57 protein-coding genes and 2 pseudogenes (2 of these 59 running past the window's edge) are annotated in these 57011 nt (G+C 66.4%); 34 read left to right on the top strand and 25 right to left on the bottom strand.

The features are described from left to right. From FK529_RS06370 to FK529_RS06345, 6 genes and pseudogenes are all read left to right on the top strand, one after another. Positions 1-1481: the final stretch of a DEAD/DEAH box helicase gene (locus tag FK529_RS06370; RefSeq protein ID WP_158635064.1), read on the top strand. 1900 nt of this gene lie to the left of the window's left edge; 1481 of the gene's 3381 nt are visible here — the last part of the coding sequence; its start codon lies beyond the left edge, outside the window; it ends in the stop codon at positions 1479-1481. Between the two features lie 623 nt (positions 1482-2104). Further along, positions 2105-2839 (top strand): TnsA-like heteromeric transposase endonuclease subunit, encoded by a 735-nt coding sequence (locus FK529_RS06365; RefSeq protein ID WP_225536084.1) that lies wholly within the window; start codon positions 2105-2107, stop codon positions 2837-2839. A gap of 35 nt (positions 2840-2874) precedes the next feature. Continuing rightward, positions 2875-4979: pseudogene (locus tag FK529_RS06360) on the top strand (TnsB C-terminal domain-containing protein). After that, the gene (locus FK529_RS06355) at positions 4976-6079 is read left to right on the top strand and encodes an AAA family ATPase (protein ID WP_019201592.1); all 1104 of its coding nucleotides are present in this window, start codon (positions 4976-4978) and stop codon (positions 6077-6079) included. Before FK529_RS06360 ends, FK529_RS06355 begins: the two are co-directional and overlap by 4 nt. After that, positions 6076-8670 carry a TniQ family protein gene (locus FK529_RS06350; RefSeq protein ID WP_040765942.1) on the top strand — a complete coding sequence of 865 codons (2595 nt, stop codon included), beginning with the start codon at positions 6076-6078 and terminating at the stop codon, positions 8668-8670. The genes FK529_RS06355 and FK529_RS06350 overlap by 4 nt, the downstream gene beginning before the upstream one ends. A gap of 283 nt (positions 8671-8953) precedes the next feature. Beyond that, a complete protein-coding gene (locus tag FK529_RS06345) occupies positions 8954-10207 on the top strand; it encodes a hypothetical protein (RefSeq protein WP_146488059.1) in 1254 nt (417 codons plus the stop codon). Here the strand turns inward: FK529_RS06345 and FK529_RS06340 are convergent. The 3 genes from FK529_RS06340 to FK529_RS06330 form a co-directional block, all read right to left on the bottom strand. After that, complete coding sequence (locus FK529_RS06340) at positions 10182-10805, bottom strand: hypothetical protein (RefSeq protein WP_068526169.1); 624 nt, start codon at positions 10803-10805, stop codon at positions 10182-10184. The genes FK529_RS06345 and FK529_RS06340 overlap by 26 nt on opposite strands. Further along, the gene (locus tag FK529_RS06335) at positions 10802-11173 is read right to left on the bottom strand and encodes a hypothetical protein (protein ID WP_068526168.1); all 372 of its coding nucleotides are present in this window, start codon (positions 11171-11173) and stop codon (positions 10802-10804) included. The genes FK529_RS06340 and FK529_RS06335 overlap by 4 nt, the downstream gene beginning before the upstream one ends. 304 nt (positions 11174-11477) lie before the next feature. Beyond that, a complete protein-coding gene (locus FK529_RS06330; RefSeq protein WP_068526167.1) occupies positions 11478-11831 on the bottom strand; it encodes an Rv2640c family ArsR-like transcriptional regulator in 354 nt (117 codons plus the stop codon). Between the two features lie 95 nt (positions 11832-11926). Between FK529_RS06330 and FK529_RS06325 the strand changes: the two genes are divergently transcribed. Then, complete coding sequence (locus tag FK529_RS06325) at positions 11927-12388, top strand: ArsI/CadI family heavy metal resistance metalloenzyme (RefSeq protein WP_068526166.1); 462 nt, start codon at positions 11927-11929, stop codon at positions 12386-12388. 168 nt (positions 12389-12556) lie between these two features. Here the strand turns inward: FK529_RS06325 and FK529_RS06320 are convergent, their stop codons facing one another. The 3 genes from FK529_RS06320 to merA are packed head-to-tail and all read right to left on the bottom strand — an operon-like array spanning position 12557 to position 15134. Continuing rightward, positions 12557-13012, bottom strand: a complete 456-nt coding sequence (locus FK529_RS06320) for a hypothetical protein (protein ID WP_126195754.1) — start codon at positions 13010-13012, stop codon at positions 12557-12559. Next, positions 13009-13671 carry an organomercurial lyase MerB gene (merB, locus tag FK529_RS06315; RefSeq protein ID WP_074850279.1) on the bottom strand — a complete coding sequence of 221 codons (663 nt, stop codon included), beginning with the start codon at positions 13669-13671 and terminating at the stop codon, positions 13009-13011. The genes FK529_RS06320 and merB overlap by 4 nt, the downstream gene beginning before the upstream one ends. A 38-nt stretch (positions 13672-13709) precedes the next feature. Continuing rightward, positions 13710-15134, bottom strand: coding sequence for a mercury(II) reductase (gene merA / locus FK529_RS06310; RefSeq protein ID WP_068526164.1), 1425 nt, complete (start codon positions 15132-15134; stop codon positions 13710-13712). A gap of 65 nt (positions 15135-15199) precedes the next feature. Between merA and FK529_RS06305 the strand changes: the two genes are divergently transcribed. From FK529_RS06305 to FK529_RS06275, 7 genes are all read left to right on the top strand, one after another. Further along, a complete protein-coding gene (locus FK529_RS06305; protein WP_068526163.1) occupies positions 15200-15589 on the top strand; it encodes a heavy metal-responsive transcriptional regulator in 390 nt (129 codons plus the stop codon). A 46-nt stretch (positions 15590-15635) separates the two neighbouring features. Further along, entirely contained in the window at positions 15636-16010 is a 375-nt protein-coding gene (locus tag FK529_RS06300) for an ArsR/SmtB family transcription factor (RefSeq protein WP_068526162.1), read from the top strand. Next, positions 16007-17122: an ACR3 family arsenite efflux transporter gene (gene arsB / locus FK529_RS06295; RefSeq protein WP_146560108.1), complete on the top strand. Its 1116-nt coding sequence runs from the start codon at positions 16007-16009 to the stop codon at positions 17120-17122. The genes FK529_RS06300 and arsB overlap by 4 nt, the downstream gene beginning before the upstream one ends. Continuing rightward, complete coding sequence (locus FK529_RS06290; RefSeq protein ID WP_068526160.1) at positions 17122-17565, top strand: arsenate-mycothiol transferase ArsC; 444 nt, start codon at positions 17122-17124, stop codon at positions 17563-17565. The genes arsB and FK529_RS06290 overlap by 1 nt, the downstream gene beginning before the upstream one ends. Positions 17566-17608: 43 nt before the next feature. Continuing rightward, on the top strand, positions 17609-18274 hold the full coding sequence (locus FK529_RS06285; protein ID WP_068526159.1) for an arsenate reductase/protein-tyrosine-phosphatase family protein: 666 nt from the start codon (positions 17609-17611) through the stop codon (positions 18272-18274). 105 nt (positions 18275-18379) lie between these two features. Next, a complete protein-coding gene (locus tag FK529_RS06280) occupies positions 18380-19801 on the top strand; it encodes an FAD-dependent oxidoreductase (RefSeq protein ID WP_068526158.1) in 1422 nt (473 codons plus the stop codon). Continuing rightward, positions 19798-20325, top strand: a complete 528-nt coding sequence (locus FK529_RS06275) for a GNAT family N-acetyltransferase (protein ID WP_231702941.1) — start codon at positions 19798-19800, stop codon at positions 20323-20325. The genes FK529_RS06280 and FK529_RS06275 overlap by 4 nt, the downstream gene beginning before the upstream one ends. Before the next feature lie 22 nt (positions 20326-20347). On the opposite strand, the gene FK529_RS06270 is transcribed toward FK529_RS06275, so the two are convergent. From FK529_RS06270 to FK529_RS06255, 4 genes are all read right to left on the bottom strand, one after another. Beyond that, positions 20348-20740, bottom strand: a complete 393-nt coding sequence (locus FK529_RS06270; RefSeq protein ID WP_019201608.1) for a hypothetical protein — start codon at positions 20738-20740, stop codon at positions 20348-20350. 129 nt (positions 20741-20869) lie between these two features. After that, complete coding sequence (locus FK529_RS06265; RefSeq protein ID WP_019201609.1) at positions 20870-21571, bottom strand: hypothetical protein; 702 nt, start codon at positions 21569-21571, stop codon at positions 20870-20872. A gap of 393 nt (positions 21572-21964) precedes the next feature. Further along, positions 21965-23980, bottom strand: a complete 2016-nt coding sequence (locus tag FK529_RS06260; RefSeq protein WP_146560107.1) for a heavy metal translocating P-type ATPase — start codon at positions 23978-23980, stop codon at positions 21965-21967. After that, entirely contained in the window at positions 23977-24396 is a 420-nt protein-coding gene (locus tag FK529_RS06255; RefSeq protein WP_051158840.1) for an ArsR/SmtB family transcription factor, read from the bottom strand. The genes FK529_RS06260 and FK529_RS06255 overlap by 4 nt, the downstream gene beginning before the upstream one ends. 104 nt (positions 24397-24500) lie before the next feature. On the opposite strand from FK529_RS06255, the gene FK529_RS06250 reads away from it, so the two are divergent. From FK529_RS06250 to FK529_RS06235, 4 genes are all read left to right on the top strand, one after another. After that, entirely contained in the window at positions 24501-25091 is a 591-nt protein-coding gene (locus tag FK529_RS06250; RefSeq protein ID WP_231702940.1) for a class I SAM-dependent methyltransferase, read from the top strand. Next, complete coding sequence (locus tag FK529_RS06245) at positions 25088-25870, top strand: adenylate/guanylate cyclase domain-containing protein (RefSeq protein WP_068537260.1); 783 nt, start codon at positions 25088-25090, stop codon at positions 25868-25870. The genes FK529_RS06250 and FK529_RS06245 overlap by 4 nt, the downstream gene beginning before the upstream one ends. Further along, entirely contained in the window at positions 25867-26484 is a 618-nt protein-coding gene (locus tag FK529_RS06240; RefSeq protein WP_068526155.1) for a cadmium resistance transporter, read from the top strand. The genes FK529_RS06245 and FK529_RS06240 overlap by 4 nt, the downstream gene beginning before the upstream one ends. Before the next feature lie 157 nt (positions 26485-26641). Continuing rightward, positions 26642-27028 carry a hypothetical protein gene (locus FK529_RS06235; protein WP_126195756.1) on the top strand — a complete coding sequence of 129 codons (387 nt, stop codon included), beginning with the start codon at positions 26642-26644 and terminating at the stop codon, positions 27026-27028. Positions 27029-27112: 84 nt separating this feature from the next. Here the strand turns inward: FK529_RS06235 and FK529_RS06230 are convergent, their stop codons facing one another. After that, positions 27113-27403 carry a hypothetical protein gene (locus FK529_RS06230; RefSeq protein ID WP_126195757.1) on the bottom strand — a complete coding sequence of 97 codons (291 nt, stop codon included), beginning with the start codon at positions 27401-27403 and terminating at the stop codon, positions 27113-27115. Positions 27404-27490: 87 nt separating this feature from the next. Here FK529_RS06230 and FK529_RS06225 point away from each other — a divergent pair, with 87 nt between their 5' ends. Next, positions 27491-27901 (top strand): hypothetical protein, encoded by a 411-nt coding sequence (locus FK529_RS06225; protein WP_019201617.1) that lies wholly within the window; start codon positions 27491-27493, stop codon positions 27899-27901. A 19-nt stretch (positions 27902-27920) separates the two neighbouring features. Here the strand turns inward: FK529_RS06225 and FK529_RS06220 are convergent, their stop codons facing one another. From FK529_RS06220 to FK529_RS06200, 5 genes are all read right to left on the bottom strand, one after another. Further along, the gene (locus FK529_RS06220; RefSeq protein ID WP_019201618.1) at positions 27921-28202 is read right to left on the bottom strand and encodes a hypothetical protein; all 282 of its coding nucleotides are present in this window, start codon (positions 28200-28202) and stop codon (positions 27921-27923) included. Positions 28203-28544: 342 nt separating this feature from the next. Further along, positions 28545-29882: an MFS transporter gene (locus FK529_RS06215; protein WP_223120329.1), complete on the bottom strand. Its 1338-nt coding sequence runs from the start codon at positions 29880-29882 to the stop codon at positions 28545-28547. 85 nt (positions 29883-29967) lie between these two features. After that, entirely contained in the window at positions 29968-30786 is an 819-nt protein-coding gene (locus FK529_RS06210; RefSeq protein ID WP_040765953.1) for a DUF8832 domain-containing protein, read from the bottom strand. A gap of 52 nt (positions 30787-30838) precedes the next feature. Further along, positions 30839-31174 (bottom strand): metal-sensitive transcriptional regulator, encoded by a 336-nt coding sequence (locus tag FK529_RS06205; RefSeq protein ID WP_019201621.1) that lies wholly within the window; start codon positions 31172-31174, stop codon positions 30839-30841. Further along, a complete protein-coding gene (locus tag FK529_RS06200) occupies positions 31171-31446 on the bottom strand; it encodes a YHS domain-containing protein (protein ID WP_019201622.1) in 276 nt (91 codons plus the stop codon). Before FK529_RS06200 ends, FK529_RS06205 begins: the two co-directional genes overlap by 4 nt. Before the next feature lie 245 nt (positions 31447-31691). On the opposite strand from FK529_RS06200, the gene FK529_RS06195 reads away from it, so the two are divergent. From FK529_RS06195 to FK529_RS06185, 3 genes are all read left to right on the top strand, one after another. Beyond that, the gene (locus FK529_RS06195; protein ID WP_019201623.1) at positions 31692-31904 is read left to right on the top strand and encodes a heavy-metal-associated domain-containing protein; all 213 of its coding nucleotides are present in this window, start codon (positions 31692-31694) and stop codon (positions 31902-31904) included. Positions 31905-31909: 5 nt separating this feature from the next. Then, the gene (locus FK529_RS06190) at positions 31910-32092 is read left to right on the top strand and encodes a hypothetical protein (protein ID WP_139057781.1); all 183 of its coding nucleotides are present in this window, start codon (positions 31910-31912) and stop codon (positions 32090-32092) included. Between the two features lie 63 nt (positions 32093-32155). Then, on the top strand, positions 32156-34423 hold the full coding sequence (locus FK529_RS06185) for a heavy metal translocating P-type ATPase (RefSeq protein WP_040766758.1): 2268 nt from the start codon (positions 32156-32158) through the stop codon (positions 34421-34423). A gap of 90 nt (positions 34424-34513) precedes the next feature. Here FK529_RS06185 and FK529_RS06180 read toward each other — a convergent pair whose 3' ends face one another. After that, entirely contained in the window at positions 34514-35806 is a 1293-nt protein-coding gene (locus FK529_RS06180) for an MFS transporter (RefSeq protein ID WP_175546284.1), read from the bottom strand. 8 nt (positions 35807-35814) lie between these two features. Beyond that, the gene (locus FK529_RS06175; protein WP_051158972.1) at positions 35815-36894 is read right to left on the bottom strand and encodes a PLP-dependent cysteine synthase family protein; all 1080 of its coding nucleotides are present in this window, start codon (positions 36892-36894) and stop codon (positions 35815-35817) included. 348 nt (positions 36895-37242) lie between these two features. On the opposite strand from FK529_RS06175, the gene FK529_RS06170 reads away from it, so the two are divergent. The 8 genes from FK529_RS06170 to FK529_RS06135 all read left to right on the top strand — a co-directional run bounded on the left by FK529_RS06170 (position 37243) and on the right by FK529_RS06135 (position 46509). Then, entirely contained in the window at positions 37243-38013 is a 771-nt protein-coding gene (locus FK529_RS06170) for a response regulator transcription factor (RefSeq protein ID WP_051158842.1), read from the top strand. Further along, positions 38010-39260 (top strand): sensor histidine kinase, encoded by a 1251-nt coding sequence (locus FK529_RS06165; RefSeq protein ID WP_019201628.1) that lies wholly within the window; start codon positions 38010-38012, stop codon positions 39258-39260. The genes FK529_RS06170 and FK529_RS06165 overlap by 4 nt, the downstream gene beginning before the upstream one ends. A 310-nt stretch (positions 39261-39570) precedes the next feature. Next, positions 39571-41064 (top strand): multicopper oxidase family protein, encoded by a 1494-nt coding sequence (locus tag FK529_RS06160; RefSeq protein ID WP_019201630.1) that lies wholly within the window; start codon positions 39571-39573, stop codon positions 41062-41064. A 198-nt stretch (positions 41065-41262) separates the two neighbouring features. After that, positions 41263-41826, top strand: coding sequence for a TlpA disulfide reductase family protein (locus tag FK529_RS06155; protein WP_019201631.1), 564 nt, complete (start codon positions 41263-41265; stop codon positions 41824-41826). Next, positions 41826-42623 (top strand): cytochrome c biogenesis CcdA family protein, encoded by a 798-nt coding sequence (locus FK529_RS06150; protein WP_019201632.1) that lies wholly within the window; start codon positions 41826-41828, stop codon positions 42621-42623. The genes FK529_RS06155 and FK529_RS06150 overlap by 1 nt, the downstream gene beginning before the upstream one ends. Positions 42624-42845: 222 nt before the next feature. Next, positions 42846-44363 carry an apolipoprotein N-acyltransferase gene (gene lnt, locus FK529_RS06145; protein WP_019201633.1) on the top strand — a complete coding sequence of 506 codons (1518 nt, stop codon included), beginning with the start codon at positions 42846-42848 and terminating at the stop codon, positions 44361-44363. After that, on the top strand, positions 44360-45067 hold the full coding sequence (locus FK529_RS06140; RefSeq protein ID WP_081585946.1) for a TlpA family protein disulfide reductase: 708 nt from the start codon (positions 44360-44362) through the stop codon (positions 45065-45067). Before lnt ends, FK529_RS06140 begins: the two co-directional genes overlap by 4 nt. 185 nt (positions 45068-45252) lie before the next feature. Beyond that, positions 45253-46509: a L,D-transpeptidase gene (locus FK529_RS06135; RefSeq protein ID WP_146560106.1), complete on the top strand. Its 1257-nt coding sequence runs from the start codon at positions 45253-45255 to the stop codon at positions 46507-46509. A gap of 67 nt (positions 46510-46576) precedes the next feature. Here FK529_RS06135 and FK529_RS06130 read toward each other — a convergent pair whose 3' ends face one another. After that, entirely contained in the window at positions 46577-47695 is a 1119-nt protein-coding gene (locus FK529_RS06130) for a prolipoprotein diacylglyceryl transferase family protein (RefSeq protein ID WP_158635062.1), read from the bottom strand. A gap of 221 nt (positions 47696-47916) precedes the next feature. On the opposite strand from FK529_RS06130, the gene FK529_RS06125 reads away from it, so the two are divergent. Continuing rightward, positions 47917-48453, top strand: a complete 537-nt coding sequence (locus FK529_RS06125) for a hypothetical protein (protein WP_019201637.1) — start codon at positions 47917-47919, stop codon at positions 48451-48453. A 195-nt stretch (positions 48454-48648) separates the two neighbouring features. Here FK529_RS06125 and FK529_RS06120 read toward each other — a convergent pair whose 3' ends face one another. Then, a complete protein-coding gene (locus tag FK529_RS06120; protein WP_019201638.1) occupies positions 48649-49620 on the bottom strand; it encodes a M56 family metallopeptidase in 972 nt (323 codons plus the stop codon). Positions 49621-49677: 57 nt separating this feature from the next. Then, positions 49678-50043, bottom strand: a complete 366-nt coding sequence (locus tag FK529_RS06115) for a BlaI/MecI/CopY family transcriptional regulator (protein ID WP_040765956.1) — start codon at positions 50041-50043, stop codon at positions 49678-49680. 283 nt (positions 50044-50326) lie between these two features. On the opposite strand from FK529_RS06115, the gene FK529_RS06110 reads away from it, so the two are divergent. Beyond that, complete coding sequence (locus FK529_RS06110) at positions 50327-51817, top strand: NlpC/P60 family protein (protein WP_126195761.1); 1491 nt, start codon at positions 50327-50329, stop codon at positions 51815-51817. A gap of 488 nt (positions 51818-52305) precedes the next feature. Here the strand turns inward: FK529_RS06110 and FK529_RS06105 are convergent, their stop codons facing one another. From FK529_RS06105 to FK529_RS06090, 4 genes and pseudogenes are all read right to left on the bottom strand, one after another. After that, positions 52306-52770, bottom strand: coding sequence for a hypothetical protein (locus FK529_RS06105; protein WP_146560105.1), 465 nt, complete (start codon positions 52768-52770; stop codon positions 52306-52308). A 451-nt stretch (positions 52771-53221) separates the two neighbouring features. Beyond that, positions 53222-53758 carry a hypothetical protein gene (locus FK529_RS06100; protein ID WP_146560104.1) on the bottom strand — a complete coding sequence of 179 codons (537 nt, stop codon included), beginning with the start codon at positions 53756-53758 and terminating at the stop codon, positions 53222-53224. An 82-nt stretch (positions 53759-53840) separates the two neighbouring features. Next, positions 53841-54077 (bottom strand): annotated as a pseudogene (locus tag FK529_RS20805) (GH-E family nuclease); the annotation flags it as partial. Positions 54078-54128: 51 nt separating this feature from the next. Then, entirely contained in the window at positions 54129-54623 is a 495-nt protein-coding gene (locus tag FK529_RS06090) for a hypothetical protein (RefSeq protein WP_146560102.1), read from the bottom strand. An 866-nt stretch (positions 54624-55489) separates the two neighbouring features. Here FK529_RS06090 and FK529_RS06080 point away from each other — a divergent pair. Both FK529_RS06080 and FK529_RS06075 read left to right on the top strand, forming a co-directional pair. Continuing rightward, on the top strand, positions 55490-56575 hold the full coding sequence (locus FK529_RS06080) for a polysaccharide deacetylase family protein (RefSeq protein WP_231702939.1): 1086 nt from the start codon (positions 55490-55492) through the stop codon (positions 56573-56575). A 133-nt stretch (positions 56576-56708) separates the two neighbouring features. Then, on the top strand, positions 56709-57011 hold the start of the coding sequence (locus FK529_RS06075) for an alpha/beta hydrolase (protein WP_146560100.1). It continues 1032 nt past the right edge of the window; only the first 303 of its 1335 coding nucleotides appear in the window; the start codon lies at positions 56709-56711; its stop codon lies off the right edge, out of view.

Genomic DNA, 57011 nt, shown 5'->3' with positions numbered 1-57011 from the left:
TGCTCTTCCACGGGTTGCGTCGCGGCAGGGACATGCTCAAGGGGTCCGAGTTCGCCAACGTGATCGGACGTGCTGGCCGCGCATTCGTCGACACCGAGGGCCTCGTCCTGTACCCGATCTTCGAGCCCACTGAGCGACGGCGGCGGGAATGGTTCGATCTCACGCAAGGTGACGGCGGGAAGGCGTTGCAGTCCGGTCTCATCGAGATCGGCATCCTGCTCCTGAGAAGGATGTACGCATCTCAGGGCCTCAGCTCCGTTGAACCGCTTCTTGACTATCTCACGGGTGGACCAGAGTGGTCGCTGCCGAGCGTGGCTAACGAATCAAGTGAAGACGTTCTCGCGGCCAGCTCGACTTGGCGATCGAGCCTCGCATTACTTGATGTCGGCATTCTGAGCATGGTCGGCGAGAGCGATCAGGAGGCGGATGCGGATGCCGCCACTCAGATCGTCGCCGATGCGTTGCTCAATTCGCTATGGGAGCGGCAGTTGCGTCGCTTCGACGCGTCGTCCGCGGCCGCCATACGTGGCGTTGTGGAGACTCGAACCCGGCACCTTTGGCGGACGTCTACTCCGTCGCAGCGCCGTGGCTGGTACTTGGCGGGTCTTGGAGCGGAGGCTGGGTCCGCGCTCGCGCTCGTCTCTGGAGACGTCGTTACTCTTGCGGCTCAGGCCGAAGTGGCCATTCTCGACTCCGACTTTGAGATTGCCGAGGACCGGCTAGTTGATATTGCTGAGATCGTGTTTGGGCTAGACGTCTTCGCGCCCGAGACAGCTATCGCTGACTGGCCGGGTGTGTTGCGGCATTGGGTGCGTGGCTCGGCTCTGAGCGAGCTTCAGGGCGACCGGGTTGCCGTGGCGCAGTTCGTAGAGTCGGATCTCGTCTACCGGCTGGTGTGGGGCATCGAGGCAGCAAAAGTCTTTGAGGTAGCTCAGGGAAACCTGAATGCTGGGTTGTTGATGGGCATGGCTGTGACCGCGATCGAGACGGGTACCTTCAATTTGTCGGCGTCGGTGCTCGTCCGTTCGGGGTTCGACCACCGGCGAGCAGCCATCCTGGCAGTCACCAGTACCGAGGCGACCTTCGAATCCGTCGCGGACATGCGCCAGTGGATACGAAACTTGGATGCCTCCTTTTCATCCGACCCAGCTTGGCCGACGGTCGAATCCCGCTCTGCTTGGGAGGCGTTCGCATCCCGCACAAGGACGCAGCGTTCGCGTCGATGGCGCGCACAGTCGAAGAGGGTAAGCGATGTAACTTGGTATGACGCTGTCCCCGATGCGGGGGCATGGCTACGCGTAACAGGTGCCGGTGCGGGCCGCGTGGAGATTTGGTCGCCGGGCTTTGATCTGCTCGGTGAGGCGTTCGTTCGCCTCAACGCCGAGCGGCAAGGAGTCCTGCGAGCCAAACGATCGCGATCCGGCCCAGGTATCGAACTTCGATATCGGGGCCCCGACGACCTAGACCCATCAGTTGTCTAACGCCAGACTCGTTGAGTGCGGTCGATCAGGCCTACCACCCCGCACGATGCTGCGCCGGACGAATAAGCTCTGCCGCTGCGGAGTTCGCGCTTCGGGGGTTCTTGTTCGCGTCGATGAACGTGACTCCTTCCGACGTTTACCGTACCCAGATCAGGGCTTGCGGCGGGCTACGGAGCGCCTTCGCCGCGTGCAAATGACCGGCGGTGACCTGTAGACCTGTACAGCGCGTCGGCGGAATGCGCGTGCTCGAGCGAGCGCAATACGACCGTGGTCACTGTGACGGAACGTGGCACGCCACCACCACTGTGGTGTGGCAGCAGGTCGCGGCTCGCGATGTCTGCTCGCGAAGCCCGCCACTGTCCGTGTCCGCTGGAGCTGCGCGTTGTAGGAAATGCCATGTCTGTGAGACTGGCGAGATGCCAAGTACGTGAGACAACTTGCATCGCCGCAGTTCAGAGGACTGTGAGATGCCAAGCAGCGTGAGACCCTACATCGTTGTAGGGTCCCAGATTCCGTGGCGGAATCCCAAGCTACGTGGCGGACAGTTGGCGGATCCGCCAACTGTTTGGGACACGCCGGGGCACGTCCCCGCATCTGAGGGCGGAAGTGGCACCGTCAAGACCATGTCGCCCGGCAGCTCCGCGGGGACCGCGGTGGAAGTATCGTTCCGCCGCGGTGAGGACCTCTGTGAGCGGACCGTGGAGTGGAAGTCGGCCGCAATGGAGGACCTTCGCGAGGCAGCGCCGTGGCGCACATTTCGCTGGTATCGAGGGCAGAAACACTACTCGGGGTGGTACTGGTCGAGCACTACCCGCGATCTGGTGATCTATGAGTCCCGCCTGGAGCTCGCTAACCTGATGCTCGCAGACTTCGACGATCGGGTTCGGGGCATCGTGGCCCAGCCTTTCCTTCTCGCGACTGAGGTCGATGGTGTCCTGCGGAGGCACGTTCCGGACTTCCTACTCGATACTGATTCCGGCCCGGTCGTCGTTGACGTAAAGCCTGCTCGAAGGCTTGATAATGATGATGTTGCAAGGGTTTTGAACTTGACTCGGGATGTCGTCGAGGCCAAGGGGTGGCGATACGAGGTCGCCACCGAGCCGCCGCCGCGGAGGGCCGCGAATGTCAGATTCCTCGCTGGCTATCGGCGCGAGAGTGCAATCGTGCCTGACCATTGCGAGGCGGTTCAGGCGGTCGCTCAGGTGGGATTGACGATTGGTGCTCTCATCGATCGGATGCCAGATCGTCCTGACGCGAGCGTGCGAGCGGCGGTGCTGCACTTGATATGGCGGCGTCGGCTGCACGTCGACATTGACGCCGCAATCACTAGTCGCACTCAGATTTCGAGGGTCTTGTGAGTGGCGTTGAGCGGGTTGAGGTTGGCGGACGGTACATGTACGACGGCGAGGCGTTCGAGATCGTGGAGCTCGCCACGGCTAAGGGCGTCGTCGATGTGCTGGGGAAAAGCGCTGCAGGGCAGTACATGCGAGTTGGCCTCGCGGAGTTGCTGTCTTCGGTCCGGGGTCGGGTCCTCCCGACCGGCCCTGGCGTTTCGAGCACTGATGCAACCGAGCCTGCAGGCGTCATCTTCGGTGAGTTGTCCGCGGCAGAGCTTCAGAAGGTGACGGAACGCGCGGGGCACGTACGCGAGATTCTTACCGGGTACAGATCTGGCAGCGCGGAGACTGCGAGCAAGGGGGAGCCCAGGCCGGAGTTTTCCGGCGACCGCCCGCTCACTGACCGCTACGCAGCGAAGGCGCGCGAACTGGGCGTCGGCTTGCGATCTGTGGAGCGGTGGGTGTCCAAGTTCCGCACTGAAGGGCCCGCAGGCCTGGTAGACGCGCGACGTACGAGAGAGGCGGAGCCCTTCCCGTCTGTCGATCGGCGGTGGTTAGACACAGCTGTCGAAGTCATGGTTGAGCACGCCACCGAGTCGAAACCGTCCCGCACGATGGTGATGGCACGCGCGGAGGCACGGGTCTTGGCGCGATTCGGAGAAGGGGTCGTCGCCATCCCGTCTCGGACAAATGCTTTCCGCGTTCTCGAGTATCTGGAACAGCGCTATCCCACATTTCGACTGTCTGCCAAGCGAAATCGCGACATCGCTGAGCGGCCAGAAGGCGTGTACGGCAAGCTCCGTCCAACTCGGCCTGGCGAGTACATGCTGATGGACACAGGCTCGATGTCTTCGGGCTCGATCCTCTGACGCTGCGATGGGTGCAGGTCGAACTGACCGTCGCGATGGACTGGTACACCCGCTGCATCACCGGGTTGCGATTGACCCCGGTTTCCACGAAATCGGTTGATGTAGCGACCGTGATGTACGAGGTTTTCAGCCCACGTCCGGCCGGCGCGGACTGGCCGGAATACGCGGTGTGGCCAGCTCACGGAGTACCGCGGTCGGTACTTGTAGATGTCACCGCGGAGCGGCCAGCGGATGCGGCCGCTGGACCAGCTATTGTCCCTGAGACACTGGTCGTGGACCATGGCAAGGTCTACCTCTCGAACCACGTGATGAGTGTGTGCCAGCGCTTCGGGATTTCGGTGCAGCCAGCTCGGCTCCGAACCGGCCGCGACAAAGGGCCAGTTGAGCGGTTCTTTCGTACTATTCGTGAAGATCTCCTCCAGGCCTTGCCGGGGTACAAGGGACCTGATGTCCACTCGCGCGGCGAGGATCCTGAGGGCGGAGCGTTCTTCTACATCGACGAGCTCGAAAGCATCATCCGCGAGTGGGTTGCGCAGGTCTACCACCACCGCCAGCATTCGAGCCTGCTCGACCCGCGAGTTCCGGGCTTACGTATGTCGCCCGCCGCGATGTTCGAGCACGGTGTTTCTCGCGCCGGATACATTGAGGCGCCTCGCGATCCGGACCTGGCATTCGAGTTCCTCAAGCCGGTATGGCGGAAAATTCTTCACTACGGTGTCGAGATCGGAGGCCGCCGCTACAACGGAGACGGGCTCAACGGCTACCGTAACCTCGCGAGCCGGTTCACCGGCGAGGCCAAGGGACGATGGCCGATCCACTGCGATCCCGACGACATCACCAAGGTGTACTTCCGGCGCCCAGATGAGCGGACCTGGCACACATTGGTGTGGGAGCACGCACCGTCGATCGATATGCCGTTCAGCGAGGATGCACTGCTCTACGCAAGGAAGCTAGCAGCATCGAAGTACCGATTCCCCAACGACCGCCTTGCGGTAGCTGACTTGTTGGAGCGGTGGAACATCGGCCTGGGCTCGACCCGAGTGGAACGGCGCATTGCATTGAGAATGTCACGCGAGACCGAACTGTCGCAGCGACCGCAGGGCGAAGCGCGTGTGGATCGACTGCCGTCGGTCGCCCGCGTGCTCGCTCCCGACCAGGACGAAAGCGATGTGCAAGCAGAGGACACCGCGATTGATCGCGGTCTCGACTACGCCGGCGAGGAAGGTGACGACGATCGATTCGACCAGGAAAACATCGATGACTTCTACTCCGACGCGCTGGAGGACGTATGACCGAAACCGCCGCGACACTCGACAATCTGACCCTCGCCCGAAAGGAAGGGTGGCAGAAGTTCGTCAACACCCCCGCACGTGTTCCACCGGAGGCGTTGAACCGCGATGAACTCGACAGACTGACCGACAAGGAGCGCACCGACTACGACCGTGAGCGCCGCGAGTGGCACGCGAACCTCGGGCCCCTCAAGACCAGACAGCTGGTCGAGGTGCACGAAAACCTCTGGGATGTCATCGACTCCAACGCCCAGGACGGAGACAAACCGAAAGGCGCCGTTGCGATCGACGCAGTACCCGGACTAGGGAAGACCACCGCGGTATTGAGCTTCGCCCGCGCGTTCCACCGCCGCGAAGTAGCCGAGAACGGCACTACGACCGAGGAAGGTCATGAACGGTGGCCGGTGTGCCGGGTGGGACTGACCGGCAACACTGGCCTACGCGAGTTCAACCGGGCGATGCTCGCGTTCTACGCCCACCCAGGCGGCCGCCGCGGCAACGCCGCCGACTTCGCCCACCGAGCCCTGGACTGCGTGCTGGCATGCGAAACGAAGATCCTCATCGTCGATGATCTGCACTTCCTGCGGCTGCAGTCCACCTCCGGTGTCGAGGTCAGCAACCACTTCAAGTACATCGCCAACGAGTTCCCGTTGACGGTGATCTTCGCTGGCGTCGGTTTGGAGGCGCGGGGACTGTTCTCCGAGGGCAGTAGTGACCGAGATGCTCTTCTCGCGCAGACCGGCCGGCGTACAACGCGGCTGACAATGGATCCTTTCGGTGTCACCAATGATGCTGGGCGCCGGGCATGGCGTCAGACGCTCAAGGCGATCGAGCAGCGGGTGGTTCTGGCCGAAAAGTATCCGGGCATGATCGCCGACGATCTCTCTGACTACCTGTATGCCCGGTGTACCGGCCAGATCGGCTCACTGATGACCCTGATCAACCGGGGATGTCAGCGCGCGGTCCGGACTGGGTATGAGCGCCTCGACGAGGAACTGCTCGATCGGGTCAAGATCGACGAGGCATCGGAGAAGGCTCGCGAAGAACTGCGCCTGGCATTCGACAACGGCTGCCTGAGAACTCGCATCGGCAGGGCCGGATGACAGTGCCACGTTCGCTTCCCTTCAGGGTGGACCCGGTGCCGGGCGAAGCGATCGATTCCTGGCTCGAAGCGATCGCCTTCCGCGCCGACTCAGCGTGGGGAGACCTTCTCGACGCAGTCGACATACCTGCGCCTGCAGGTCTTGGGTACCCGCCCTGGACGATCGCACTCAGCGAGGCCGAAGTAGCCAGCCTGTGTGCCGCCACGGGCAGCGACGTCGAATTTTCGATGATGACCCTCACCCGGTTCGACGGGACCGCGGTGCGCATCGACTCGCAGTCGCGGAGTTTGCGCCGCGAAGTGGCATGGACCCGCCGCACCGGATCCCGCTTCTGCCCGCACTGCCTCCGAAGCAACGGCGGCCGATGGAAGCTCGAATGGCGACTCGGCTGGGCGTTTGCCTGCACCGACCATCGTTGTTTGCTGTCCGACGAATGCCCTCGCTGCCATAGAATTCCACGCCGCCGCCCGCTCCCGGGCCACTGCACCCCGATCCCCGGCCGATGTGCATCGCCGGCGCAGGAAGGAGGCATTGGACGGGAGGCCCGACGGTGCGGCGCCGATCTCACGGCTGCCGAGGTCCTCGACCTTCCTGGTGCGCACCCCGCTCTTCGGGCACAGGCCCTCATCGATCGAATCATCGACGACGGAGTCGTGCGGTTCGGGGTCTACGCGCGCCTTCCACAGCCTGCGGCTTCTGTGCTTGCCGACATTCGCGCCATCGGCGGCCGAGTACTGTCCTACGCCACCGACGAAGAGCTCTTAGCGCGAGTGGGACCCGAACTGGCGGTTGAGTACCGGGCAGTCGATGAACAAGGTGGTGCACGATCCGGACAAGTCCGACAGAGCCGCACGAAGCCGGCCCTCGAAGCGCCAGCGAGAGCCGTCACAGCTGCGATTGGCGTCAGTGCCGCGATCGACGTTCTGCACTGCTCGGACCTCGCAGCCGCAGCTGATCGCCTGCGATGGTTAGTGACCTCGGCCCGGGAGACAGGCCTCAGTGTTCAACCGACGAACATCGGCTGGGGGACGCGAATCTCACCAATCCTGACCGGTGTCCAGCTCGCCGCGCTATCCCCGATGCTCGACCCGTCCGACCAACTTCGCTACCGCACTCACTCCGACCTTCCCACCTTGGTGACCAGTGGGCGCGCAGAGCTACTAGCGCGTCACACGCCGACGCAATTTTGGGCCGGAATCAGTTTGCCCTTCACGGTCCCGGCGGCGAGGCGCACAATGATGCGCCTGGCATTGTCTGCGGCCTTACAGTTGGTGGGCACTCGGTTGAATCTGACGGCCGCTGGTCAGCAGGTCGGAGGTCACCTGGCTGGCCATGCCCTATCCCGATTCCTACAGATTCTGGAGTCCGATCAACACTGGAGCGATGTGTGCGCGGGTCTGACACGCGTTGCCGATTACGTTGTCGAGCGCGGCGTACCGATCGACTATCAGCGCCGACGGGCACTCGATTGCACCGGTTTGCTTCCGGACGATGAGTGGAGGCAGATCTGCCACCGCACCGGAACGCCGTCACAGGGCGGCTCCGCCCGGGCGGCTGTTGTTCGGGCGTTTCTTCGCGAGGAGCTCACAGGCGTCCCCACGGTTGACGGGTCCGCAGACTTGCTCGCTAAGATCGCCGCGTTTCCCCGCGATCTGACACCCGGCCTTCGGGACGAGCTGATCAACCACGCACGGGTGTTCTTGGACGCCGCGGGCATCGATGAGGAACCAATTGCCTGGGAGCCGCCAATTGAGCTCCTCGCTGGTCTCGACCTCCCTGGCCCGCGACCAGGACTGATCGACCGTGATCGCCTTCGAAAGCTCATCCGAGAACGCGACCTTCCCATCGGCGCCGCCGCCCGCGACCTCGGCACCACTGGCGAGGCGGTTCGCCTTGAGCTGATCGTCAATCCCCTCCCAGTCGATACCGGCCGCCGGAAGTACGCCAGCGCTCGAACGCAGCTCCCCCCGGAGGCTTTGACCCAGCTCTATCATCACGATCGCCTCACCTTGCGACAGATCGCTAACCGTATTGGAGTCAGTCGTCAGGTGATCCGTCGACTCCTCACCGAATACGAGATCCCGACGATCCCCGCTACCGAGCGCGCGAAGATCATCATCGACCGCGACTGGCTCTACCAGCAATATGTCACCAACAGCAGGGCCCTCCCTGACATAGCCCGAGAACTGGGCATGAGCACGGCGAACCTGGCTCGGTGGGCGAACAAACACGAGATTCCGATGAGACCCCGCGGCGGACCCAGTCACACCGCGGCCCTCGACGCCGCGGCCGCCGCGAAAACGGTGCCGCCGATCTTGCGCACAGCTGTTGCGGCCCAGGGCGGGCGCGACCGACTGGAACGGGCGAAAGCAGCATCGCGATTCCCCACGCTGACCGAGGCTGCACACGCGTTAGGAACCAGCCAGGCAACCCTCACGAACCAGTTTCTCCGGCTCGAACGCGAGACCGGCGGAGCTCTGTTCGACCGTGCCGAGCGCAATCGCCCTATGACCCTGACCGCCCACGGACGGAGGGTGATCGACGCCATTCGAAAGCTGGACGGAACTGCTAGCGAGTCTCCCGGTGGGTAAAACGGTGCACCAAGTTCCTGAACCTGGCCTCTCAGGTGGTGAAGACGTGGTTCGGAATGCCCTAGCCTCCACGCACGTCGTCGCGTCGGTAGGGTCAGGAGCGAACCGCGATTCCACGTCCCGGAACCTGTCATGGTGAGGCTCTAGAATAGAGACAGCTAAGCCCGGCTCGTTTGCCGACGAACCGGGCTCAGCTGAACAACCGAATCACCACTCCGAGGGTTCGCCCCTCGATACCGTGACCGTTGCGAATGTCTTTGGATGACGCCTCCGATGGTAGACGGTGTGCGCGGGTTCGCCAAACACCGGAACGCTGGTGTGGGCGAGCGATGCGGACCTTGGCGTGGTGGCTCATCCACACTGCCTTGAGGAGGCACCGTTGACCAACGACAGTCGCGACTCTGATCGCACAACCGATACCACCAGCACTGAACGGGCTGGAGGTGCCCGGCCCATCCAGGTCGGGCAGCACCGGCTCGAGGGCATGTCGACGGACCTGTTCGTTCAGGTCCCGACGACCTTGATCGACCCGACTCGCGCGCTGATCGCGTCGGAAGGTGTCGGCGCGGTCTACTCCGTGCCGTGGCAGTCCCGGACCCACCGCTCCGCGGTGGCGAGGACCGCGGCGGATCAGACCCGCAAGAAGTGCCCCGAAGCAGCGTTGCTGCTCGACGCGAACCTCTACAGCGGCCGGCAGCGGAAGGTGGCGACGGCGGAGCCGACCCGCGACTGGATCACCGTGCAACGTAGCGCGGGCCTGACGTGGGCATTGACCGATTCCGGCTATGTGGCCAAGGGCGACACCGCTGGGCTGCGGACCACCCTGAAGACGGCGGCCCGCTTCGGTGGACAGGTGATTGCGGCGCTGCCGATCGCGAGCTGGTGGCTTTCGCACGCCGCCGATTCGCTCCGGTCTGAGATCAACGCGCACGGCATCCCCGTGGCGTTGATGGTCGAAGACACCGACGACCCGTTCGACCGGACCAACGTCGTGACCGGGCTGGTGCACGTCCTCACCGCAGATGTCCCGGTGCTGCTCCTGCGCAGTGACACGGCGGGGTTGGGGGCGCTGGCGTACGGCGCCGCAGGCGCGGCGATGGGGTCATCGACCACCTACCGGCACATCTACCCCGACATCGGCGGGGGCGGCACCAGCGGGTCGGTGTCGTTCATCCTCCCGGAGCTTCTCGCGTACACGTCGCTGACCGCGTTCGAGCGGCATTACCTCAAGGACAAGTCCCACGCCGCGTGGTGCTGCGACTGCGCACTCTGCGGTGGACGGGACCTGACCTGGATCCGCACGGCTGACATCCCGAAGGCAGCAGCGTTCTCGCATTCGGTCTCCGCGGTCGCGATGCTCGGTCGCGGTTTGGCCACCGCTATCGCCGCCCACAACGGCCCGCAGGCGTGGACGGCGATGTGCGAGGCCGCCCACGAGAGCAACATCGAGATCGAGAAGCTCACCGGCGGGGACTGGAAGCGCAAACGCGCCCTGTCCGCCTGGATCGGCGCTACGCCGGAGCCGGCTGCGGCGTGATCGGCACCCCTGTCGCGAGGGCGTGAGCGAATAGCCGCTCCTCCCAGTACCGCACCGCGACGATCCGCGGAGGATCGGCAACCTTCGATCCCCGCACCAGTAGTTCCTCGCCGGCGTGAGAGGTATGCACCACGCTCACGTCGGCGAGGTCCGCCGCCGTCAAGCTCAGCGCCGTGGGCCGCCGCTCGGTCAGCACCACGGTCTCGCCGAACCCGCGAAGCTCACTGGCGACATACAGGGCCCTCTTCCACTGCCCGGTGGCGACGAACCCGACGATGCTCAACGGCGCCGCCGGCGGCGCCCCCGCGCCCTCCGCCGGGCACATCTCCCACAGCTCGAGGACCTGCGCGTCGAGCATCGGTCCCGCCCCGGACGACATCCGTTCGGCGACGGTCGACGACCATCGGACCACCGGATACCCGCGAAGCCCCGACAGTTCGGTCCGCGGCAACACCGACACCGAGCTATCGAGGACGAGCTCCGCAGCCGCGACCACGGCCGCGTCGACCAGATCCGCCGGCGCGACGGCAGGGACGTCGAACAGGGGGAGCTGACCCGCCTCTGCGTGGATTGACCGGGTACGTCGCCGCGCCGTCACTGGTCTTCCTCTCCCACGGGCGCGGGCTCCGGCGCGATGACCCGCGACGCGGCGAACAGATGAATGCGGTCCTCCAGGGCCAGGAACGCCACGACGCTCCCAATGTCCAGACCGACCGAGTCGAGGACCGCCGCCGGCAGCGCGATCTGTCGCGACGTCCGCAGCCGCCGCGGACGATCCGGGTTACCTCGTACGGACGGCTTCGTCCCGCGCGGGCCGCGAGTGGGAATGATCTCGACGATCCTCTGGTCGGCGACGACACCGATCCGGACCCACGAAGGCTGCCGCACTCCGGACGCCTTCGCCACCTTCGCTGGGATGGTGATCCGGCGGAAGCTGTCGATCGTCCGGGGACCCGTGGGAAGCATACTGCTGATTTTAGCAGTCAAGGACCGAACAGTCACTGGTACTGCGGATTACAGCGCATGTTCCTCGTGCCGACCGCTGTCCCGCTAAGGCACGGAAGCGCCGTCGTCGAGGGCTTCGAGGACGGCGCGGAGGAACTCAGCCGCAGTGAGGGGGATGCCGCGTTCGCGGAGCTGTTGCTCTAGCTGCTGCTCGATGTGGTCCACGCGTGTCGATCCTGCCGCAGGCGATCGTGCTGGTGCTGTGCCGGGGAGCCTCGCGACGGTGTCGTGCAGCCACTACCTGCGCGCGAGAGGCGCGTTCGCGCTAGCAGCACGTGGCCAGGACGGCCCGGAGCGCTTCAAGGGAGTCAGGTTCGGCCCGGTAGAAGACGTTGATCCCGCGCCGCTCGGAGCTGACGAGGCCGGCCTTCTTGAGCTGGCTCAGGTGGTGACTGACGGTCGCCGACGACAGGCCCACCGTGTCGGCGAGGTCGCCGGTGCTGATTTCGCCTGGACGTGCGGCCATGAGGATCGAGATCAGCTGGATCCGGGCCGGGTCGGCGAGGGCCTTGAGGCGCAGGGCGAGCTCGAGTGCCGCGGCCTCGTCCATCACGCCGGCGGCCAGCGGAGCACAGCAGATCGGGGCGCTGATGTCGACGACGGGGAGCGTCTTGGGCATACGCTTCAATCTACCTACTCGTTGACATATGTCAAAGCGTGGTCTAGAACTGAACGAGCAACAGTTAGATGTATGTCGAAGCCTCGGAGGTTCTCATGTCCCGCGTCCAGCTCGCCCTCAATGTCGATGACCTCGATCAGTCGATCGCGTTCTACACCAAGCTGTTCGGCACGGGCCCGGCGAAGGTCAAGCCCGGTTACGCCAACTTCGCCGTCGCCGACCCGGCGCTCAAGCTGGTCCTGCTGGAGAACCCCGGCCAGGGCGGCAGCATCAACCATCTCGGCGTCGAGGTGGACTCCAGCGACAAGGTGCACGCTGAGATCGCCCGCCTCACCGAGGAGCAGCTGTTCACCGAGGAGGAGATCGGCGCCACCTGTTGCTTCGCCACCCAGGACAAGGTCTGGGTCACCGCCCCCGACGCCGAGCGTTGGGAGGTCTACACCGTCCTCGCTGACGCCGAGACCTTCGACGGCGGACACACTCCGGCGACGACAGCCGAGGACTCCGAAGCGACGCCGGCCGCGTGCTGCACCCCTGCGGCGGCGAACTGCTGCTAGTCCGCCCTCGATCGATGGCCGTCACCGCTTCGGGTGGCGGCCATCGACGCGGTTACCAGAGAGCGCTGGCGCGAAACGCAGTAGCGGGCCGCACTGCGCTGTACCGGCTGGTTCTCGCGGTCGGCGTCCCCCTGGGCGGAGGCTGCGCTGGAGGAGAGGCATCTGCGGTTAGGCGCAGTCGCGTGGGTGGAATCCCTCGATGCGGTCGATCGGGGTAAAGACAGGGCAACCGACTTGGTCGTTTCGGTTGAGGATCACGTTCGATGCCGCCATCACTTCGCAGGCTGCGAGCCCGCGGCTAGCGGCGAGCAGCATGGAAAGCCCGTAGAACGTTGCTGCCGCCGGCGGGGTGAGCGCGAAGAACGCGAAGAAGACCAGCGTGTTAGTGGCCATGGCCCACGCGCCTGTGACCCGCAGTGGTGCCGAATCACGACCCCGAAGTACAACCGCGAGGGTGATCGCGGCAGGGACCAGTGCGACCGCGATGATGAGGTCGATTGTGGAAGGTCCGATGATGATCCCGGCTCCCACGAAAGCGGCACCGATCACTGTCCGGGCGGCGGTGCCCCATCGGCCGATCTCTCTTGTCCTGCGTGCGAGGGGCGATTTCACTGTGTTGGTCATTGGGCGGTTCCTTCGTGCTGATCCGGCGAGCAGCATCCGGCCTGTCGGGCTGTGTCCGGGCTGATGAGCGCTTGTTCAGCGAGAGCTTTCCCGAGGGCGTGCGCGTGGGTGATGTCGAGGAGTTGGTTGCCGGGATTTTCGCGCGTCCACGTTTGGGCATCGTGTGGGGAGGCGAAGAAGTGCACTTGGTTGCAGAACGACGTTCGAAGCGAGCTGAGGTCATCGGGGTCGACGAGCGATAGCACTGCGGTGTCGGGTTCGATGCTGGTCACGGTGTCTGCCGTGACAGAGATTCTGATCGTTTGACCGCTCGCGGGTGAGGTCGACTCGATGGTGGCTGACTGGTTTAGGAGTGTGGGGAAGATCAGGGTGTCGAGTGCGCACCACGTGAACAGTTCGTGACCTGCGACGGTGAACCGATGCGGGGTCGGACGGAGGGTCAGTCCTTGCCCGACTATTTGGTCGCGATCGTCGTATTCGGTGTCGGAAACGGATTGGAGTCGTTCCCGTACATCGGGTTCCGACAGTCCGGCCGCAGCTGCTAAGTCCTCTACGCTGACGGGGTTTCCCTTGGAGAGGAGCCTGAGTAGGGGAACCAGGACTGCCGGATCGAGGCCGGACCCCTCGGGGGTGATGAGTCGATCGAGTGGATTGGTCATTGTCTGGGACTTCGCTTGCGGATCGGTGGAATCAGGAATTAGGAAGCGCAGCAGGAGAGCTGGGCGATGTCGGTGCTGAAGGATTGTGCGGCGATTTTGATGCCCTCGGCCATGGTCAGGTAGGGCGCCCATGTCCGGGCGACCTGCTCGACGGTCATCCTTGCTTCGAGGATGTAGACCCCAGCGGCGGCGATCTCGCCGGCACTATTCGCGACCGCCGAAATTCCGAGGACTCGATGACTATCGGAGTCTGCGATGAGCTTGATGAAGCCTCGGGTATCTCGGTCAACTTGGGCCCGGGGTACGTGAGTGAGCGGAAGAAGCGAGCTCGTGTACCGGATTCCGCTTGCGAGGGCCTGCGTCTCGGTCATACCGACGCTCCCGATTGCCGGACTGGTGAACATCACGCGCGGCAGGTGCGTGTAGTCCAACGACCGCGGGGTCTGTCCGAACATGTTGTCGGCGACCGTTGTGCCTTGCGCGGCTGCGACATAGACGAACTCGGGATGGCCGGTCACATCGCCCGCTGCCCACACACGCGGGTTTGATGTTCTGAGCTGATTCGACACGAGGATCGCGCCGCTGGTGCTCGTGTCGACTCCAACCGTCTCCAGATTCAAACCTCTAGTATTCGGGGTTCTGCCCGTCGCGACGAGCAGCTTCGCCGCACGGAAGTCGCCTTGTCCACCAGGGCTGGAGGCGGTCACGACGACCTCACCCGCCTCGGTGTCGACCGAGGTCGCGGTCGCGAGCTGCACTACCTCGATGTGCTCGTCAGCGAGCGCTTCCAGGAGAGCATCTGCGACGTCAGCATCTTCGGCCGAAGCGATCCTGGACCGCACCAAAACGGTTACCTTCGCCCCCAGTCGCGCGAAGAGTTGCGCCTGCTCGAGCGCGATGAACCCGCCGCCGATCACTAGGAGTGATTCCGGGACTGCGGTCAACTCCATCGCGGTCGTCGACGTCAGGTAGTCGACCAGATTGAGTCCGGGAATCGACGGAATCGACGGTTGGGCCCCTGTTGCCACCAAGTACCGTCGAGCAATTATCGTCTCGGTAGTCCCATCGGGAGCTGTGACCACCAGCGATGGCGCTGCCCGCGTTCCCGCGAACGCGGCCGCACCCTGGACGCGGCGCCAGCCGTACGAGTCCGCAACGGCAACGTACTTCTCTGACCGCATCGACTCTGCCAAGCGCCGTGTCCCCGCCGCCAGGGCGGCCATATCTACCGGCACGGCGGTCGCACCGACCCCCGGGAACCGGCCAGCATCAGAGACCGTGTGCTGTGCCTGCGCCGCGGCGATCAACGCCTTCGACGGCACGCAACCGGTATTCACACAGGTGCCGCCGAAAGTGCCTCGCTCGATCATCACCACGGACTTGCCCATGGCTGTTGCGCGGATCGCCGCCGCCATCGCTGCAGCACCCGAACCAACGATCGCAAGATCAAACTCTTCACTCATGTCACCATCATCAACCCTCCAGTACCCTTGAAGGTCAAGCCCAGAATCCGGACAGGGAGGACTCGATGCGGATCGGAGAACTCGCCCGCAAATCTGGCGCCACGCCATCGACGCTGCGGTACTACGAGGAAGCGGGGCTCCTCCCTGAACCGGGACGTACCGCCGGTGGATACCGCAACTACACCCCCGACGCCATCGGCATCGTGCAATTCATCAAGAGGGGGCAGGCGGCGGCACTCACTCTCGCGCAAGTCAAAAGAATCATCGACATACGCGGCACCGGCCAAGCCCCATGTGATCACGTACGCGACCAGCTAGACAGGTCGATCCACCACCTCGATCAACAGATCGCGGAACTGATCGCACTGCGCGACAACATCACCCACCTACGCCAAGCTGCCGAACACACCGATCCGAAGTCGTGCGCTAGCGAAGATATCTGTCGCTACCTATAACCCAGACACGCTTGTGTCCAACATCGATATCTGTCAATATTGATGTGTGTCGAATTCGATTCCGTTGACCGATGTGACCGTGCGGTGCTCACCGCTGGTCCGTGAGCCTCTGTCGGAGGGGCAGTCCGTCGACCTCGCGGCGGTGTTCAAGGCCCTGGCCGACCCGGTCCGGCTGCGCCTGTTCAGCCTGATCGCCAGCCACGAGGGAGGCGAGGCTTGCGTGTGTGACATCTCGCCGGCGGTGGACGTCTCGCAACCGACGATCTCGCACCACCTCAAGGTCCTCAAGACCGCAGGCCTGCTCGAGTCCGAGCGCCGCGCCTCGTGGGTGTACTACCGCGTCATCCCCGAAGTCCTGTCCTCGCTCGCCGGGATCCTGCAGTCCGGTGACCCCGCCATCTCGTTGGAGGTTCTTTCGTGACCAGCCCCGCCCCGACGACTGAGCATCAGCCGGTCGTCGGCAAGCTCTCCACCCTCGACCGGTTCCTGCCGGTGTGGATCGGTGTCGCCATGGTCGCCGGCCTGCTGCTCGGCCGGATGATCCCCGGGCTGAACACCGCGCTGGAGAAGATCCAGGTCGACGGTGTCTCGCTGCCGATCGCCCTGGGCCTGTTGATCATGATGTACCCGGTGCTGGCGAAGGTCCGCTACGACCGCCTCGACACCGTCACCGGCGACCGCAAGCTCCTGCTCGGCTCCCTCTTCCTGAACTGGATCCTGGGCCCGGCGCTGATGTTCGCACTCGCCTGGATCTTCCTGCCCGACCTGCCCGAGTACCGCACCGGCCTAATCATCGTCGGCCTCGCCCGGTGCATCGCCATGGTGATCATCTGGAACGACCTCGCCTGCGGCGACCGCGAAGCCGCAGCCGTCCTCGTGGCGCTGAACTCGGTGTTCCAGGTGATCATGTTCGCCGTCCTCGGCTGGTTCTACCTCTCGATCCTGCCCGGCTGGCTCGGCCTCGAACAGACCACCATCAGCACCTCGCCCTGGCAGATCGCCAAATCCGTGCTGATCTTCCTCGGCATCCCGCTCCTCGCCGGCTACCTCTCCCGCCGAATCGGAGAGAAGACCAAGGGCCGCGACTGGTACGAAACGAAGTTCCTCCCCCGGATCGGACCATGTGCCCTCTACGGGCTGCTGTTCACCATCGTCATCCTGTTCGCCCTGCAGGGCGAGCAGATCACCTCCCGCCCGTGGGACGTCGCCCGTATCGCCCTGCCGCTGCTGGTGTACTTCGCCGTGATGTGGGGCGGCGGGTACCTGCTCGGCGCCGTCATGGGACTCGGCTACGAGCGCACCACCACGCTCGCGTTTGCCGCCGCCGGCAACAACTTCGAGCTCGCCATCGCCGTCGCGATCGCCACCTACGGCGCCACCTCCGGCCAAGCCCTCGCGGGCGTCGTCGGGCCGCTCATCGAGGTCCCCGTCCTGGTCGGCCTGGTCTATGTCTCGCTGGCCCTGCGCAAGCGCTTCCCGCTGACCCCGTCCTCCACCGCCGCGACCGCGGATCCGTCCAGGAGTGTGAACTGATGTCCGACAATACGATCACCGCCGACACCGAATCGGCCACGCCGAGCGTGTTGTTCGTGTGCGTGAAGAACGGCGGCAAGTCCCAGATGGCCGCCGGCCTGATGCGCAAGACCGTCGGCGATGCCGTCGAGGTGCACTCGGCCGGCACCAAGCCCGGCTCCGTGGTCAACGGCCTGTCCGCCGAGTCGCTGGCTGAGGTCGGTGTCGACATCACCGGCGAGACCCCGAAACCGATCGACCCGGCGCTGCTCGCCCGGGTGGACCTGGTGGTCACTCTCGGCCGGGAAGCCGTCGTCGACACCCCGGACGGTGTCGCGTTGGTCAACTGGGATACCGACGAGCCGTCGGAGCGGGGCATCGACGGGATCGAGCGGATGCGCCTCGTGCGCGACGACATCGCCGCCCGCGTCACCGCGCTGGCAGCCGAACTCACCACCCGGTAGCGACCGAGCAGGCCGGGAAGCCCGAGAAGCGGGAGAAAGTCGGATGAACGCCAACGCCACGACCGAGTCGGCCGGAACACCGGAACTGCTGATGCCCCAGGCCCTGCTGGCGCGGACCGCGGAGCGGCTCGCCGCCCAGTACCGCGGGATCGTCTCCGAGCAGACCGTCGAACGGGTCGTCTTCGAGTCCTACACCGCGCTGCGGCGCACCGCCCGCATCCACACTCACCTGGTGACTCTCGCCGGCCGGTTCGCCGCCGAGCGTCTCGCCGCCCTGGCGCAGTCGACCGGTGCGAGCACCAAGACCGTGCCCGAGGTGCTGTTCATCTGCGTCCACAACGCGGGCCGCTCGCAGATGGCTGCCGCGCTCCTGACACACCACGCGGCCGGGGCGGTGCACGTACGCTCCGCCGGGTCGCTGCCTGCTGCGGTGATCAACCCGATCGTCGAGCAGGCCATGACCGAGGTCGGGCTCGACCTGGCCGCTGAGTTTCCCAAGCCTCTCACCGACGACGTGGTCGCGGCCGCGGACGTGGTGATCTCCATGGGCTGCGGCGACGCCTGCCCGGTCTACCCGGGCAAGCGGTACCTGGACTGGCAGGTCGCCGACCCCGACAACCACCCCATCGAGACCGTCCGCCTGATCCGTGACGACCTCGACCGCCGCGTCAAAGACCTCCTCGCCGAGCTCCATCCCACGATCACCTGACCCACCCCTTTGATCGACGTGCTCGACGGCCCCGCTCACCGCCGTCAGTGCCGCTGTGCCTGCTCACACCTCATTTGCCTGTTCTTGGAAGGGAACCGACACCCCATGTCTGCACGCAAGATCATCGCCATCGGCGGATCGGACGCCGGGATCTCCGCCGCCCTGCGGGCCCGCGAACTCGACCCCACCAGCGAGGTCACCGTGGTCGTCGCCGACGCCTACCCGAACTTCTCCATCTGCGGCATCCCGTACTACGTCTCCGGCGAGGTCACCCACTGGAGCAACCTCGCCCACCGCACCGCCGCCGACCTCGCCGCCACCGGCATGACCGTGCACACCGACACCAGAGCTACCGCGATCGATCCGGCCGGACACCGCCTGACCGTCACCGGCCCGGACGGCGCCGCCCGGGACCTCGACTACGACGTCCTCGTCATCGGCACCGGCGCTGTGTCCGTGCGGCCGCCGATCACCGGCCTCGACCACCTCGGCCCCGCTGACGGCGTGCACCTGCTGCACTCGATGGGCGACACCTTCGCCGTGATGAACACCCTCACCACGAAGGACCCGAAGACCGCGATCATCATCGGCGCCGGCTACATCGGCCTGGAAATGGCCGAAGGTCTCACTGCCCGCGGCATCACCGTCACCCAGATCGAAGCCCTCCCTGAGGTGCTCCCCACTGTCGAACCCGAACTCGGCGCCCTCGTCCACGATGAACTGGTCCGCAACCGGGTCGACGTCCGCACCCACACCCTGGTCACCGCGGTCGACCGCACCGACACCGGCGCCCTGACCGTCACCACCAGCAGTGACGGCCAGAGCGATCACCTCACCGCCGATCTCGTGCTCGTCGTCGTGGGCGTGCGCCCCGACACCGACCTCGCTGCCGCAGCGGGCGCGCAGCTCGGCATCAAGAACACGATCGCCGTCGACGAGCAGATGCGCACCAATCTGTCCGACGTCTTCGCCGCCGGCGACGCCGTGCACACCCACCACCGCCAGCTCGGCATCACCTGGCTCCCGCTCGGCACCACCGCGCACAAGCAGGGCCGCGTCGCCGGCGAGAACGCCCTCGGCGGCACCGCCCGCTACACCGGCTCCCTCGGCACCCAGGTCGTGAAGATCTTCGACCTCGTCGCCGCCCGCACCGGCCTCAAAGAGACCGAAGCCCTTGCCGCCGACCGCGGCTGGGTGCCGGTGTCGACGACCTCCACACCGGACGATCACAAGGCCTACTACCCGGGTGCCACCCCCATCAGCATCCGGATCACCGGCGACCAGAACACCGGCGCACTACTCGGTGCCCAGCTCATCGGGCACCGCACGGCCGAGATCTCCAAGCGCGTCGACACCTACGCCACCGCCCTGCACCACGGCATGAGCGTCGACGCCCTCTCCGAGCTCGACCTGTCCTACACCCCGCCCCTCGGGTCCCCGTGGGACGCCGTGCAGGTCGCCGCCCAGAACTGGGTCCGCGAGCACCAGCTGCACCATCAGCGCAGCGTCCTTAGCCTGAACAGGTGACCACCAGCCCCCACGACTCAACCGGGTCCGCCGCACGAGCGGCGGACCCGGCGATCGTTGCGATGCGGCCCGAGCATGGGCCACAGGTCCTCGCGATTTACCAAGCCGGCATGGACACCGGCAACGCCACCTTCGAAACCGCCGCACCCGGCTGGACGGACTTCGACCAACGACACCTACCTGAGCACCGCGTCGTCGCCCTCGCCCCAGGTGGGCAGGTCGCCGGGTGGGTTGCAGCGGCGCCCGTCTCGGGGCGCTGCGTCTACGCCGGCGTCATCGAGCACAGCGTCTACGTCGACTCCGGCCACGCCGGGCAGGGCATCGGAGCCGCGCTGTTGCAGGCCCTCATCCAGTCCGCCGACGCTGCCGGGGTGTGGACCATCCAGACCGGGATCTTCCCCGAGAACCACGCCAGCCTCGCCCTGCACCGGCGCGCCGGATTCCGCACCGTCGGCACCCGCGAACGCATCGGCCAACGCGACGGCCGCTGGCGCGACGTCGTCCTCATCGAACGACGCAGCTGACTGCCGCCTACACCTACCGGACTCAGCCGGCGTCACCGACTTCAGAACCGTCTGGTTCTTCATCCGCCAGCTCTGGGGCGCGGGTGATCGACACGATCACCGACGAGCGGCGGAACTGCTCGGTGTCGAAGGGGCTCGCGGGATCGTCGAACCAGACCAGTGACTGGTCACCGACACGCGGCCAGCGGGTGACCCTTGTGATCCGGTGCGCGATGCCGTCGTAGTCGAACGCCCCAGACGGGCTGGCGGGGCCGGGACGACGCGTGTACGTCAACGCATCCAGGTCCCACAGGTGCGTTGATCCCTGCGAGGCCACCACCCACCGGCCGCGCATACCGTCCGTGAGCTCATCCACCGTCTCCGACGGTGGATCGTTGCCGTCGGGCGGCTGCTGGACATCCGGTTCATCCGTCATGGGACTCCTCGTATAGGGGTATAGGGTCAGGCTCACTGTCCCGAACGCTAGGCGGAGTTGATTTGGGGCGCCGCTGCCGGGTGCGCCCATGATTTTGGGCCTGGGGTTCGCGTGCCGTCCTTGGCGGATCTACTCGGCGGGCTCGAGGACGCGAGGATGGATCAGTTCGATCCGCGGGACGTGGATCTCGGCTCCACCGAGAACCCGCACACGGGGCCACTCGCCGTCGACCATCGTCAGGCCGGCCTGGGCGGGAGTGAGGCCGTCCTCGGTGGGGATCAAGCACGCCTCGCCAGGCCCGGCCTTGCACCCCGGACAACCGGTCTTGGTCTCGATGGCGATACGCGACTTCTCCAGCTCGAGCTTCTCGTCGTCGGTGGCATGGCGCCAGCAACCGAACCCGTCCTGGTGGCCCACTCCGGCCTGATACAGCGGCCGCATCTGACACGGTTTCCCGTTCGTCTTCGGCCGCAGGCACTTCCTCTTGAGGCTGCGGTCGAGGTCGTCCTTCTTGGCCTTGATCCGCTCGACGTTGAGAGCCATCTGCGTCAGGTAGTCAGCGGTGTTGTCGCCGGCCGCCTCGTACAGCGCGAACACCTGCCGCGGAGACCGGGCGCCGGTCCAGCGCCGGCCGTCCGACCCATACACCGCCACGGGAAGCTTACGTGCGACGATGCCGATCGCGACCTCGATGTAGTGTGCCAGGCCAGTGGTCTCGGGAGTGTTGACGACCCGCTCGGGACAGATGGCGATGCCGTACTCGCTCTCGATCCGCGCGGCCTCGCGGTTGAACCCGGCGACGGCGATCTCCACCTGCCGCAATGCCGTCATCAGCGGTGTGTGATCCAGCGGTGCGGGCGCGGGCTTCGGGCGAGGGGTGCGGTTGCGATCTGATCTCCGGGACATTGGTACAAGCGTGCCAGTAACCAATTCGGAGGTTGCTCGACGGTGGCCCGCCGCTTGGTAGGAGCGGTGTGCGAAATGCGCGCGCGAAATACCAGGGACATCCCTCGAACCCAAACGAACGGACCGAGCCGCGCATGTTTCGGTGACGGCGAGCAGAGCACCGAGCACAAGCGACTGTCCTTCCTCGGTGTCCCCTGAAATCCCGAAGGACACCGAGCAGCTCACCCGCCCGGACCTGAGTCCGCGAACGCAAGCCGCACCGCCCGCAGACCGCACTGATCCCGCCCCAGTACCCGCGCGGAGGCCCGTGGCGTGGCGCTACACCGCTTGCTGAATCGTCGGCCGCCGGCTCGTTGCTGGGGGAGCCGGCGGGAGCGCGGTGACGCGGCCGGCGCGGACGCCGTTGGCGATGACGACGATCTCGGCGAGTTCGTGGACGGCGACGACGGCGGCGAGGCCGAGGACGCCGAACAGTGCGAGCGGGATGAGGATCGCGATCAGCCCGAGGGACAGGGCCACGTTCTGCAGCATGATGTTCCGGGCCCGGCGGGCGTGATCGAGGGCCTGCGGCAGGGTCCGTAGGTCCTCACCCATGAGCGCGATGTCGGCAGTTTCGATCGCGACGTCCGAGCCCATGGCGCCCATGGCGATGCCGAGGTCCGCGGTGGCGAGGGCGGGGGCGTCGTTGACGCCGTCGCCGACCATCGCGGTGAACCGGTCTTTGCGGAGCTCGCCGATGATCCGGGCCTTGTCCTCGGGCCGCAGGTCGGCGTGTACGTCGTCGATCCCGGCGATCTTCGCCAGGGCGGTGGCGGTGGCGGTGTTGTCGCCGGTGAGCATCGCGACGGTGGCGCCGCCGCGGTGCAGGTGATCGATGACCTCGCGGGCTTCAGGACGCAGCTCGTCGCGGACGGCGACCGCCCCGATGACCTGCCCGTCGTCTTCGACGAGGACCGCGGTGGCGCCGCCGGCTTGCATGGCCGCGACCCGCGCTGCAAGTGGGCCCGGGTCGATCCAGCCGGGCCGGCCGAGCCGGGCGGGCCGCCCGTCGACGAGCCCGGTCAGCCCGGCCCCGGGGACGGCCTGCACATCGACCGCCGCCGGTATGCGGTCGCCATTGGCGGTGAGGATCGCCCGGGCGAGGGGATGTTCACTGTGGGCTTCGAGCGCCGCGGCGACGGCGAGCACCCGGTCCTGTTCCGGCGACCGGACGCCCGAGCCGAGGTCGCTCGCCTCGACGGAGGGGCCGGCCGGGTCGTTGGCCGGGTCGGTGATGGTGGCGATGTCGACGACGGCGGGGCGGTTCGCGGTCAGGGTGCCGGTCTTGTCGAGGGCGACCGTCCGCACCCGGCCGAGGGCCTCGAGGGCGGCGCCGCCCTTGACCAGGACGCCGATCTTGCTGGCGGCGCCGATCGCGGCGACGACGGTGACGGGGACGGAGATCGCCAGTGCGCAGGGGGAGGCGGCGACCAGCACGACCAGGGCCCGTTCGATCCACGTTGCGGGGTCACCGAGCAGGGACCCGAGGATCGCGATCGCGGCGGCGAAGATCATGATCGCCGGGACCAGGGGCTTGGCGATGGTGTCGGCGAGGCGTTGTGCGTCGCCCTTGCGGGACTGTTCGGCCTCGACGATCTGCACGATCTTGGCCAGCGAGTTGTTCTCCGCGGTGGTGGTGACTTCGACCGTGAGGGCGCCGGTGCCGTTGATCGTCCCGGCGAACACCTCGTCGCCGGGTCCGGCCTCGACGGGCACGGATTCGCCGGTGATCGCCGAGACGTCCAGGGCGGTGCGGCCGTCGCGGATCACGCCGTCGGTGGCGATCCGCTCGCCGGGCTTGACCAGCATCCGGTCTCCGACCGCCAGCTCGGCCGGGGAGATGGTGGCCGGGGTGCCGTCGCGCAGGACGGTCGCGGTGTCGGGGACGAGGTTGAGCAGCGCCCGCAGGCCGCGGCGGGTCCGTGAGACGGCGTACTCCTCGAGGCCCTCGCTGATGGCGAACAGCACGGCGAGCATCGCCGCCTCGCCGACCTCGCCGAGGATCACCGCGCCGACGGCGGCGATCGTCATCAGTATCCCGACGCCGATCTTGCCCTGGGCCAGGCGCCGCAGCGTGGACGGCACGAAAGTCCACGCCCCGATCAGCAGCGCGATCCACTCCAGCACCAGTGACAGGCGCTGCGGGCCGCCGGCCCACCCGACGATGTATGCGGCGAGTAGGAACACCGCCGCGGCCGCGGCGGCCTGCAATTCCCGCACCTGCCACCACTGCCCGGGAGCCTGCTCGTCCTCGCCGGCGGGCTCGTCGTGCCCGCAGCCGCACGCGTCACTCATCGCCGCACCACCTTCGCCGCCGAAGCCTCCTCGGTCGTCACAGCGTCCGGGCTGCAGCAGGTGGCGCTGTCGGTGCCGTAGTTCGGGCACAACGCGACCGCGTTGCCGGTCGCCGCGAGCAGCGTCTCCGCCGCCGCGAGCAGGTCCATCAGCTCCGGGCGGGCGAGGCTGTAGAACACCTGCCGCCCCTGCGGGCGGCCCTGCACCAGACCGCAGTCCCGCAGGCACGCCACGTGCGCCGACACCGTCGACTGCGCCAGGCCCAGCTCGGCCATCAGGTCCGCCACCCGGGCCTCGCCACCGTGGGCAAGCCGCGTCGCGATCGCCAGCCGGGTCCCGTCGGAGAGGCTGTGGAACAACGCGACCGCGGGATCGAGCTGCGCGCCCGTCGCCACCGAACACTCATTCATCGTCATACGACGATGATAGCGGTATTCTGTGGTGTAATCGAGTTCTCGCGAGGAACAGGCCGCCGATCGGTGGCCGTGAGCGGTGTTGGGAGCTGCTGGGTATGCCATCGATGTCGACGATCGAGTCCCTGTTCTGCCGCAGCACGCCGTGGGAGGCAGCGACACGGCGGTGGGTGTTGCCGTGGGCCTTGCAGGGCGTGCGCCCTACGGGGAGGGTGCTGGAGATCGGCGGCGGCGGCGGCGCGATGGCCGCGCAGCTGCTGGCGGCGAGCGCCCCTGCGGATCAGGTGCAGCTCACCGTCACCGACTTCGACCCGGTGATGGTCGCCGCCGCGCAGGATCGGTTGCAGCGCTTCGGTGACCGAGCGCAGGCGAGGGTGGCCGACGCCGCCGCGTTGCCCTTCGGCGACGACGAGTTCGACACCGTCGTCTCGTTCATCATGTTGCACCACGTCGTCGACTGGGAGCAGGCCCTCCGCGAAGCCGTCCGGGTGCTGCGCCCCGGCGGAACCCTGGTCGGCTACGACCTGCTCGGCACCGCGCCGGCGCGGATCCTGCACCGGCTCGAAGGCGCACCGCACCGGTTCATCGACCGCGGCCAGCTGCGCCCGCACCTGGCAGGCCTGCCGCTGCGGGAGGTCACCGTCCGGGAGAACGCGGCACTGACCCGCTTCCGCGCGACCCGCACCGCAGGCCGATGACCACGCCAGGGCCCGAACACCGGCTCGGCCGCGGCCATCACCACGGTGCGCGGCCCGAGCTGGACGGCCTCGAACAGGTGGAGGTCGCCGTGGCATTCGTCGACCTCGCCGGCTACAGCGTGCTCACCGAGATGTGCGGCGACCACGAAGCCGCCGAGCTTGCGCTCCGGTTGGCTGAGCACGCCCGTCGAGCCCTGCACCCGCAGGCCCGGCTGGTCAAGACCATCGGCGATGCGGTGATGCTCACCGCCGACACCACCGATGCGATGCTGGCCACGATCACCGCGCTCGCCGGGCACGCCGCCGACGAGGACGGATTCCTCGCCCTCCGCGCCGGAATCCACCACGGCACCGCCCTCCGACGCGACGGCGACCTGTACGGGCACGCGGTCAACATCGCCGCCCGCATCACCGCCCTCGCCGGCGCCGGCCACGCCGTCCTCACCGACCCGCTCCTGCCCGCCGCCACCCGCGCCGGTGTGCCCACCACCGCCCTCGGCCCGCGAAACCTGCGCAACATCAGCACCCCAATCGAACTGCACAGCATCACCTTCACCGACACCCGGCACCCGCACGACCCGATCTGCGGCGCCCGCATCGACCCGGCGACCGCCCCCGCACACCGGCACACCGACACCGGCCGATGGTGGTTCTGCTCAGCCGACTGCGCCCGCCGATTCGACCGCGCGACCGCCCCGGCCACCACCACTGCCGCTGCGACGACCTCCGTCACGTCACCCGCCGGGTCAGCGCTCACATCACGGGCAGGTGGCCGGTGATGATCTCGACCGTGCTGCAAGCCGTGGGCCTGTTCGTGGCCACCAACATCGACGACATCATCGTGATCTCCCTGTTCTTCGCCCGCGGCGCGGGCCAGCGGCACCTGACGGCCAAGATCACCGCCGGGCAGTACCTCGGATTCGCCGGCATCCTCGCTGCCGCAGTGCTGATCGCCCTCGGCGCCGGCGCCTTCCTCCCCGTCGCGGCGATCCCGTACTTCGGGCTCGTCCCCCTGATCCTGGGGCTGCGGGCAGCGTGGTCGAGCTGGCGCGAATACCGCGGCAGCGGCAGCGGCGATGGTGACTGCGCGACGGGGAAGGGGGCGGGCAACGCGGTCGGCGTCCTGGGCGTGGCGGGCGTGACCTTCGCCAACGGCGGCGACAACATCGGCGTGTACGTGCCCGTCTTCGCCAGCATCAACCACACCGCGATCGCCGCCTACTGCGTGGTCTTCGTGATCTTGGTGGGGGCACTGGTGTCCATTGCCCGGTACGTCGCCACCCGCCGCCGCATCGCCGAGATCCTCGAACGAGGGGAAAGCGTGCTGTTTCCCCTGGTGCTGATCACCCTCGGGGTCATCATCCTCGTCTCGGGCGGCGCATTCGGCCTGTAGGCAGGGTGGTCGGGGTCGCAGTGCGTCGGCACGGATCCATCGCTTCCCCGGGGTTGTGGGTAGTTCCCCGGCGGTGATTGCGCACCGAACCGGTGGAGTCGGGGGTGGTGCCGGGCCTGTCACTCCGCGGTGCAGGCGTCCTGGCAGGCTGGCCTGCATGGCCGACGAAGTGAGTGAGGATGATCTGGCGGGGATCCGTGCCCGGTTCCTTCCGGGGTGGTACGGGTCCCTGGATGTGGGGCCTGGCTGGTACCGGTTGATCGTCGATCTCGACCGGGAGCTGGCGGCGATCGACCCCGGCTACCAGCTGATTCAGATCAAGGAGAAGTTCGGCGGCCTGCGGTACTACGTCGAGTTCGAACCGGACCGGCCCCGGCCGGGTTTCGACGAGTTGATCCGGGCGGCGGAACGGCGGTCCGAGCGTATGTGCGAGCAGTGCGGCGGTGACGGTGGCCTCACGCGCCGCGGGAGCTGGGTCCGGACCCTGTGCGCCGCGGACGCCGAGGCGAGCGGATTCACCCTCGACGAGTCCGCACCGGACTAGAAGGGTCGGTGTGGGTCCGGGTGCACGGTGATCAGTCGTCGGTGTCTGGCAGGCGATGTCCGGCGAACCGGATCCACGGCACCGTCACGTCGTGATCGCCGAATGTGAGCGTGATGCTGACCTCGCGGACGCCCGCGGCGGTGAGGTGACGCTGGAGTGCGGTGAGGACCGCGGCGGTCGCGCGGGCGCCGACCTCTGCGGCTGTCGTGGCACCGCGTCGTCGAGCAGCTGGGCGGCCGTGCGGTACCGCTGATCGATCAGGTCCATCTCGGCGGTGATGGCGTCCACCCGGGCCCGCCGCTGCGGGTCGGCGAGAATCCGCGCCAGTCGCTCATCGCCGGAGATGAACCGCACTTCGTCGCCGCTTTCCGTCATGGTCGTCAGTATCCACTTCTGGGCCAGCTCTGGGTGCGGGTCATTTCGGGTGGACAAGTGCACCGGCCGCGCGGATCATCACCTTGCGTGGACGAGACGAGCGCCGGCGCCGCTGCGGCAGCGATACTCGACGAGCTCGTCGGTCCCTTCTACGACGCCGATGGTGTCACCGGGTACCTCGGTCTAGATGGCGATGACCTGGCGCGGATGGTCGCCGCGGAGCAGGTGATCTGGGTGCCGCTGGCCGGCGGCACACCGGTGTTCCCTGCGTGGCAGTTCCCCGACGGTCGCTGGGTGGATGAGCGGCTGCTGACCGTCTGGCAGGCCCTGCGGCGCGCCGCCGAGCCGTGGACGGCGGCGTGCTGGATGTGCGCGCCGTCGGCGGACCTCGATGACCAGACGGCGATCACCTACCTCACCCGCGGCCCGCGTGATCCCCGCCGCCTGGACACCGTCCTGGCACGTGCATCCGAGGACGGCGCCCGCTGGCTGCAGTAGGGGCGTGGCACCGGAGCGGTTACCTGGTACCGGTTTCGGCGGACCCTTCCTCGAGGACCTTCGCGGTGAGACCGCGGGCGTGTGCTGCGCTCCAGGCGGCGGCGAGGTTGTCGGCGCGGCTCTGCCAGGTCATCTCGCCGAGGTACTCGGCGTGCTGCTTCGTCGCATCGGTCCACCGCAGTTCCGCGTATAGGCGCCGGTATTGGCACCGGAGGACCACCCGCCCGAGAGCGTGGGGCGCGGTGCGGATGACGCGGTTGTGGCGGCCGCCTGCGGCGTCGTCCTGCTCTTTGGCCTGCACTGCCTTGTTCGAACCTTGGGGGACTCGCCAGTGGTGGTCTTCGCGGCTAGCGCGCCGTCGAGGAGCCGTACAGCCGCGCGGTATTGACGGTCGAGCAAGGCCATCTCTGTGGTGATGGCGTCTACGCGCGTCCGGCGCTCCGGATCGGACAGGATCTGGGCCAGCCGGCATTGCCTGAAACGAACTGCGCAGCCTCGTCGCTTGTCGCCATAGCGTCAGTATCCACCCACCGGACGGTGGTGAGCGGGGCGGCCAGCTTGTACGGATCAGGATTGGTTGCCTGCCATAGACGAGGCGGCCGCGATGGGACGGCGCAGGTGCTGGAATTTCGTCGCCTGGGCGTTACGCGGCTTGTGTGCATGTACACTGGCACTCGGTCAGGGTCCCGTCGGCGGCCGCAGCGTGACGCCATGCCTGATCGGGTGGGACCGCGCCGCCTTCCTCCGCGGGGGCCGGTACCTGCGTGCCAGCGGGCAGGGCACCGCGCCGCCAGAGCAGCGGCGCGGCGATCGCACCGGCGGCGGCGATCAGCGCGAGTACACCCCACGCGGGTACGAGACCGAATCGTGTGGCCCCCCAACCCGCGATCGGGTAGGCAATGAGCCAAGCGAGGTGCGAGAGCGAGAACTGCGCCGCGAACACGGAAGCAACGTTTGCCGGCGCCACAGCAGACCGCAGCACCTTTCCGGTCGGGGTGATAGCCAGCGCTGAGCCGGCACCGCTCGCCAGCCAGATCGCCGCGGTCACCGCCCAGCTCGGCCGGTCCACCGCAGCCATGGCAACCGCCGCAGTAGCCGCGGCGGTGAGCAGGCCCGCTCCGGTGAGCATCACGGCGCGGGCGGTCACCCGGTCGAGCAAGCGTGGTACCGCTAGTGCCACAGCTAGGGTCCCACCGCCGGACGCCGCCATCATCCACGCGACGTCGGACTCGGACCCGCTCAGTCGGTCACGGACGTAGTTGACGGTGTTCACCACCACGATCGAACCGGCCGCGGCGACAGCGAAATTGACCGCGATGACTCCTCGCAGGCTGGCGGTACCTGTGAAAATCCGCAGACCGGCGAAGATCCGGTCCGTTGGCCGCGTGGCGCCCGACGGTTTCGCGTTGGGTACCTTGGCTTGCAGCACCAGCACCGCGGACAGGACGAACCCGATCGCGGTACCGACGAAGAGCACATTGAACTCGATCACCAGCAACGCCAGCGCCGCCACGACCGGGCTGACCAGACTCTCCATCGTGTAGGCAACTTGCGAGGCCGACAACGCAGTGGTGTACTCGCGCTCATCGGTGATGATGTCGGGGATCACGGCTTGGAACGTAGGCGTGAACGCGGCCGACGCCGCCTGCAGTGATCCGATGAGCACGTAGATCTGCCAGACCTCAGTGACGAACGGCAACGCCAGCACGATCGCCGCACGGAACAGGTCCAGCGCAATCAGGAACGCGCGTCGCGGCAGCCGGTCGACGTACGCCGCCGCCACCGGTGCGATAACGACATAGAGAACCATCTTGATCGTCAGCGCCGTTCCCAGGACGACCGCTGCGGACGAGCCAGCGATGTCGTAGGCGAGCAGCCCGAGGGCGACCGTCGCTAGCCCGGTGCCGAGCAGCGCAACGATCTGCGCACTGAACAACAGGCGGAAATCGCGATGAGAAAAAGGCCCCACGATGGCTCCCAACTAGTTGGCGACGACGTCGATCGAACAGGGCCCGCAGCGCACGCCACCCCGGGCTCCGGAAAACCTAGTACTGCCTGAATCAGCGCTACTGATGGTGGTGCGCGCTCGCACCGCCAGTGACTGCACCGGTGGTGCCTCCGGTGGCAACGAGGGTGAAGTCCGCGGTCCGGACGGTGTCCTGATGTCGGAAATCCAGGAACAGCCGGTAGGTTCCCACGGAGGGAGCGACCGCGTGGAACCGGATCCGGGGACCTGCAGGCGTCTGCGGGTCCGACGGGCTCCCCTCGGGATGGATATGCAGGTAAGCGAGGTCACCGGCCCGCAACGCCACCAGGTGGCCGTACGCAGCAAGATAGGGCTGCAGATCGGTCACCGGGACGCCATTCCAGGTGACGACGGCCTGCAGCTCCCCGGCTTGGGCGGCAACGAGATCGCCCTCGAGCGTGACGGTGTAGTCGCCGCCGGTCCAGGCCCTTCTCAACTCAGGCAAGGGCCGAGGATGGAACCCGCCCGGCACGAACAGGTCGGCACCGAGCGTGAGCCCGTCCGGCGCGCCCTGCGGCACGAAATCGGCCAAGACCCGCCACACTCCCGGCGTGAGCGCCAGCTGCACAGTCCAGGACCCGGCACTGTCCATCGACGGATGGACGTGGTGAAAGACGCTGGTGTCGCGGCTCACAACGATCAAGTGCAACTGCTTGTCGTGACGTTCCTCGAAGGTGACTAGCGGCTCGCCGTCGGGCCCGAGGATCACAAAGCGAAGTTCCACGGTCCCGGCGTCGACGATCTGGATCGCCGGTTCGAAGCGATAGCCTCGAGCGGCGACCTGCAGCCCCTGTGGCACTTCGGGCCCAACGCCGTGACCGGCGTGTCCTGTGTGATCGGTATGCGAACCGTGCTCCATAACGTGCTCCTTCGCGGAAACGACAGCCACCGGGACGACACCCCGGGTGGACTCATGATCGGACGAGACGGGTGATCGCGGCAGTCGCTTCGTTCAGCTTGGTGTCGAGTTCCTGCTGGTCTGAGCGGGCGGCCTGGACGACGCAGTGCCGCATGTGGTCATCCAGCAACGCCAAGGCGAGCCCTTGCAGGGCGCTCGTCGCGGCACTGATCTGGGTCAGGATGTCGATGCAATACTGGTCCTCATCGATCATCCGCTCAATGCCACGCACCTGTCCCTCGATCCGCTTCGCCCGCATCAGATAGCGCGACTTATCGGTCAAATACCCGTGCTGCGCCGCACAGCACTCGGCCCGCTCGACCGCAACCGCGGGGATATCGGTGCTCACGCCGAGGCCGCCGTAACGTACTTGTGTGGGTCGGCGTCGAACCGAGGCCCGCACCCGGCGCAGCACAGGTAGTACCGCGTGCCCTCGAAGTCGCGGTAGAGGCCCTTGCTGACAGCGGCAGACTTGTCCACCACCGTGCCGGTCATGACGGGGCACTCCGCCGTGTCGGTACCGCCTGTGCCCGCCTGCCGGGCGCTGCGGGTCAGCTCGAGCGACTGCTCGCCGGGGCCGGTGTGCCCACAGCAAGACTGTCGGTGTGCATTGTCGGTCATCGTCGAACTCCTTCATCTCAGGCCCCCCGACCGTCTCACATTCACCTGAACGGGTACCCCAGCCGGGTACCCCGAATATATACCCCGGCGGGGTATTGACCGCAAGGGTTGCTCGGGATCGGCCGCGCGACCACCGCTCCGGCGCACTCGCCGCGACAGGAGGGCCTAGACATACCCGCCTGGGGTATGTTAAGCATGATTTGGAGATACCCACAGGGGGTATCTGAACTGGGTAGGAGAAGGCGATGACGACCAGCGAATACCAGGTGACAGGCATGACCTGCGGCCACTGCGAAATGTCCATCCGTGAGGAGGTCAGCCTTATCCCCGGTGTCGAGTCCATCGAGGTCAGCGCGCAGACGGGTCGGCTGCGTGTCACGGGAGCGCAGCAGGTGACCGACGAGCGGGTTCTCGCCGCGGTGGAAGAGGCTGGCTACTCGGCAGTGCGCAATCCATGAGTGCCATGCGCAGGCTGATCGTCTACGTGGTTGCGGTGACCGGTGTCTTCGCCAGCGCGTATGTGATCGGTGGGGTGGCAGTACCCGACTCGGCGGTCGCGCGGTGGGAGCACCGTGCCCCCGGTGGATCGCCCGCCGTGCCGGCGAGTGAACCGGGCGCCCCGCACGGTGGCGGCCACCAGCAGTGACGCAATGAAGCAGCGCGGGCCACAGGCCTGGCGATAGACCGCAAGTACGGATCGAGGAAAATGATGAGTGTGTCAGCGCCGTCGGGCGGCCGTAGTGTCGAGCTGGACATCGGCGGGATGACGTGCGCCTCGTGCGCGAACCGGATCGAGCGCAAACTCAACGGGCTCGATGGGGTCGAGGCCACGGTGAACTACGCCACGGAGAAGGCGAAGGTGCACGTCCCCGAGGGTTTCGATGCGCAGGCGCTGATCGACGAGGTGGCAAAGACCGGCTACTCGGCGACTCTCCCGCGGTCCTCGACGCCGGGGGCTGGAGGACCTGGTGCTGGGGTTGCCGGCGAGGACATGGACCCGGAGCTGACGTCCCTGAGGCAGCGGCTGATCGGCTCGGCTGTGCTGGCGGTGCCGGTAGTCGCGATGGCGATGGCACCGGCCCTACAGTTCACCTATTGGCAGTGGGCATCGCTCACGCTCGCTGCGCCAGTGATCGTCTGGGGTGCCTATCCGTTCCATCGGGCGGCGTGGATGAACCTCAAACACGGAACCGCCACCATGGACACCCTCATCTCGATGGGCACCCTAACAGCGTTCCTGTGGTCGCTGTACGCGTTGTTCCTCGGCACCGCCGGCACGCCCGGGATGACACACGGGTTCGAGTTCTCGATCGCTCCGTCGGACGGAGCAGGCAACATCTACCTCGAGGTCGGCGCAGGGGTCACGGTGTTCGTGCTCGCCGGCCGCTACTTCGAGAAGAGGTCCAAGCGGCAGGCCGGAGCAGCATTGCGCGCGCTCCTCGAGCTCGGCGTCAAGGACGTGGCAGTGCTGCGTGACGGCGCGGAGGTTCGGATCCCGGTCGCCGAGCTGGCCGTCGGCGACACCTTCGTGGTCCGACCGGGGGAGAAGGTCGCCACCGACGGGGTGGTCACGTCCGGATCCTCGGCCATCGATGCGTCGATGCTGACCGGCGAGTCCGTCCCGGTCGAGGTCTCCGTTGGGGACACGGTGACCGGAGCGACGGTCAATTCCGGAGGACGGCTTGAGGTGCGCGCCACCCGGGTCGGAGCGGATACGCAGCTCGCGCAGATGGCCAAGCTCGTCGAGGACGCGCAGACGGGGAAGGCCGAGGTGCAACGGCTCGCGGACCGGATCTCGGGTGTGTTCGTGCCGATCGTCATCGCGATCGCGTTCGCCACCCTCGGCGCGTGGCTCGGTGCTGGCTTCCCCGTCGCGGCCGCGTTCACTGCCGCGGTCGCCGTGCTCGTGATCGCCTGCCCGTGTGCACTTGGACTGGCCACGCCGACAGCGCTTCTCGTGGGAACGGGTCGTGGAGCCCAGATGGGTGTACTGATCAAGGGCCCGGAAGTGCTCGAGTCCACCCGCAAAGTCGACACCATCGTGCTCGACAAGACCGGAACGGTCACGACCGGCAAGATGACGCTGGCCGAGGTGATTGCAGAGGACGGCACCGACTCTGACGAACTGCTACGGCTAGCCGGTGCATTGGAGAACGCCTCCGAGCATCCGATCGCCCAGGCCATTGCCGCCGCGGCTCGCGACAGTGGCGGAGAACTGCCCACACCGGAAGGTTTCGCCAACGTCGAAGGACAAGGGGTGCAGGGCGTGGTCGACGGGCATGCCGTGATCGTGGGCCGCGAGAGTTTCCTGGCTGACTGGGCACTCGAACTGTCCCCTCGGACGGCGGCCGCGAAACGGGACGCCGAATCGGACGGTAAGACCGTCGTGGCGGTTGGCTGGGACGGTCAGGCGAAGGGCATCCTCGTTGTCGCCGACGCGGTCAAGCCGACCAGCGCCCAGGCCATCAGCGAACTGCGGGCCCTGGGCCTGAAGCCGGTGCTGCTCACCGGTGACAACGCCGCCGTCGCACAACGAATCGCGGCTGAAGTCGGCATCGACGAGGTCATCTCCGAGGTGATGCCGCAGGACAAGGTGTCGGTGGTCAAGCGCCTGCAGGATCAGGGCAAGGTCGTCGCCATGGTCGGCGACGGCGTCAACGACGCACCTGCGCTGGCCCAGGCCGACCTGGGCCTGGCAATGGGAACCGGCACCGACGTCGCGATCGAAGCCTCTGACATCACGCTGGTGCGCGGCGACCTGCGCAGCGCCGTTGACGCGATCAGGCTCTCTCGCAAAACGCTGAGCACGATCAAGACGAACCTGTTCTGGGCATTCGCCTACAACACCGCTGCGATACCGGTCGCTGCGGCGGGCATGCTCAACCCGATGCTGGCCGGGGCCGCGATGGCCTTCTCCAGCGTCTTCGTCGTCGGCAACAGCCTGCGGCTGCGTGGCTTCACCAGCGTCGCCAACTAACGTCGCCCCGGCCCCGGCCCCGGCCCTCCACCGCGGAGGGACCGGGGCCCTGCGTATCGGAACACCGCAGCACAGACTCCTGACAGCAGGTCACCGACGATGCATTCCCGCCGCAGCGGCCACGTCCGCTTCGCGGGCCGCGGGATCGGGCACACTCAGTGCGCCGGCTCGATGGAGCGCCCGCAACGCGAGTGCCGCGCCGGAACCGACGATGATGAGCACCAGCCAGATCAGCGCCGGGAACCCGAGCCGGTCCCCCAATGACATGAGCGCCCCGGTGCCGAGGTTGCCGGCCAGGATCCCCACGCCGACCACCGTGTTGTAGAGCCCGTAGTGGGTAGCGACGAGTCGATTGCCGGAGAGGCTGACGACCGTGTCCATCTCGAATGGGAAGACGGTCGCCGTGGCTATCGCCAGGCCCGCTGCCGCCAGCAACAGCGCCGCGATGGCGGCGACCTGCCCGGTCAGCGTTGCGGTCGGCACTGCTAGTAGCGGCACGAACGCCACCGTCATGAGCGCCATCCCGAGGCTGAGGCTGCGGGTGGGCCCGAACCGGCTCCGGAACCAAGCGGTGATCCGCAGCTGCCCGGCCACGGCGATCACACCGGTTACCACGAATACGGCCGCCACAAGGTAGGTCGACGCTTGCTCGCTGCTGGTGATCGACGCCGCGTGCAGTGGCAGCGCTAGATAGACCTGGAAAGAGAGCACGTAGGAGCCGATCATCGCGCACGAGAACAGCACGAACCGCCGGTTGCTGGCCACGGTCCGCCAGTCGGCAAGCACCGACGGCCGCGGCTCGGCTGTGGCTCTGCGGTCGCGCCGATCGCGTGGCAGAGCCAGGATCTGCGCGACGGTCAGCACGCCGAAGACCCCAGCGGCGACCGCCGATGTCACCTGGAAGTCGAAGGCCATCAACGCTACCCCGACCAGCGGGCCGATCAGGATGCCGCCCTGGTAGAAGATGTTGAAGATCGCGAAGGCTTCGATGCGCCGGTCTCCGGCGTCAGCGGCCAGGTACGCGCGCACCGCGGGGTTGAACAGTGCCCCGGCGAATCCGGTAGCTACGGATGCGATTAGCAGTGCAGGCAGCGATTCGACCGTCGCCAGCAGTACGAACCCGATGGTCCGCAGTAGGCACCCGGCGACGATGAGCGGCTTGAAGCCGAGTCGGTCGGCGAGGGTGCCGCCGATGAGGAACATCCCTTGCTGGGAGAAGTTCCGAATTCCCAGCACCAACCCGATCGCCCAGCCGGCGAGCCCGACGGGGCCAGCGAGGTATCCGGCTAGGTAGGGCATGAGCATGTAGAAGCCCAGGTTGATGGTGAATTGGTTGACCATCAACACCTGGCTGGGCCGGTCGAAGGTCCGGAACGTGGCGATGGGCCCCCTCATACGACGGTCAGCGGGTTGCGGACGTTGGTGGTGCGGGACCAGCGGGTGACCACGGTCCTGGCTGGGTCGGCGATGGTGATCGGCGCCAACGGTGGTGCGAGCGTCGGGTCGATGTTGTTGGCGTGGCAGTAGGCGTCGCTGTAGACGGTTCCGTAGTAGCGCTGGGGGCCGTCGGGGAAGATCGCAGCAACGACCGTGTCCGGCGAGCGGGTGCCGGCGATCCACCCGGCGACCTGGGCTACCGCACCGACGCTCCAGCCGCCGGTCGCGTAGTGCGTCGATGCCAAGGTCCGGCACGCCCACACCGACTCCTCGGGCGCGACCCAGTGCACTTCCGAGAACGCCGAGTAGTCGACGTTCTCCGGATAGATGCTCGAGCCAAGGCCACGCATGAGTCGCTTGTGCGCGGGCTGGCCGAAGATCGTCGATCCGATGGTGTCGACTCCGACGAGTTGCAGGTCCGGCAGGAACTGCCGCAGGGTGCGGCTGACCCCGGCCGAGTGTCCGCCGGTGCCGACCGAGCAGACGAGCACATCGATGTGCCCGAGCTGGGTCAGCAGCTCGAGGGCCAGCGGCTGATAGGCGCTGACGTTGTCCGGGTTGGTGTACTGGTCCGGGCACCACGCGGTCGGGTCCGCAGCCAGGTGCTCACAGACCCGGTCGCGTCGGGCTTGCTGCCATCCGCCCGCCGGATGAGGTTCCGTCACCAGGTCGACCTCGGCGCCGTAGGCGGCGAGCATCTGCGTCAGGATCGGCTCCAGCCCCGGGTCGGTCACCAGCGTCACCGGATGATCGTGCACGATGCCCGCGAGCGCCAGGCCGAGCCCGAGCGTGCCGCTGGTCGACTCCACGATCCGTGCGCCCGTCGTGAGATCCCCCCGTGCCTTGGCCCGTTCGATCATGTGCAGGGCAGGGCGGTCCTTCATGCCGCCGGGATTGAACCCCTCGAGTTTGGCCCAGAACCCGTGCCCGGCCGGCGCGAACGGTTCGGCGATCCGCATCACCGGAGTGTTGCCGACCAGGGCCGCCGGGCGCTCCGAGACAGGTCCGATGTCGAGGAGCGACCGGGCGGGCAACGGCGGGTGCAGCAATGACAGTGGGGGGCGAGAATCAGGAACCGTGGTCACTTCGGTGCTCACGTGCTGGGGTCCTTTCGGAAGCGGAAAAGGGCGGCACAGGTGTGTGGCACGCCACCCGGCGCGACGGTCTTGCAGGACCAGGACGGTCAGCGTGAGTCGGCAGATGGCGTGCCCGTGGCCCGCCGGGTGAAGACGTGCCACCGGTGATCAGTCCGGTGAGGGGTATCTGATCGCCCTCGACTGTGCGTGCCCTAACCAGGCCGTTACGTGTGCTCAAGATCAAGATTTGCTCAAGAACCGCGCCTCGGGTCGATCCTGGGCATACGGTCAGGCCACGATGGAGGCATGGATGCGATTGTTGCCGAGCCCAAGCCGACGGCGGTGACCGAACCGCGGCCGAAGCTGGGCCTGCGCGCGATGGTTGTCGAGGACGAGCCGGACCTCGCCGAGGTCATCGCCGACTACCTTCAGCGCAGTGGTTTCGATGTCGAGATCACCGGCGATGGAGCGGCCGCAGTCGCCGCCGCGCACCGAACTCCACCGGATGTCGTCGTCCTCGACCTCGGGCTGCCCTCGCTCGACGGTGTCGAAGTGTGCCGGCAACTGCGCACCTTCTCGGACGCCTACGTTGTCATGGTCACCGCCCGCGCCGACGAAGTCGACACTCTGGTCGGCCTGTCCGTCGGGGCGGACGACTATCTGACCAAACCGTTCAGCCCGCGGGAGCTGATCGCCCGAATCGAAGCAATGCTGCGCCGCCCCCGCGCCGGAACCGTCAACGGGCCCGCCATGCCCCAGGGCGCGGAGCGCCGCATCGGGGATCTGCTAATCGACCCGAACGGTCGGGAGGTGAGCGTCGCCGGTAGACCCGCGGCTCTCACCCGCACCGAGTTCGACCTTCTCGACGTCCTCTCCCGCCGCCCGGGCATGGTGTTCAGCCGCGACCAACTGCTCGCCGAACTCTGGGGACCGACCTGGGTCGGCGATGCACACGTCGTCGACGTCCACATCGCCAGCCTGCGTCGCAAGCTCGGCGACACCACCACCGAGCGGCGTTACATCCGCACCATCCGCGGCATCGGTTACCGAATGGGTGACGGCCGGTCGAAGCAATGAGCGCGCCCCGATCCGACGCACGGCGCACCCGTCGCCCACGTTCGGGGTTCACCACCAGGCTGTTCATCGCCCAGACCATCGTCATCGCCGCTGGCGCTGGGGCCTCCGCGCTGGTGGCGTGGACTGTCGCACCGCACCTGTTCCACACCCACATGGCCCACGCCGGCCTGCCGACCACCTCACCCCAAGCCAAACACGTCGAGGAGGCGTTCGCCTCCTCACTGGTGGTATCCGTCTCGGTCGCCCTGTTGAGCTCCGTGGTCCTCGCACTGGTCGTCAGCTGGCTGATCACCCGCCGCGTCCGACGCTCCATCGGCGCCGTGGTGACCTCGACGGCGAACATCGCCGCCGGCAACCACGCCATTCGCGTCCCGCCCAGCCGCCTGGGCCGCGAATTCAGCGACCTGACCCGCAGCGTCAACCGACTCGCCGAGCAAATCGATACCACCGAAGAGATCCGCCAGCAGATGCTCTCCGACCTCGCCCATGAACTCCGGACGCCGATCACCACCATCACCGCCCAAATCGAAGCCGCCGAGGACGGCATCCGCACGCCGGGCGCGCAAATGTACGGCGTCATCCGCAGCGCCACCGGCCGCCTCAAGCGACTCGCTGACGACATCGACGCCGTCTCCCGCGCCGGCGAACGACAACTACGCGTCGAAGCAGAGCCGACCGCGGTCAACGACATCACCACCGCCGCGGTCCGAGAAGCGCAACCCGGCTACGACGCCGTAGGTATCCACCTCGGCCTCGGACCCACCACCACCGACCTCGTCGACGCCGACCGTGCCCGCATCGGCCAGACCCTCGCGAACCTGCTCAGCAACGCACGCCGACACACCCCACCGGGAGGCAGCGTCACGGTCAGCAGCCGCCGCCGCGACCACAACCTCATCGACATCATCGTCGAGGACACAGGCGAAGGCATCGCCAGCGAACACCTCCCACACATCTTCGACCGCTTCTACCGCACCGACACCTCTCGCAGCCGCGACGCCGGCGGCAGCGGTATCGGCCTGACTATCGCCCGCGCGCTCGCCGAGGCCCACGACGGATCCCTCACCGCCACCAGCCGCGGCCCCGGACAAGGCGCCCAGTTCACCCTGACCCTGCCGGTCTACAAACGCCGCAACACCAAGCGAGAACACCCACCACCGGAACCCGGTACAGCCTCGAGCCCACTACCCCGACCGCCCCTTCAACGAACCCCACAGAGAATCCCTGCCAGAAAGACGAACCGATGAACCCGAAACGACTGATCACCACCGCCGCCGTCACCGCCACTATTGCCCTCGCCGTCACCGCCTGCGGCGACGACATGTCCACGATGAACATGAACGACGACACCAGCACTACCCCCACCTCAACCCAACCGTCGATGCCCGCAGGCCACTCGATGAGCAGCTCCCCGACTTCATCGCCGACACCTCACACAAGCATGCCGGGTATGTCGGGTATGCCAGGGATGGGCGACGGCAGCCCGACAGTCAGCCCCGCTGCCCCCTAAGCAGGGCCGCCCCCGACTTCCTCGACGTCAAACCAAGGAACCAATTCATGACACCGGTGACCAGACGAACAGCCCTCTTCGGCGGTCTCGCCGCGCTCAGCGTCGGCGCGCTCGCCGCATGTGGCGACAAGACCGCCAGCACGCCGAGTGGTGCCTCTCGTGCGCTGCAAGGACCGCCACTACAGGCCACACCCCAGGCCGGACAGAAGGTCGTTGAGACGACCCTCACCGCGCGCGAGACCACCGTAGACCTCGGCGGTATCACCGCCCGTACCTGGGCCTACGACGACGCCCTCCCCGGCAAGGTCCTGCGCGCCAACGCCGGAGACTTCCTCCGCGTCACCCTCGACAACAAGCTTCCCGCCGACACCACCATCCACTGGCATGGCATCCGCCTGCGTAACGAAGCTGACGGCGTTCCCGGCGTCACCCAGGATGCTGTGCGCCCCGGGGGGCGATTCGTCTACGAGTTCACCGCCCCGGACGCCGGCACCCACTACTTCCATCCCCACGTCGGTGCCCAACTCGACCGTGCCCTCTACGCTCCGATCATCATCGACGACCCCAATGAACCAGGCGCCTTCGACGCCGAGTGGATCGTCGTCCTCGACGACTGGACCGACGGCATCGGCAAGAACCCTGACCAGATCCTTGCCGACTTCCAAGCCAAGACCGGACCTTTGCAGACCGGAATGGGCGGGATGGGTGGCATGGACCACTCCTCGATGCCTGGCATGGGAAGCTCTCCGCTGGGCGATGCTGGCGACGTGGTCTACCCGCACTACCTCATCAACGGCCGAATCCCTACGGCGCCGACCGAGTTCCGCGCCAAGCCCGGACAACGCATCCGCCTGCGGATCATCAACGCCGGCTCCGACACCGTCTTCCGGGTCGCCCTTGGCGGTCACACGATGACCGTCACCCACACCGACGGACACAGGGTCAACGACATGCAGGCCCGCGCGCTCTTCGTCGCTATGGGGGAACGCTACGACGTGACCGTCACCGCAGGCGACGGCGCGTTTCCGCTAGTCGCCGCCGCCGAAGGTAAGAAGGGCCAGGCTCTGGCAGTCCTGCGCACAGGCTCCGGCGCCGCACCCGCCGCCGACATTCGCCCCGCGGAACTGGACGGCCCGGTCCTGCTCGGCGCCACCGAACTCACCGCCGCCGACTCCGCGCGCCTTCCTGACGCCCAGCCCGACTCCACGATCAAGGTCACTCTCAACGGCCAGATGGACCCGTACGCCTGGGGCATCAACGGCAAGAAGCACGGCGAAGACACGCCTCTGCGCGTCAGCAAGGGCCAGCGACTGCGGATGCAGATCACCAACGAAACGATGATGCTCCACCCCATGCATATCCACGGCCACACCTGGGGCCTCCCCGGCAGTGGCGGACTGCGCAAGGACACGGTGCTCATCAAGCCCATGGGCTCGGTCGAGGTCGACCTCGACGCGGACAACCCCGGAACCTGGGCCCTGCACTGCCACAACATCTATCACATGGAGATGGGCATGATGACCACCCTCAAGTACACCTGACGCGACCGACGTCTCCGCGGCTGCCCCCGATGGCGAGTGCGACCGACCAGCCACCAACTACTATGCTACTTAGTAGTTGGTGGCTGGTTCGTTAGCCGCCGAGAAGGGGTGAGGATGCGACGACAGTCCACACGGGCATCGCTGGGCGATGATGACCGTCCCCCGAGCGGCAGCTCGAGTCTGCGCCGGTGCGCCGGTGTGATCGCGGTGCTTGTGGTCGCGATGCTGCTCGGCGGGTGCGTTCAGCTCAGCGACCGGGCACGCGATGGCGGGATCATCGCTCCGGATGGCAAGGCCAGGCACTTCTACCCGCCCGAGCGGCGCAGCGTCGTCGGTGAGCTGTCCGGACGTAGTGTCACTGATCCCGGGGCCACGCTGCGACTGTCGGACTACGCCGGAAAGGTCGTGGTGATCAACGTCTGGGGCTCCTGGTGCGCCCCCTGTCGTCTCGAGGCTCCTGCTCTGGAAAAGGTGTACACGGCGCGCAAGTCCAAGGGTGTGCAGTTTCTCGGTATCGACGTTCGTGAAACCGCCGGCGACGATGCGGCGCGGGACTTCATCCGCTCCCACGGGCTGACCTATCCGTCGATCTACGATCCCCCTGGCAAGACGCTGCTCGCGCTCGGTGAGCAGTACCCGACCACAGTAGTGCCGATGACCTTCGTCCTTGATCGGCAGCATCGCGTGGCCGCGGCATACCTGACGACGATCGACGAGAAGACCCTCACCGATGCCGTGGACCGCGTCGCCGGGGAGGGCTGATGGGACAAGCCTTTGCCGACGCCGCCGTGTCAGGTCCGCTGATCCTGGCGATCGGGGCATGCCTGCTCGCCGGGTTGGTGTCCTTCGCCTCGCCGTGCATCGTGCCCCTTGTTCCCGGCTACTTGTCGTACCTCGCGGGGCTGGTCGGCGCCGAGGCTCCAGCGACGTCGATCGCAGAGCTCGGCGGCAGCGGAAAGGCGGTAGACCGGTCCGGTCGGTGGAGAGTGCTCGGCGCAGCCGCGTTGTTCGTCGGCGGGTTCACAGCGGCCTTCCTCTTGATGACGATGTCGGTGTTTGGTCTGGCGGCGACGATTCGGCTCAATGCAGAGACGCTGATGCGGATAGGTGGGGGAATCACCATCATCATGGGCTTGGCGTTCATCGGATTGGTCCCGGCACTTGCCCGCGAGGTGCGTTTTGCGCCACGACCCTGGACCACGCTTGCCGGTGCCCCGCTGCTGGGCGGGGTGTTCGCGCTCGGCTGGACTCCCTGTATCGGTCCCACCCTGGCGGGGATCATGTCGATCATTGTGGGCACCAACGCAGCGCCGGCACGCGGTGCCGCGCTGGTGGTGGCCTACTGCGTAGGCCTGGGCCTGCCGTTCATCGCACTCGCCGTCGGATCGACCGCCGCGGTGCGGGCCGTCGGATGGCTTCGCCGCAACAGCCGACGCATCCAGGTCGCCGGCGGCGTGCTCATGATCGCCGTCGGACTCGCCCTGGTCACCGGCTACTGGTCCGACTTCGTCGACATGGTCCGGCGGCTCTTCGTCTCCAACATCGTCATGCCGATCTGACAGGAATCGCCGTCGACACGCACCAACCAGTACGCCCGCGATCGCCCAGACGACTCGCGACGAGCAGCACCACCACGGTCCAGAATTGAGGAGATCTCACTCGTGACCACGCAGACAGCACGAAGGCTCCCATCCGCGACATCCACTCGGTGGGGGCCGGCTCATTGGCCGTGGACGCACACAGCGGTCAGGCTACTTCTGGCTGCCGCCGGCGGCGGAGCGATGTTCATCTCGTTCCCACCCACCGCGCTGTGGGGAGCGGCGCCGGTCGGTGTCGCGCTCGTGGTCGCCGCCGTGTGGGGCTGCGGAATCGGCCAAGCCCTGCTGTACGGCTACGCCGCGGGGCTGGCGTTCTTCCTGCCCTTGCTTCCGTGGGTAGGCATCTACGTTGGGGCTGGGCCGTGGATCGCGCTCGCCGCGGTCGAAGCCGTCGCGGTAGCGGTGTTCGGCGCCTTGGTCAGCCGGATGGTGGTTCTCCCCGGCTACCCGCTGTGGTGCGCCTGCGCGTGGACAGCGACGGAGGCACTGCGCAGCCGCCTGCCATTCGGCGGGTTCCCTTGGGGAAAGTTGGCGTTCGGGCAGACCGATGGGCCTCTCGTACAGTTGGCCGCGATCGCCAGCGCACCGGCCGTCTCGTTCGCGGTCGCCCTCATCGGGTGCTCCGGTTTCGCCGTGGTCCGCGCGGCACTGCGGAGGTCACCGCGCGCTGCTGTCCGTGCGTCGCTTGGTGGCATCCTCCCGTTCGCCGGCGCAGCACTCCTAATCGCGCTACCAGCGTACGAACCGCGAGCGAGCGTGACCGTTGCGGTGATCCAAGGCAACGTTCCCCGCCTAGGACTGGACTTCAATGCTCAGCGTGCCGCAGTGCTCGAGAATCACCTACGACGCACCGAGGACCTCGCCAGTGCCATCGAATCTGGCCAGATGCCCCGGCCCGCCATGATCGTCTGGCCCGAGAACGCCTCGGATATCGACCCGCTGCGCGATCGGCAGGTGCGCGCGCGGATCGATGAGACGGTCAACAGGCTCGGCGTACCTGTCCTCGTCGGTGCAGTGCTCTCCGCCGACGACGGCACATCACGCAACGTCTCCATCGTCTGGAACCCCGGCTCCGGTCCTGGACAGCAACACATCAAGCGGCGACTGGTGCCCTTCGGGGAGTACCTACCGATGCGGCCGCTCGCGACCCGCCTGTCCGCATACGCCGACAAGGCCGGCCGGTTCGTGCCTGGCGATGGTGACGGCATTGTCACCCTCGCTGGCATACCGACCGCGGCTGCCATCTGCTACGAAGTGGCCTTCGACGACCTCGTCCGTGAATCTGTACGCGGTGGAGCCCAGCTGATCACCGTGCCCACTAACAACGCGACCTTCGGCCGCACGGCCATGTCGTACCAACAACTGGCGATGTCCCGACTGCGGGCCATCGAGCACCGCCGCACCGTCCTGATCGCCGCGACGAGTGGCGTCAGCGCTGTCGTGACCCCGGACGGGACGGTCACCGACCAGTCCGCACTGTTCAGCGCGGATACTCTGATCGCGACTGTTCCCCTCGACGACCGGCTCACACTCGCCACCCGCTGGGGCGCGTTGCCCGAAGCGGTCACGTCCGCCCTGGCCGCTGCGGCCCTGATCGCCGCAACGGTGATCAAACGGCGCGCACGTCGCACCACCGGTCTCAAACAGTCGGTCCCCGCCGATACGACGCCCGTGCCCATCGACGAGCAGAAGACACCATGAGCGTCGCCCTTCCCCCCGGACCCGACGAGTGCGCCTCAACCCCGCCGTGGCATCGCCGGCACCGGTACGCACTGGCCCTTATTGCGATCGCTGCCGCGCTGCTGCTCATCGCCGTCTCGACCGCGCATTCGCTCACGGAAAAACCAGGAGACCACGATACCGCCTCCACCGGCACCCGCACTGGAACCGAGGCCCCACTCCAGGCCAGCTCAGCCCGCGGTGTACCTAAACCGCAGTGCGGCGGAACGAAATCGGTATCAGCCCGATCCGTTGGGCCCCTGGCAGATCTGTCCGAGCCCTGCCTCACTACCCCCGATGTGATCAACCTCGGACAACTCACCGCAGGCAGAACCACTTTGCTCAACTTCTGGGCGTCCTGGTGCGGGACGTGTCGCGAAGAAATGCCGATCCTCTCGCGCTATGCCCAACGCCCCGAAGCAGTCCAGGTACTCGGGATCAACGTCCGCGACGTCGAGAGTTACGCTCGTACCTTCGCCACCGATCTCGCCCTCGCGTACCCGAGCATCATCGACGCGGACGGCGCGGTCGCGAGGACACTGCAGATCCCGCCCCTGCTGCCGCTGTCCTTTCTCGTCCGCCCCGACGGCTCCGTGCAGCGGATCGTGGACCCGCTGGTCTTCCGATCAGTACAGGACATCGAGGACGCTGTTGCTAGGGCGCAACCCTCGCTTCCGGGCAAGTGAGCGCTTCAGTCGATGGAACGGTCAGAACACCCACCCGCACCTGCTCGACGACTCGCCGCGCCTGGTACCTGTACCGGCGGAGCGGGTGAGAGTACCTCGCCTGCGGACCTGGCGGGCTCGACCACTCACCATAAAGTACTATGCAAATTAGTAGTTGCGTGATGAGGCGGGTCGAGGGAGGCTGAATGGTTCTGCAACGGCGAACTCTGCTGGCGCGGACGGCAACCGGAATCGGAGCCGTCGCGATCACGTCCGCCTGCGGTGCCGAGCGGGGCGCGGTGCCGCTGAGCGGATCCTCGTCCTCACCGAAACCGTCGGGCGCCGTGCCACTGATCGAGCTGGCGCCGGCCGACGGCGCCGCGGAGGTCACACCCCGCACACCGGTCACTGTGCGTGTCGTGGGCACCGGCGCCCTCGCCGAAGTCACGCTCACCAACGAGGCGGGACGCGCCGTTGCCGGCACGTTGGACGCACCGCGCAAATCCTGGTCGGCCGGTGAGCCCCTTGGATTCGGCCGCACCTACCGCTTGCGAGCGGTCGCGGTCGATGAGGCAGGACGCCGGACCGAACGGCAGAGCACGTTCACCACTCTCGCGCCACAGGCGCAGGCGACGATGGAGCTGGCAACGACGGCGGGCACCCCGGTCGGCGAAGGGCGGACCTACGGTGTGGGGCTGGTGCTGGTGGCGAAGTTCGACACCGACATCGCAGACCGCGCCGAGGCAGAACGTCGTATGAAAGTCACCTGTACACCCGCGGTCGAGGGAGCGTGGTGCTGGGTCTCGAATACCGAAGCGCATTGGCGACCTGAGAAATACCACACGCCGGGCACTCAGATCACCGTGGACGCCGCGCTATACGGTGTCCGCCTGGGCGAGCGCCTCTACGGCGCCGAGGACGTGCGTGCCAGTGCGACCATCGGCGCCTCGCATGTCTCGATCGCCGACGACGCGACCAAGACGGTCACCGTCTACGACGGCGGTAATCTCGTCCGTGCGATGCCCACCTCCATGGGCATGGGCGGCAGCGAGATCATCAACGGCAACACCATCAGCTTCTGGACCCAACGGGGCATCTACACCGTGATGGACAAGGCGAACCCGGTGGTGATGGACTCGTCCACCTACGGGCTACCGATCAACTCGCGCTTGGGGTACAAACAGACGATCAACTACGCGACACGGATCAGCACAGACGGTATCTACCTGCACCAACTCGACAGTTCTGTGTGGGCGCAGGGCAACACGAACACTTCCCACGGGTGCCTCAACCTCAACGGTGACAACGCTCGATGGTTCTTCGACTTCTCGGTCCCCGGCGACATCGTCGAAATCCGCAACACTGGCGGCGCACCTCTCGAGCAATGGCAGAATGGTGACTGGAGTGTGCCCTGGCAGCAGTGGACCAAAGCCAGCGCCCTGGCGTCGTCGGAAGGCCGCTGACCAGGACGGAGAATGGGCGAGGCAGTCCGGATCTGTCTGAGCACATCCCGGTAGCCCCGCCGACTCGTCACAACGTCATCACCCATATCGCCACCGCGATCGCGGCCGTAGCACCTGCTGCGACTGCGGTACGCCCCCACCGAGTGTGCGGGTCGGAGCGCAGCGGAAACAGCACCTGCCGGACCAGCGCGTAGGCAGCGAGTCCGATCACGAAGATCGCTCCCGAGTGCCGGACGCCCAGGAACAGGAATTCGGCCCCTATCGCCAGCGTCCCGCACGCCGCAGCTTCAAACAGCTGCACCGGATAGCGTGAAGCGGCCACCCTCCGATCCGATGACCACAGTGACCACCGCGACACGGTGACCTTTCCAGCGCAACAGCCGGTCAGCCAACACCCCGGCCTCCCGACGGCCATCCCTGCGAGCAGTGCCGGGGCAGCAGAATCGAGCACCGCGCCCCATGACAGTCCGATCGCCGGCGCCCCCATCACCAAGACCACCGCGGCAGCGGCGTTGAACCCCTGAATGCAGGCTCCGGAGGACAGCAGCTTCCGTAGCGGCATCCGATGGATTGCCAAGAACCACAACCGCGCGCCGAGAAACCCCACAGCACAGGCCACACCGCTGATCCCCACCGCCGCGAATGCAGAGCCGCCAGCGAGGGAGACGTTCACTGCCATGAGCGCGACCGCGACGACAGCGCCGAGCCCCACCAGCAGCGGCCAACACCACGCTGCCACCGCGGGCCCGTGTGCCAGAGGCGCGAACACCGTCCGGACCCGCATCTGCTGGTCCGGAAGCTTCATCTCGCCCGCCAGCTCGCCCGCCTGCGTCGCAGCCGGTGTCCACGCTGCTCGCACCCGAATATCCCACTCGCCTGCCGGGATCCCCGATAGCCGCTCGGTCACAGCGACCGGCCGCCCGCGGGCCGCCGCGAGACTGACATCGCGCTGGCAGGTGAATCGCCCTTGCGTATCGTCGGCCTCGGCGCCGATCCGTAGGCCCTCGTACTGCATCCGGAGCGCACCGGGAGCGCTGACCGCGTCTAGCACGTACGTAGCGGACAGTCCTTGTGGCTCCGCTTCGTTCACTGGGTCGCAACCGCCCACCGGACCGGTGATCGTCGAGATCCTCTCCGACGCCTGCACCGCGTCATGCCGCACCGGCGCGCCGACGGATTCGGTCACCGTTGGAAGGCCCACGTCTGGATCCGGCACGCTAGAGAGATGTTTCATCGATCAGGCCTCTCCCGAGATTGAGCTACTAACACGCTTAGTAGGTAACTACTATGTTGAATAGTAGATGAGGGGCGGGCAGGCCCGCCACCAAGAACTACTATGTGATCTAGTAGTTATGCTGAGTTCGAGGAAAGACAAGCGCGAGGTGAGGAGGGTGCACTGTGAGTGGTATGAACCGCAGGGCGGTCATTGGACGGGTGCGGTGGTGGCACGCAGCGGCTGGCGGTGCGCTGATCGCACTGGTGATCGCGATCCCCTCCCGAGTGCTTCCCAATCCTGTCTTCACCCGGATGACGCCGGTGCGCTGGTGGGACTACCTCGTCCTCGTGGTGGTGACCGTTCTCGCGGCCGCCTGGCTGGCAGCTCCGGTGGTGGCCGGGTGGAATCGTGGTGCTGTGCGAGGCACTTCCGGTGTGGTCCTGTCGACGCTCGCGGTGGGGTGCCCGTTGTGTAACAAGGTCGTCGTCGCGATGTTGGGCGCGTCGGGAGCGTTGACGCTGTGGGCGCCGCTGCAGCCCCTGGTTGCTGTCGTCTCGGCCCTCGCCATGGGTGCCGCGGTCGCCACCCGCTGGGGGATACGGTGGTCGTGGCGGGGCGGCGAGCCTGAGCATCCGCTACAGGTGAGCGAATGCCCCGCCGGGGTGTGCGACCCCTCGGCGAAGATGCCTGTGGCTGTGGACACGACCGCCGGGCATCGGCATTCGTGACTCGTCGAATAGCGGCACCGGAGCGTAGTGGCTCAAGGACGTAGGCGCTCGGGACTCGGTGTACGGTCGCTGAAATGCGACTCGTGGGTCGCACTCGCTAGTCACGATGAAGCGTCGCAGCGGATGTTGCTGCGCAGTTGGCCCCCCGGGGAACAGGCAAATCTCTCTGTCACGCTGCGCCACGGGCGCAGCGGGCTAGAGCGCTGGGCAGGAAATAGCGGACACGACGAGGGCTGCAAGCGCCACCGTAGCGGCTGATCCCAGGGCGGTGGCCGCGGCGACCGCGCCGCAGTGGCGCACGCGAGCACTGCGGCTCGCTGCGGGGAGCTGTAGGCGGCGGGCCCGCGCCGAGGTCGCGGTGGTCGCCATCGCCAGAGTAGGGCCCCGCCCGGCTGTCCCTGATCGCTGCCGCACCGATTGTGCGGAGGCCATCTGCAGCAGGGCCCGGTGTACCGTGGCCGCCCCGCAACGGCGTGCTGCTGCTCCGTCAGCGATCGCCTCGACCAATTCCCGCACGGCGCTCGGGGCGTTCCGGCACAGCGGGATCGGGCGCAGGACCTGCCCGATGACCTCAGTGATGGCAACGATCAGGTGGTGGCGACCGCGGAGGTGTGCGTGCTCGTGTGCCAGCACTGCCGCCAGCTCGGAGGGTGCCAACAAGGTCTGTAGGCCGCGGGAGATCACCACCATCCCGCCCCTGGGTGCGGCGATGGCGAATGCCAAGGGGGCGTCGTGCTCGAGGCACCACACTCGGCCGTCCCCGGCGGCTGGACTGGCCACCAGCCTTATTCGGTCGCAATGCAACGTCGCGACCGCCCGCCGGCGCGCGAGGACGAAGACGCAGCGCACGCCGGAGATCACGACGGAGCCCGCAATGAGCGCGGCTAGTGCGGCGCCGGTCGCCCGGCGTCCCTGCGGCACGGTGCCATGGACCGCCAGGGACCAGCAGTCTCCGAACGCAGTGGTTACCGAGTAGTCTGCGTGCAGCGGCAGCAACAGTGCCACGATCGCTAACGCCGTCAGCAGTCCAAGCATTGCCAGCGCTCCCACCCAGCCGATGAGCAGGGCAACTGGATCGAGCCGCGTACGCCCCGCGCGGGTGAGCAGCACAGGTCCGGCAGCCGCGATCGCAGCCGCCGCGACGACCAATGCCGCGAACACCGTCATCGTGTACTCATTCCCTCCATCCGGGTCCGGATTCGGATCTCGCGCACCGGGCTTAGTCTATTGCTGCCGTGACCGACGGCGTAGTGCCCGCCGGATGACCTTTGATTCCTCGTCCGACGCGGACTCGGTGAAGTGCAGCAGCACTGCCTCAGGATCGCCGGATGCATCCAGCACGTCACGCAGCGCCTGGGTCGCAGCCTCCGCGCGGCTGAGTGTCGGCTCGTAGAAGTAGGCCTTGCCGACCTTCTCGCGTTGGACCCACTGCTTGCGGTGCAGGTTGTCTAGAACCGTCATCACCGTGGTGTAGGCCAGTGCCCGCCCGGTGTCGAGGGCATCGACCACCTCCTGCACCTTCAAGGCGTGCTCACTGTCCCAGAGCACTTGCATGACCGCGGATTCCAACTCACCAGGCAAGGGTCGCACTCCTCCTTAGTACTATCGTGGATAGTAGCAGGATCTTGATTGAATCTTGAATACCGCAGGCCAACCCCATTGTAGGTGGCAGTTAAGGCTCTGCATCTGCTCGATCACCGCTTCCCTCTGTGGCGTCTGTGACGTACGGTTCGGATGGTACTCAAGGGGTGCCGGTGCGGCGCGTCAAACTTTGCGTAAAAAGATTGCGCACCAACAATATTCCGCTTCTGATCCCCTCGCGTGGGCGCAACCTCCCCGCGGGGGGCGGTCGGCTCGTTGAAGGAGATGTTCCGTGGTGAATCAGCATCGATGGGCGTCTGGAATGCAGCGGGCGGCGGCGGTGACGATCGTGGCTGCGATCGTGGTCGGCGGAGCGGATCCTGCGTGGGCGCGGCACGTGGGAGACGACCCTCGAGCAGGTCACTCGGTCGCGGTGGTTCCTTCGTTGATCGTGCGCCTTGCGGACTTTGATCAGCAGATCGCGGCTTTGCAGAACGACGTTGACATTCGGCGGCAGTCGGTGAACAAGGCGGTGATCGACGTGGCGTTGGCCGCCGACGCTGCGCGGGCCGCGACGAATGCAGTAGTAGTTGCGGATCGGGAGGCCGTGGCTTCCGACCAGGCAGTGGATGCTGCTCAGCGCAGGCTCGATGAGATGCTCCGCGCCGCCTACATGCAGGGGAACACCTCGGGCGGGGTCGCGGATGCTCTGACCGCCCCGGATGGGCAGACGGCGGTAGACCGCACTGCGGTTCTTCGGCGCGTTGCTGCCGCCCAGGCAGGTACTGTCACCGGCCTCAATGACGCCCGGCGGCGGGCGCGATCGAGCCGCGATGCTGCGCGGATCGCGAAGATCTCCGCGGATGCAGCGGCTGGCGCGGCTGCCGACCGCCGCACCCGAGCGCAGGGGTCGGTGGCCCAGACCCTGGAGGCGCTGCGTTCGGCGACCGATCAACGCCGACGGTTGGATTTGCGTCGGCAGACGGCCGCAAGGGCGCTCGCCGAGGCGAAGGCGAAGTCCGGGGATGCCGCAGGTCAGCAGCGGATCTATGACCAATACGTCGTCAGCGAACAGCAGACAGTGACGGTGCCTTCCTCGCAGCCGGCTCCTGCACCGGCGGCACCCCCGAACGCAAGCACACCCGTAGCGGCTCCTTCTGCGGCACCGGCAGTGTCGGCGCCCGGGGGGCCACCGTCGGCCGCGACCGCAGCGTCGTCGTTGCTCGGGCAACTGAGCAACCTGTTCGGGTTCACGCCGCAACCGCAGACCGCATCCCAGGTCCCGGCTCAAGCGGCAGCCCAGGTGCCTGCAATCCAGGCACCAGTAGCGCCTGTGTCAGTCGCGTCGATGTCGGGCAAGCAAATGATTGACACGGTCATTGCCCGGGGCCTGTCGGTGGTCGGCACCAGATATTCCTGGGGGGGTGGTGATATCAACGGCCCCACCGTCGGGGTCCGCGACGGCGGCGTTGCCGATACCTTCCGTGACTTCGAGAACCCGGGATTTGATTGCTCGGGCCTGACGCTGTTCGCATTTGCTGCCGTCGGCATCAAGCTCCCGCACTACAGCGGCTACCAGTACAACATCGGCAAGAAGGTTCCGCTCGCTGAGATCAAGCGGGGTGACCTGATCTTCTTCGGCCCGAATGCGAGCCAGCACGAAGCGCTCTATCTGGGTGACAACCAGATGCTTGAGGCACCCGAGTCCGGATCGACGGTCAAAGTATCGCCGCTGCGCACCGACGGCGCGATGCCCTACGTGGTCCGGCTGATCAATTCGTAGACCCAGTTCTAGTTACGACCTGTCGAAGGCTGTGGGAACGGTACTGCTGCTGGAGTGGGAGTCCGGCGACGGCCTGAATGCTGTGGTGGAAATGCCATGTTGCTGGGACTGGCGAGATGCCAACTCCGTGGGACTGCGTGATGCAGTGCAGGTGAGAAGGCTGACAGTCGCCAGGTAGGTCGGGACCCTACATCGTTTCGCCGGGTTCGGTGAATCGTGCGATGCGATCGCTTGGCCTGCAAGGGGTTCGACGTGGCAAGCAGGTCAGGACCACGATCAGATCCAAGGACGGCGGGCTGGGCCGACTAGTACAACAACCGGCGACTGCACTCCAGCCTTGGCATGATGACCCCAGGGGAGTACGAGAACACCCACTACGCGGCCCTCACCCGAGAGCCGCACCCCGTATAGGAGCGGCACGAAACCTGGGACGGTTCAGGTCCTCACTGCCTCCGCCAGGTGGGGCGTAGCGTTCGCTATCTGGCAGGCTATTGCTCTGCTGAAACGTCAAGTTCAAAGGCCCCGCTGTCGTCGGTGAAGTGAGCGACGGTGCCTGGGACGGCGTGGGTGAGGTAGCCGGCGGTCCACGGGAACTTCTCCAGGTACAGTCCGCACGTCCACGCCTGGTAGTTGCCGGCGTCAGCGAGGTATTCGGGCGACTCGGCCCCGGTCGTGGAATTGAAGATGTCGACACCGTTCTCAACCCGGTCGCAGGTGACCCAGATCGGCGGGTACTGCTCATGCAGCTTGGTGACGAGGATCGGCCGGTCGGCGATGTCCGCCGCCGTGGGATACACGGTCGTGTCGCGGGTGACATCGAGCAGGTTGTTCAGGTCACCTGATTCGGTGACGAGCTGGTCGAACCCGCGGCCGGTGACCACCCAGGATTCCGGGTAGGTCAGCAGGCGGATGGTGAGCACTTGCCCGATCGGCGTTCCGGTCTCGTCCCGCACAACATCAAAGGAGTCGCCGTATCGGGATGCGGTAGCTGCTAGGGCGTAGATGCTGGTGCCATCCAGAAGGGGGGGCACTGTTGCGCCACGGAGCTGCCTGGGCCCGCGAGAGGCTTCCGGCGGCTAGGTCGTCACACAGGTTCTGCAGCACTACCAGTGCGGCGTCCTGTTGCCCGTCGAGGACCTCGATCGCGAACTCTGTGGGCAGCTGTCCGGCTGGCGGCGCTATCCTCGACGCCCCGCACGTCAGGACCGTCACCACACCAGGTACGTCTGGTGCAGGCTTCTCGAGCAGCAGCACCGATCCGCCGATCTTCTGCTCCCATACCCGCGGCGCCACCCCCAACACACGGAACATATGCCGAGCGATCCGCTCATCAGCCTCCGTCAACGCCACCACAACACCCCCGCCTTCCTTACAGTCACTCGCTAACCAACTTGAAAGTCACTGCTACTGTCTCGCTTCGTGCGCCTCAATAACCTCGGTTAAAACTTTCCTATGCCCCCACCGTAACGATCCATCATCATTCCGGTAATGAAACTCCGGAAACTCCAACAACACCTCATACATCGGGATCTTCTCCTCCTCCGTTAAAGACATATTCATCAGCAGCGCAGTGACCGGAGTGCTACCCTCCATACCCTTTGAATGATGATACAAGTTCATGTCAGCCCCCTCCTGCAGAAGACGTCGCAGCAGTGGCGCATCCTTCGCCGGAACGAGATGCTTGTTGCCCAGGAAGATGTTGAGGACGTTCAAATTGTTGTCCACGTAGGGCACGTTCACGCCGTCGTCAATCAATTGATTGCTGATCGCCACCCGCGCATCCGCGTCCTTATTCCCCACGGACAACCACAGTAGCGTGCGGTCAGCAGGAAGGTAGCTGGCTACGGTTTTTTGGTAGTCGGTTCCTGAATAGGATTCCATGAATTCCTTGTAGGTCCCATGTCGGGCGGTCCAGACAGGTGTATCGGGCGGCTCACTCATGTTGTTAATTCTACCTGTATCGGGTCGCATATTTCAAGGAAAGGGGCGGTTTGCGCGCCTCCGAGTGGTCCGTTTTCTGTAGTTACGGACGTGGCGGGAGTGGGGTCCTATCTTCGTCTATGTGGGAACTGTTTCGCTCAGGGGTGGAGGCTTCGTAGAGATCGGTGTCCGTGTATTCTTCGAGGAATTGCTTCTCAGTGATGCCGCCGTTCTCTGGGCCGCGCATGTAGGCGTCGTGAAGCTTGCGGTATTCGTCGCCTGTGGTGTGGCCCATGTCCCAGGGGCGGGGTTTGTCGCCGGGTTTCCATTTGACGAGCCGGTGATCCGGCTTGGTCGATGGAGGCTAATTCCACGATGATTCGCATACCTATCATTGCATCCCTAGGTAGACTTTTCCAGCAGCTCCAACAAAGGAGATCATCGCAATTGGCTCATCATCCAACCTTGGAGTCTCCGCATTTAATTGCGAATTTTGCATGAAATAAAATCTATCAGTGCCCACGCACGTAAAATTAGGAAGCTCCCCGAGGCCGTGACTTTGGAGCCAGTCACGCAGCGCCTCAGGATCGGCGCCGTTCGCAATCGACTCATTCTCTTGGGCGTCTAGGACTTTTCCGTATGTTGTGATCTCGTCGAGCACCATCCTCGATGGATCAAAGATATATACGGCACTTCCCCTATCGCGGGCCGCGCCTTGAGACTCCAGTAGGAACTGGACGCCACGCCAATCGCCTGCGAAACAATACGCATTTGGAAGATGCTCCTTGAGCATCGAACCTACCAGCACCGACATCTGTGCGGCCGACCGGCTGTCGTACACTTGGTAGGCACCGTGCGCGAGGGAGATATAGCAGTCTTCTGGCATGTCTATTACCCTTCAGTCTCCGACAAAAGTTTTATCTCCTGGATTCAACCCCTGCTTCTTATGGCCTTATCGATCAGGCTGCCGATGTTGGTGTTGCCTTGAGGGTTGAGTAACTGGAAGTTTCGGGCACATTTTTTCCGTCGACCTGCAGCTCTACTGTGCAGTCTACGTGTGTGTCCTCGCCCGACGATCCCGCTGACGTGAGCTCATCTGCCCGACGCAACTTGCGGACGATCTCCTCCGCCGAATGCCTCTTCCGACCAGCCACACCGATCATTGTCCTAACCTTCCTGGGCGATCACGGACTCAGAACCGGGTGGACCGATCTATGGGAACACGCCACCTACACTTGTAGTTGAAGTCTCTCTTCTTCCCGCTATTGACCCGACTCGACGTCGTCGTGCGGTCTGGGTGCTGCCCCATGCCGTGACCATGTGCTCGACGGTGCGGGTGGGCGCGCCGTGCACCTGAGCCTCGATCACCGCGTGCGGGGTGCGGTCGGTCCGCCGCAGGGCTGGGCACCGCAGCCAGGTGGCGGGGAAATCAGCCGCTCGTGGGGAGCAGACCACCATGCTCCGTTCCTAGTGTCAGTCGCGTACTAGCCGCCGGAATCCATTGCCGGACGGTTCAATGCCGTCTGTCGCGAGCAAGGAGAGAACTCGGTGTCGAGTCCACGTCGTCGGGACGCCCCACCGGGGTCGAGGCTTCTGCAGCGGACCACTCCAGCACGGTGCGATGGGGCACCGTGCGATCAGTCGCCGCCCCCCGGCGACGGGGCCACCGGCGCCGGCGGCGGACGTCGAGCCTGGACAGCGTCACGACTCCTCGCCGCGCTCCTGGTCGCTGCGACCGTCGCGGGGTGCACGGTGAACACCGCGTCGAGCGCCGACGCTCCGGAGGGAGCGGGCGCGTCCGCACCGGCGAAGTCGAATCGAACGCGGACCGCGTCGAATCTTCAGATCAAGCGGCTGTCGATCGGTGAGAAGCCCCCGCAGTTCGTCCTGTTCTCCTTCGACGGCGTGGGGGCATCGCCGAACTGGGACCGTTTCCTCGATGTCGCCCAGGCGAAGAACGCCCGCTTCACCGCGTTGATGACCGGTCTGTACTTCCTGACCGATGCCGCGAAGACCCGGTATCAGGGGCCAGGGCATCGCCCCGGCGAGGCGTCGCTCGCGTTCGGTGGCACTCAACGTGAAGTGCGGCAGCAGATCGATCACCTCAATCGAACGTGGGCCGCGGGACACGAGATGGGAACCCATTTCGTGGGTCATTTCTGCCACGGCACCGGATACCCGGGACAACGGTGGACGGCGAAGGATTGGAACCACGAGCTCGATCAATTCTTCGCGCTGATGAGCAACTGGCGCAATAATACCGGCATCAGCGACGGTGACGATCTGGCGTTCGATTCTCGAGCGGTGCATGGCGGCCGTACGCAGTGCCTCGAAGGCTCGCCGCAGACTCTCTTTCCAGCTCTGAAGTCGCATTCGATGACCTGGGATTCCTCGTTTCCGGCGCAGCGCCGCGGTGTGGTGTGGCCGACGAAGGTCGATGGCATTTGGGAGTTCCCGATTCCGTATGTGTACTCACCGACGTTGCGGAGGGCGCAAACCGCACTGGACTACAACTTCTGGGTCACCTTCAACGGCGCGAACAACGCCCCGGGTGAGGCGCCGAAGATCCGCGAAATGGTGCGAACGACGTACCAGTACATGTACCGGCGCGCGTTCGAGGGCAACCGCGCTCCACTGGTGATCGCGAACCACTTCAACGAGTGGAGTGGTAACGCCTTCAACCCTGCGACGGCAGATTTCATGACCGAGGTGTGTGCGCAAACCGATACCCAGTGTGTGACGCACGAAGACCTCGTTCGATGGATGGAGGCACAGGATCCAGCCGTGCTCGCAGCGCTGCAGGCACAACCGCCTGTCGCGGGCGACGCCGTGAGCTGAGCGTCTTCGGCCCGGGCGAAAGCCCCGCTGATCGGCTTGGTACAACAGTCCCGTCGAATACGCCGCGGGATGTACGCGGAACCGATCCGCAGGCCGATGTCCGATGCCGCCCGGCGGCCTACCGTCTACTGACGTGACCGCTGCACCCAGGACCGGACCGACGGGCCGGACCGCCCTCCGTCCGCTGCGCCGCATCGGCGCCGTGATCCCCGCCCTGCTCAGCGGTGTGCTGGGCGTGGCCGCCGGAGGCGTGGTGATCCTGGCGGTGGCGGCCATCGTTCCGCAGCCGGTGGTCTTCCTCGGCGCGGGCGCAGTGACGGTGTTGGTGGTGACCGCCGTAGTGGCCCGCGTCGCCGTCGCCGTCGATCTCCGTCGCGCCCGGCGCGGCTCGCGCGGCTGGCGCGCCGCGTGGATCGCCGGTGCGGCGTGGACGGCA

Origin of the sequence: Tsukamurella asaccharolytica (assembly GCF_007858435.1) — a bacterium.
Classification (GTDB): domain Bacteria; phylum Actinomycetota; class Actinomycetes; order Mycobacteriales; family Mycobacteriaceae; genus Tsukamurella; species Tsukamurella asaccharolytica.
The sequence above is the reverse complement of the archived record's forward strand: the minus strand, read 5'-3'. Positions and strand labels throughout refer to the sequence as shown.

Excerpts from the sequence above, each read along its gene's own strand:
- lnt (WP_019201633.1), top strand. The coding sequence starts at position 42,846 with ATGTTCATCTCGTTCCCACCCACCGCGCTGTGGGGAGCGGCGCCGGTC.
- FK529_RS06140 (WP_081585946.1), top strand. The coding sequence starts at position 44,360 with ATGAGCGTCGCCCTTCCCCCCGGACCCGACGAGTGCGCCTCAACCCCG.
- FK529_RS06350 (WP_040765942.1), top strand. The coding sequence starts at position 6,076 with ATGACAGTGCCACGTTCGCTTCCCTTCAGGGTGGACCCGGTGCCGGGC.
- FK529_RS06210 (WP_040765953.1), bottom strand. The coding sequence starts at position 30,786 with ATGGAGCACGGTTCGCATACCGATCACACAGGACACGCCGGTCACGGC.
- FK529_RS06305 (WP_068526163.1), top strand. The coding sequence starts at position 15,200 with ATGCGGATCGGAGAACTCGCCCGCAAATCTGGCGCCACGCCATCGACG.
- FK529_RS06120 (WP_019201638.1), bottom strand. The coding sequence starts at position 49,620 with ATGACGGTGTTCGCGGCATTGGTCGTCGCGGCGGCTGCGATCGCGGCT.
- FK529_RS06335 (WP_068526168.1), bottom strand. The coding sequence starts at position 11,173 with ATGCTTCCCACGGGTCCCCGGACGATCGACAGCTTCCGCCGGATCACC.
- FK529_RS06325 (WP_068526166.1), top strand. The coding sequence starts at position 11,927 with ATGTCCCGCGTCCAGCTCGCCCTCAATGTCGATGACCTCGATCAGTCG.
- merB (WP_074850279.1), bottom strand. The coding sequence starts at position 13,671 with ATGACCAATCCACTCGATCGACTCATCACCCCCGAGGGGTCCGGCCTC.
- FK529_RS06160 (WP_019201630.1), top strand. The coding sequence starts at position 39,571 with ATGACACCGGTGACCAGACGAACAGCCCTCTTCGGCGGTCTCGCCGCG.
- FK529_RS06190 (WP_139057781.1), top strand. The coding sequence starts at position 31,910 with ATGCGCAGGCTGATCGTCTACGTGGTTGCGGTGACCGGTGTCTTCGCC.
- FK529_RS06185 (WP_040766758.1), top strand. The coding sequence starts at position 32,156 with ATGAGTGTGTCAGCGCCGTCGGGCGGCCGTAGTGTCGAGCTGGACATC.
- FK529_RS06150 (WP_019201632.1), top strand. The coding sequence starts at position 41,826 with ATGGGACAAGCCTTTGCCGACGCCGCCGTGTCAGGTCCGCTGATCCTG.
- FK529_RS06165 (WP_019201628.1), top strand. The coding sequence starts at position 38,010 with ATGAGCGCGCCCCGATCCGACGCACGGCGCACCCGTCGCCCACGTTCG.
- FK529_RS06330 (WP_068526167.1), bottom strand. The coding sequence starts at position 11,831 with ATGCCCAAGACGCTCCCCGTCGTCGACATCAGCGCCCCGATCTGCTGT.
- FK529_RS06235 (WP_126195756.1), top strand. The coding sequence starts at position 26,642 with ATGGCCGACGAAGTGAGTGAGGATGATCTGGCGGGGATCCGTGCCCGG.
- FK529_RS06090 (WP_146560102.1), bottom strand. The coding sequence starts at position 54,623 with ATGCCAGAAGACTGCTATATCTCCCTCGCGCACGGTGCCTACCAAGTG.
- FK529_RS06100 (WP_146560104.1), bottom strand. The coding sequence starts at position 53,758 with ATGAGTGAGCCGCCCGATACACCTGTCTGGACCGCCCGACATGGGACC.
- FK529_RS06290 (WP_068526160.1), top strand. The coding sequence starts at position 17,122 with ATGTCCGACAATACGATCACCGCCGACACCGAATCGGCCACGCCGAGC.
- FK529_RS06355 (WP_019201592.1), top strand. The coding sequence starts at position 4,976 with ATGACCGAAACCGCCGCGACACTCGACAATCTGACCCTCGCCCGAAAG.
- FK529_RS06195 (WP_019201623.1), top strand. The coding sequence starts at position 31,692 with ATGACGACCAGCGAATACCAGGTGACAGGCATGACCTGCGGCCACTGC.
- FK529_RS06285 (WP_068526159.1), top strand. The coding sequence starts at position 17,609 with ATGAACGCCAACGCCACGACCGAGTCGGCCGGAACACCGGAACTGCTG.
- FK529_RS06250 (WP_231702940.1), top strand. The coding sequence starts at position 24,501 with ATGTCGACGATCGAGTCCCTGTTCTGCCGCAGCACGCCGTGGGAGGCA.
- FK529_RS06200 (WP_019201622.1), bottom strand. The coding sequence starts at position 31,446 with ATGACCGACAATGCACACCGACAGTCTTGCTGTGGGCACACCGGCCCC.
- FK529_RS06170 (WP_051158842.1), top strand. The coding sequence starts at position 37,243 with ATGGATGCGATTGTTGCCGAGCCCAAGCCGACGGCGGTGACCGAACCG.
- FK529_RS06135 (WP_146560106.1), top strand. The coding sequence starts at position 45,253 with ATGGTTCTGCAACGGCGAACTCTGCTGGCGCGGACGGCAACCGGAATC.
- FK529_RS06125 (WP_019201637.1), top strand. The coding sequence starts at position 47,917 with ATGAACCGCAGGGCGGTCATTGGACGGGTGCGGTGGTGGCACGCAGCG.
- FK529_RS06260 (WP_146560107.1), bottom strand. The coding sequence starts at position 23,980 with ATGAGTGACGCGTGCGGCTGCGGGCACGACGAGCCCGCCGGCGAGGAC.
- merA (WP_068526164.1), bottom strand. The coding sequence starts at position 15,134 with ATGAGTGAAGAGTTTGATCTTGCGATCGTTGGTTCGGGTGCTGCAGCG.
- FK529_RS06255 (WP_051158840.1), bottom strand. The coding sequence starts at position 24,396 with ATGACGATGAATGAGTGTTCGGTGGCGACGGGCGCGCAGCTCGATCCC.
- FK529_RS06320 (WP_126195754.1), bottom strand. The coding sequence starts at position 13,012 with ATGACCAACACAGTGAAATCGCCCCTCGCACGCAGGACAAGAGAGATC.
- FK529_RS06230 (WP_126195757.1), bottom strand. The coding sequence starts at position 27,403 with ATGACGGAAAGCGGCGACGAAGTGCGGTTCATCTCCGGCGATGAGCGA.
- FK529_RS06265 (WP_019201609.1), bottom strand. The coding sequence starts at position 21,571 with ATGACGGCATTGCGGCAGGTGGAGATCGCCGTCGCCGGGTTCAACCGC.
- FK529_RS06270 (WP_019201608.1), bottom strand. The coding sequence starts at position 20,740 with ATGACGGATGAACCGGATGTCCAGCAGCCGCCCGACGGCAACGATCCA.
- FK529_RS06245 (WP_068537260.1), top strand. The coding sequence starts at position 25,088 with ATGACCACGCCAGGGCCCGAACACCGGCTCGGCCGCGGCCATCACCAC.
- FK529_RS06365 (WP_225536084.1), top strand. The coding sequence starts at position 2,105 with ATGTCGCCCGGCAGCTCCGCGGGGACCGCGGTGGAAGTATCGTTCCGC.
- FK529_RS06280 (WP_068526158.1), top strand. The coding sequence starts at position 18,380 with ATGTCTGCACGCAAGATCATCGCCATCGGCGGATCGGACGCCGGGATC.